The 55,937-nt window shown below is 72.4% G+C and carries 48 protein-coding genes; 21 read left to right on the forward strand and 27 right to left on the reverse strand.

Annotated features, from left to right (window positions below):
* Positions 1-106: 106 nt before the first annotated feature.
* The 8 genes from AB0D49_RS39685 to AB0D49_RS39720 all read right to left on the reverse strand — a co-directional run bounded on the left by AB0D49_RS39685 (position 107) and on the right by AB0D49_RS39720 (position 9,650).
* The gene (locus AB0D49_RS39685; RefSeq protein WP_362768405.1) at positions 107-595 is read right to left on the reverse strand and encodes a methylated-DNA--[protein]-cysteine S-methyltransferase; all 489 of its coding nucleotides are present in this window, start codon (positions 593-595) and stop codon (positions 107-109) included.
* A 48-nt stretch (positions 596-643) separates the two neighbouring features.
* Positions 644-2,140 (reverse strand): AlkA N-terminal domain-containing protein, encoded by a 1,497-nt coding sequence (locus AB0D49_RS39690; protein ID WP_362768408.1) that lies wholly within the window; start codon positions 2,138-2,140, stop codon positions 644-646.
* 228 nt (positions 2,141-2,368) lie between these two features.
* The gene (locus AB0D49_RS39695) at positions 2,369-2,971 is read right to left on the reverse strand and encodes a hypothetical protein (protein WP_362768411.1); all 603 of its coding nucleotides are present in this window, start codon (positions 2,969-2,971) and stop codon (positions 2,369-2,371) included.
* A gap of 105 nt (positions 2,972-3,076) precedes the next feature.
* Positions 3,077-4,501 (reverse strand): dihydrolipoyl dehydrogenase, encoded by a 1,425-nt coding sequence (gene lpdA / locus AB0D49_RS39700; protein WP_362768414.1) that lies wholly within the window; start codon positions 4,499-4,501, stop codon positions 3,077-3,079.
* Positions 4,502-4,580: 79 nt separating this feature from the next.
* Positions 4,581-5,099 (reverse strand): O-acetyl-ADP-ribose deacetylase, encoded by a 519-nt coding sequence (locus AB0D49_RS39705; RefSeq protein WP_362768417.1) that lies wholly within the window; start codon positions 5,097-5,099, stop codon positions 4,581-4,583.
* A complete protein-coding gene (locus AB0D49_RS39710; RefSeq protein ID WP_362768545.1) occupies positions 5,096-6,502 on the reverse strand; it encodes an NAD(P)/FAD-dependent oxidoreductase in 1,407 nt (468 codons plus the stop codon). The genes AB0D49_RS39705 and AB0D49_RS39710 overlap by 4 nt, the downstream gene beginning before the upstream one ends.
* Positions 6,503-6,858: 356 nt before the next feature.
* Positions 6,859-7,707 carry an inositol monophosphatase family protein gene (locus tag AB0D49_RS39715; RefSeq protein WP_362768420.1) on the reverse strand — a complete coding sequence of 283 codons (849 nt, stop codon included), beginning with the start codon at positions 7,705-7,707 and terminating at the stop codon, positions 6,859-6,861.
* 122 nt (positions 7,708-7,829) lie between these two features.
* A complete protein-coding gene (locus tag AB0D49_RS39720; RefSeq protein ID WP_362768422.1) occupies positions 7,830-9,650 on the reverse strand; it encodes a gamma-glutamyltransferase in 1,821 nt (606 codons plus the stop codon).
* Positions 9,651-9,857: 207 nt separating this feature from the next.
* Here AB0D49_RS39720 and AB0D49_RS39725 point away from each other — a divergent pair, with 207 nt between their 5' ends.
* The 5 genes from AB0D49_RS39725 (at position 9,858) to AB0D49_RS39745 (ending at position 15,561) form a co-directional block, all read left to right on the forward strand.
* Positions 9,858-10,787 (forward strand): hypothetical protein, encoded by a 930-nt coding sequence (locus tag AB0D49_RS39725; RefSeq protein WP_362768425.1) that lies wholly within the window; start codon positions 9,858-9,860, stop codon positions 10,785-10,787.
* A 292-nt stretch (positions 10,788-11,079) separates the two neighbouring features.
* Entirely contained in the window at positions 11,080-12,054 is a 975-nt protein-coding gene (locus AB0D49_RS39730) for an alpha/beta hydrolase (RefSeq protein WP_362768428.1), read from the forward strand.
* Positions 12,054-13,310 carry an acyltransferase gene (locus tag AB0D49_RS39735; protein ID WP_362768431.1) on the forward strand — a complete coding sequence of 419 codons (1,257 nt, stop codon included), beginning with the start codon at positions 12,054-12,056 and terminating at the stop codon, positions 13,308-13,310. The genes AB0D49_RS39730 and AB0D49_RS39735 overlap by 1 nt, the downstream gene beginning before the upstream one ends.
* Positions 13,311-13,657: 347 nt before the next feature.
* Positions 13,658-14,890 carry a sensor histidine kinase gene (locus tag AB0D49_RS39740; protein ID WP_362768434.1) on the forward strand — a complete coding sequence of 411 codons (1,233 nt, stop codon included), beginning with the start codon at positions 13,658-13,660 and terminating at the stop codon, positions 14,888-14,890.
* Complete coding sequence (locus tag AB0D49_RS39745; RefSeq protein WP_362768437.1) at positions 14,887-15,561, forward strand: response regulator transcription factor; 675 nt, start codon at positions 14,887-14,889, stop codon at positions 15,559-15,561. Before AB0D49_RS39740 ends, AB0D49_RS39745 begins: the two co-directional genes overlap by 4 nt.
* Positions 15,562-15,741: 180 nt before the next feature.
* Here the strand turns inward: AB0D49_RS39745 and AB0D49_RS39750 are convergent, their stop codons facing one another.
* Positions 15,742-16,338 (reverse strand): TetR/AcrR family transcriptional regulator, encoded by a 597-nt coding sequence (locus AB0D49_RS39750; RefSeq protein ID WP_362768440.1) that lies wholly within the window; start codon positions 16,336-16,338, stop codon positions 15,742-15,744.
* Positions 16,339-16,495: 157 nt separating this feature from the next.
* On the opposite strand from AB0D49_RS39750, the gene AB0D49_RS39755 reads away from it, so the two are divergent.
* Entirely contained in the window at positions 16,496-17,011 is a 516-nt protein-coding gene (locus AB0D49_RS39755) for a cupin domain-containing protein (protein ID WP_362768442.1), read from the forward strand.
* Positions 17,012-17,021: 10 nt separating this feature from the next.
* Here the strand turns inward: AB0D49_RS39755 and AB0D49_RS39760 are convergent, their stop codons facing one another.
* The 5 genes from AB0D49_RS39760 to AB0D49_RS39780 all read right to left on the reverse strand — a co-directional run bounded on the left by AB0D49_RS39760 (position 17,022) and on the right by AB0D49_RS39780 (position 22,048).
* A complete protein-coding gene (locus AB0D49_RS39760) occupies positions 17,022-17,780 on the reverse strand; it encodes an ATP-binding cassette domain-containing protein (RefSeq protein WP_362768445.1) in 759 nt (252 codons plus the stop codon).
* The gene (locus tag AB0D49_RS39765) at positions 17,777-18,814 is read right to left on the reverse strand and encodes an iron chelate uptake ABC transporter family permease subunit (protein ID WP_362768448.1); all 1,038 of its coding nucleotides are present in this window, start codon (positions 18,812-18,814) and stop codon (positions 17,777-17,779) included. Before AB0D49_RS39765 ends, AB0D49_RS39760 begins: the two co-directional genes overlap by 4 nt.
* Positions 18,807-19,835 (reverse strand): iron chelate uptake ABC transporter family permease subunit, encoded by a 1,029-nt coding sequence (locus AB0D49_RS39770; RefSeq protein ID WP_362768451.1) that lies wholly within the window; start codon positions 19,833-19,835, stop codon positions 18,807-18,809. The genes AB0D49_RS39765 and AB0D49_RS39770 overlap by 8 nt, the downstream gene beginning before the upstream one ends.
* A gap of 167 nt (positions 19,836-20,002) precedes the next feature.
* Complete coding sequence (locus AB0D49_RS39775) at positions 20,003-21,016, reverse strand: ABC transporter substrate-binding protein (RefSeq protein WP_362768454.1); 1,014 nt, start codon at positions 21,014-21,016, stop codon at positions 20,003-20,005.
* 249 nt (positions 21,017-21,265) lie between these two features.
* Entirely contained in the window at positions 21,266-22,048 is a 783-nt protein-coding gene (locus tag AB0D49_RS39780; RefSeq protein WP_362768457.1) for a TetR/AcrR family transcriptional regulator, read from the reverse strand.
* Positions 22,049-22,170: 122 nt separating this feature from the next.
* On the opposite strand from AB0D49_RS39780, the gene AB0D49_RS39785 reads away from it, so the two are divergent.
* From AB0D49_RS39785 to AB0D49_RS39825, 9 genes are all read left to right on the forward strand, one after another.
* Positions 22,171-23,226, forward strand: a complete 1,056-nt coding sequence (locus AB0D49_RS39785; protein WP_362768460.1) for an ABC transporter substrate-binding protein — start codon at positions 22,171-22,173, stop codon at positions 23,224-23,226.
* A gap of 222 nt (positions 23,227-23,448) precedes the next feature.
* Positions 23,449-24,348, forward strand: a complete 900-nt coding sequence (locus AB0D49_RS39790; protein ID WP_362768463.1) for an ABC transporter permease — start codon at positions 23,449-23,451, stop codon at positions 24,346-24,348.
* A 3-nt stretch (positions 24,349-24,351) separates the two neighbouring features.
* Positions 24,352-25,155 carry an ABC transporter permease gene (locus tag AB0D49_RS39795; protein WP_362768466.1) on the forward strand — a complete coding sequence of 268 codons (804 nt, stop codon included), beginning with the start codon at positions 24,352-24,354 and terminating at the stop codon, positions 25,153-25,155.
* A gap of 1 nt (position 25,156) precedes the next feature.
* Positions 25,157-26,287, forward strand: coding sequence for an ABC transporter ATP-binding protein (locus AB0D49_RS39800; protein ID WP_362768469.1), 1,131 nt, complete (start codon positions 25,157-25,159; stop codon positions 26,285-26,287).
* Between the two features lie 104 nt (positions 26,288-26,391).
* Positions 26,392-26,802 carry a cupin domain-containing protein gene (locus AB0D49_RS39805; RefSeq protein ID WP_362768472.1) on the forward strand — a complete coding sequence of 137 codons (411 nt, stop codon included), beginning with the start codon at positions 26,392-26,394 and terminating at the stop codon, positions 26,800-26,802.
* An 11-nt stretch (positions 26,803-26,813) separates the two neighbouring features.
* Positions 26,814-27,935 (forward strand): class II histone deacetylase, encoded by a 1,122-nt coding sequence (locus AB0D49_RS39810; protein WP_362768475.1) that lies wholly within the window; start codon positions 26,814-26,816, stop codon positions 27,933-27,935.
* Between the two features lie 33 nt (positions 27,936-27,968).
* Positions 27,969-29,120, forward strand: a complete 1,152-nt coding sequence (locus tag AB0D49_RS39815) for a Xaa-Pro peptidase family protein (RefSeq protein WP_362768478.1) — start codon at positions 27,969-27,971, stop codon at positions 29,118-29,120.
* Between the two features lie 35 nt (positions 29,121-29,155).
* Positions 29,156-30,562 (forward strand): FAD-dependent oxidoreductase, encoded by a 1,407-nt coding sequence (locus AB0D49_RS39820; RefSeq protein ID WP_362768481.1) that lies wholly within the window; start codon positions 29,156-29,158, stop codon positions 30,560-30,562.
* 76 nt (positions 30,563-30,638) lie between these two features.
* Positions 30,639-31,469, forward strand: a complete 831-nt coding sequence (locus AB0D49_RS39825) for a DUF817 domain-containing protein (protein WP_362768484.1) — start codon at positions 30,639-30,641, stop codon at positions 31,467-31,469.
* Here the strand turns inward: AB0D49_RS39825 and AB0D49_RS39830 are convergent.
* Entirely contained in the window at positions 31,433-32,095 is a 663-nt protein-coding gene (locus tag AB0D49_RS39830) for a response regulator transcription factor (protein WP_362768487.1), read from the reverse strand. The genes AB0D49_RS39825 and AB0D49_RS39830 overlap by 37 nt on opposite strands.
* Positions 32,092-33,360, reverse strand: a complete 1,269-nt coding sequence (locus AB0D49_RS39835; RefSeq protein WP_362768490.1) for a sensor histidine kinase — start codon at positions 33,358-33,360, stop codon at positions 32,092-32,094. The genes AB0D49_RS39830 and AB0D49_RS39835 overlap by 4 nt, the downstream gene beginning before the upstream one ends.
* Before the next feature lie 167 nt (positions 33,361-33,527).
* Between AB0D49_RS39835 and AB0D49_RS39840 the strand changes: the two genes are divergently transcribed.
* Entirely contained in the window at positions 33,528-34,529 is a 1,002-nt protein-coding gene (locus AB0D49_RS39840; protein ID WP_362768493.1) for a carboxymuconolactone decarboxylase family protein, read from the forward strand.
* A 218-nt stretch (positions 34,530-34,747) separates the two neighbouring features.
* Positions 34,748-35,410 (forward strand): hypothetical protein, encoded by a 663-nt coding sequence (locus tag AB0D49_RS39845; protein ID WP_362768496.1) that lies wholly within the window; start codon positions 34,748-34,750, stop codon positions 35,408-35,410.
* Positions 35,411-35,540: 130 nt separating this feature from the next.
* On the opposite strand, the gene AB0D49_RS39850 is transcribed toward AB0D49_RS39845, so the two are convergent.
* The 9 genes from AB0D49_RS39850 to AB0D49_RS39890 form a co-directional block, all read right to left on the reverse strand.
* Entirely contained in the window at positions 35,541-36,821 is a 1,281-nt protein-coding gene (locus tag AB0D49_RS39850; protein WP_362768499.1) for a transposase, read from the reverse strand.
* Positions 36,822-36,988: 167 nt separating this feature from the next.
* A complete protein-coding gene (locus AB0D49_RS39855) occupies positions 36,989-38,011 on the reverse strand; it encodes a TIGR03842 family LLM class F420-dependent oxidoreductase (protein WP_362768502.1) in 1,023 nt (340 codons plus the stop codon).
* Positions 38,012-38,022: 11 nt separating this feature from the next.
* On the reverse strand, positions 38,023-39,426 hold the full coding sequence (hydA, locus tag AB0D49_RS39860) for a dihydropyrimidinase (RefSeq protein WP_362768505.1): 1,404 nt from the start codon (positions 39,424-39,426) through the stop codon (positions 38,023-38,025).
* 144 nt (positions 39,427-39,570) lie between these two features.
* Complete coding sequence (locus AB0D49_RS39865) at positions 39,571-40,413, reverse strand: nitrilase-related carbon-nitrogen hydrolase (RefSeq protein ID WP_362768509.1); 843 nt, start codon at positions 40,411-40,413, stop codon at positions 39,571-39,573.
* A 155-nt stretch (positions 40,414-40,568) separates the two neighbouring features.
* Positions 40,569-42,134 (reverse strand): PucR family transcriptional regulator, encoded by a 1,566-nt coding sequence (locus AB0D49_RS39870; protein ID WP_362768512.1) that lies wholly within the window; start codon positions 42,132-42,134, stop codon positions 40,569-40,571.
* 56 nt (positions 42,135-42,190) lie between these two features.
* Complete coding sequence (locus AB0D49_RS39875) at positions 42,191-43,477, reverse strand: aspartate aminotransferase family protein (RefSeq protein WP_362768515.1); 1,287 nt, start codon at positions 43,475-43,477, stop codon at positions 42,191-42,193.
* The gene (locus AB0D49_RS39880) at positions 43,474-44,316 is read right to left on the reverse strand and encodes a nitrilase-related carbon-nitrogen hydrolase (protein WP_362768518.1); all 843 of its coding nucleotides are present in this window, start codon (positions 44,314-44,316) and stop codon (positions 43,474-43,476) included. The genes AB0D49_RS39875 and AB0D49_RS39880 overlap by 4 nt, the downstream gene beginning before the upstream one ends.
* 162 nt (positions 44,317-44,478) lie before the next feature.
* Positions 44,479-46,317 (reverse strand): hypothetical protein, encoded by a 1,839-nt coding sequence (locus tag AB0D49_RS39885; RefSeq protein ID WP_362768521.1) that lies wholly within the window; start codon positions 46,315-46,317, stop codon positions 44,479-44,481.
* Between the two features lie 112 nt (positions 46,318-46,429).
* Positions 46,430-46,693 carry a helix-turn-helix transcriptional regulator gene (locus AB0D49_RS39890; RefSeq protein ID WP_362768524.1) on the reverse strand — a complete coding sequence of 88 codons (264 nt, stop codon included), beginning with the start codon at positions 46,691-46,693 and terminating at the stop codon, positions 46,430-46,432.
* 52 nt (positions 46,694-46,745) lie between these two features.
* Between AB0D49_RS39890 and map the strand changes: the two genes are divergently transcribed.
* Positions 46,746-47,528 (forward strand): type I methionyl aminopeptidase, encoded by a 783-nt coding sequence (gene map / locus AB0D49_RS39895; RefSeq protein WP_362768527.1) that lies wholly within the window; start codon positions 46,746-46,748, stop codon positions 47,526-47,528.
* 212 nt (positions 47,529-47,740) lie between these two features.
* Positions 47,741-50,278 (forward strand): ATP-dependent Clp protease ATP-binding subunit, encoded by a 2,538-nt coding sequence (locus AB0D49_RS39900; RefSeq protein WP_362768530.1) that lies wholly within the window; start codon positions 47,741-47,743, stop codon positions 50,276-50,278.
* Positions 50,279-50,375: 97 nt separating this feature from the next.
* On the opposite strand, the gene ggt is transcribed toward AB0D49_RS39900, so the two are convergent.
* A complete protein-coding gene (gene ggt, locus AB0D49_RS39905) occupies positions 50,376-52,190 on the reverse strand; it encodes a gamma-glutamyltransferase (protein WP_362768533.1) in 1,815 nt (604 codons plus the stop codon).
* A 96-nt stretch (positions 52,191-52,286) separates the two neighbouring features.
* On the opposite strand from ggt, the gene AB0D49_RS39910 reads away from it, so the two are divergent.
* Positions 52,287-53,072, forward strand: coding sequence for a hypothetical protein (locus tag AB0D49_RS39910; protein WP_362768536.1), 786 nt, complete (start codon positions 52,287-52,289; stop codon positions 53,070-53,072).
* Positions 53,073-53,348: 276 nt separating this feature from the next.
* Positions 53,349-54,917 (forward strand): CocE/NonD family hydrolase, encoded by a 1,569-nt coding sequence (locus AB0D49_RS39915; protein WP_362768539.1) that lies wholly within the window; start codon positions 53,349-53,351, stop codon positions 54,915-54,917.
* 250 nt (positions 54,918-55,167) lie between these two features.
* On the opposite strand, the gene AB0D49_RS39920 is transcribed toward AB0D49_RS39915, so the two are convergent.
* Positions 55,168-55,608, reverse strand: a complete 441-nt coding sequence (locus AB0D49_RS39920) for a DUF6278 family protein (protein WP_362768542.1) — start codon at positions 55,606-55,608, stop codon at positions 55,168-55,170.
* Between the last annotated feature and the right edge of the window lie 329 nt (positions 55,609-55,937).

A 55,937-nucleotide genomic window follows, 5' to 3' on the forward strand; every position in this document is an offset into this window, starting at 1 on the left:
GTGTGCCGGGCGGAAGCCCTCGTAGCGGAGCTACTAGGGCTTTCGTCCGGTGCGGCGAGAGTGCGTGCCGGGCGTCGCGACGCCACGGAGATCCGTCAGACACCCCCTAGAAGAGGGACGTGCCGCGTTCGAAGTCCAGGAGGCGGCGCTTGCGGTCCAGGCCGCCGCCGTAGCCGGTGAGGCTGCCCGCGGCGCCGATGACCCGGTGGCACGGAACGATGATGCTGATCGGGTTCTTGCCGTTGGCGAGGCCCACCGCGCGGGACGCCTTCGGGTTGCCGAGGGCGTCGGCGAGATCGCCGTAGGAGCGGGTCTCGCCGAACGGGATGCGGCACAGCTGGTCCCAGACCGTGCGCTGGAAGTCCGTCCCGTCGAGGCGGAGTTCGAGGTCGAAGTCGGTCAGGTCGCCCGTGAAGTACGCCTCCAGTTGTTCCTCGGCCGGGGCGAACGCGGGGGCGGTGTCCGCGCGTTCGCCGAAGCTCTCCTCCGGGGGGCGGTGGCGCTGGTCTGTCATGTAGACACCGCACAGCACGCCGTCCTCGGCGACGAGGGTGAGCGGGTCGTACGGGCTGTCGATGACGGTGTGCTGGCGCATGGTGTCGTTCCTAGGTCGTGACAGGCGTGAGAGGCGTGGCAGGGGGGCTCATACCGGTAGGAAGTTGATGGGGTGGTCGTCCGTCGCCCACAGGTACTGGACGGCGTACGCCCGCCAGGGGCGCCAGGCGGTGGCGCGGGCGGTGAGCGCGGCGGGGGTCGACGGCAGGCCGAGCCCGGCCGCGGCGCGGCGGATGCCGAGGTCGGTGGGGAGGAAGGCGTCGGGGTCGCCGAGGGCGCGCATGGCGATGACATCGGCGGTCCAGGGGCCGAAGCCGGGCAGCGCGAGGAGCTGTTCCCGGGTCGCGGGCCAGTCGCTCTCCACCCCGAGGCGGAGCGTGCCGTCGGCGAGCCGGGCGACCAGGGTGGTGAAGGTCGTACGGCGGGTGCGGGGCATCGCGAGCGCGTCGGGGTCGACGGCGGCCAGCCGCTCGGTCGACGGGAAGAGGTGGGTGAGTCCGCCCTCGGGGTCGGTCACCGGGTCGCCGTGGGCGGTGACCAGGCGGGCCGCGTGGGTGCGGGCGGCGGCCGTGGAGACCTGCTGGCCCAGCACCGCGCGGACCGCGAACTCGGCCTCGTCGACCGTGCGCGGCACCCGGCGGCCCGGCGCCTTGTCGACCAGGGGCGCGAGCAGTGGGTCGGTGCGCAGTTGGTCGTCGACGGCGACCGGATCGGCGTCCAGGTCGAGGAGGCGACGGCAGCGGGCGATGGCGACCGGTAGATCCCGCAGGTCGGAGAGGTTGAGCCGGCAGGCGATGTGGTCGGGGCGGGGGGTCAGCGCGGCGATCCCGTGCCCGTACGGCAGCCGCAGCGTGCGGCGGTAGGCGCCCTCCCGCCACTCCTCGACGCCGGGTACGGCGGTGGCGGCGAGGTGGCCGAAGACGTTGTCGGGGTTGAGGGGGGCGCGGAACGGCAGCCGGAGGGAGAGCGCGCCGGAGGCCGCCTGTGGCTCCGCCCGTGCCTGTCGGTCCTTGGGGCGGCGGGCGCGCAGCTCGCTCGGCGCGAGGGCGAAGACCTCGCGGACGGTGTCGTTGAAGGTGCGGATCGAGGAGAAACCGGCGGCGAAGGCAAGCTCCGCCATCGGCAGCTCGGTGGTCTCGATCAGCAGCCGGGCGGTCTCGGCGCGCTGGGCGCGGGCGAGCGCGAGGGGTCCGGCGCCGAGTTCGGCGAGGAGCTGGCGTTCGATCTGGCGGGTGCTGTAGCCGAGGCGGGCGGCGAGGCCGGGGACGCCCTCGCGGTCCACCACCCCGTCGGCGATCAGCCGCATCGCGCGGGCGGTGAGGTCGGCGCGCTGGTTCCACTCCGGGGAGCCGGGGGTGGTGTCGGGGCGGCAGCGTTTGCAGGCGCGGAAACCGGCCTGCTGGCAGGCGGCGGCGCTCGGCAGGAAGACCATGTTCTCGGGCTTCGGTGGCGCGACCGGGCAGCTGGGGCGGCAGTAGATGTGGGTGGTGAGGACGGCGGTGAAGAACCAGCCGTCGAAGCGGGCGTCCTTGGAGCGGACGGCTCGGAGACAGTGGTCGGTGTCGGTGTGCATCCCCTTGTGCATGGGTCCAGGATCGGGCACGGGGGGCGGCTGCGGCTGGCGAGAATCCGACATCGAGGTGGGGAGGGGGGTGGTGGGGGTTGGGTTTCGGGTGCGGGGCGGTGGGGGTTTTCGCGCAGTTCCCCGCGCCCCTAGAGGGTTGAGATTCGGGTGCGGGGCCCTGGGGGGTATTCGCGCAGTTCCCCGCGCCCCTACGCGGTTCCCCGTGGCCCTGAGGGTGCTCGGGTGGAGTCAGTGGGGGGCTGGGTGGGTGTGGTGGGGGTGGCTGGCTGATTCCTGGCGGGAGGCCAGGGCCCAGATCACGAAGACGTCGATGGCCATCACCACGAGGGACCAGACCGGGGCGTACGGCAGGAACAGGAACTGGAGGATCAGGCTGAACGAGGCCAGCACGATACCGGCGATCCTGGCCCAGGCGGCGCCCATGAGCACGCCCCAGCCGGTGACGGCGACCAGGACGCCGAGGACCAGGTGGATCCAGCCCCAGCCGGTGAGGTTGATCTCGTAGATGTAGGTGCCGACCCGGGTGTACACATCGTCCTTGGCGATCGCCGAGATGCCCTGGAGTATCGCGAGCACACCGCTGACCAGCAGCAGCACACCGGCGAAGGTGACTCCGCCGGTCACCCAGGCGTCACCGCCGGAGGACGGGGGGCGGGGTGGGCGGGCGCTCCACGCGTCGCCGACCTCGCTGTCCGGCCGCCCCGTGCCCTCGGCCTGGGGCCCCGGGGAGCCCGGTGCCGTGTACCCGCCGCCCTGGGGGTCCGAGGGACCCGGCGTGCCGTGGCCGCCCTGCGGCTGCTCTCCACCCGGTTGCGCTGCGTTCTGGCTCATGCGGCCAGGAGACCCCGGTCGGGCGGTGGCGGCGAGTGGTGTGGGCCGAATGGGTGACATGCAAGGGGTGACATGCGGCCCCGTGACGTCCGCGTGCGGTGACGGTCACATGTTGATCATGTGGCCTGCCAGGCCGTGTACCGCCTCCTTGACCGCCTCGCTCAGGGTCGGGTGGGCGTGCACATTGCGGGCGACCTCGTGGACGGTGAGGTCCCACTGCTGGGCGAGGGTCAGCTCGGGGAGCAGTTCGGTGACGTCGGGGCCGATGAGGTGGCCGCCGATCAGCTCGCCGTACCGGGCGTCGCTGATCAGTTTGACGAAGCCGGTGGTGTCGCCGAGGCCGTGTGCCTTGCCGTTGGCGGTGAAGGGGAACTTGGCGACCTTGACGTCGTAGCCCAGTTCGCGGGCCTGGGCCTCGGTGTAGCCGAAGCTGGCGATCTGGGGCTGGCAGAACGTGGCCCGCGGGATCATCGCGTAGTCCAGCTCCATGGTCTCCGCGCCCGCGAGGGTCTCGGCGGCGATCACGCCCATCGACTCGGCGGCGTGCGCCAGCATCAGCTTGGCGGTGACATCGCCGATCGCGTACAGATGCGGGACGGACGTACGGCAGTGGCCGTCGACGTCGATCGCGCCGCGCTCGGTGAGGCGGACACCGGTCCGCTCCAGGCCGTAGCCCTCCACATTCGGCTGGAAGCCGATCGCCTGGAGCACCTTGTCGGCCTCCAGGATCTGCTGGGAGCCGTCCTTGGCGGTGACGGTGACCCGGACCTGGGGGCCGGACTCGTCGATGGTGTCGACCCGGGTGGAGGTGAGGACGTCGATGCCGAGCCTGCGGTACTGGCGGGCGAGTTCGGCGGAGACCTCGGCGTCCTCCAGCGGGGCCATCCGGTCCAGGAACTCGACGACGGTGACCTTCACGCCGTAGTTGTGCAGCACATACGCGAACTCCACGCCGATCGCCCCGGCGCCCGCGATGATCACCGACGCGGGGAGTTCCTCGGCGAGGATCTGCTCCTCGAAGGTGACCACGCGGGAGGTGCGGCGGGTGCCGGGGAGGAGCTTGGGGCTGGCGCCGGTGGCGATGACGCAGTGGTCGAAGCCGAGGGTGCGGGTGGTGCCCTCGTAGTCGGTGACCTGGAGGGTGTGCGGGTCGAGGAAGGTGCCGCGGCCGTCGAACTCGGTGATCTTGTTCTTCTTCATCAGGTAGTGGACGCCCTTGACCCGGCCGTCGGCGACCTTGCGGCTGCGCCGGAACGCCTCGCCGTAGTCGAAGCTGACCGTGCCGTCGACCTTGATGCCGAAGGTCTTCTGCTCATGGGTGAACAGGTGGGCCAGCTCGGCGTTGCGCAGCAGGGCCTTGGTGGGGATGCAGCCGACGTTGAGGCAGACGCCGCCCCAGTACTTCTCCTCTACCACGGCGACCCGCTTGCCGAGCTGGGCGGCGCGGACGGCGGCGACATATCCGCCGGGGCCGGCGCCGAGCACCACGACGTCGAAGCGGTCGTCCTGCTCTTCGGTGGGAGAGGTCATGGAGGGGCCTGCCTTTCCTGGGAGGTCCTGGGGGGTCATGGGGGTCATTGGTTGGTGCTGGGGGTCACCCGGTGGCCGGTCAGGCGAGGTACGGGGCGAACGTGGCGTACGCCCGGTCGTCGAAGACCACGAATCTGACCTCGGTGACGGCGGTGTCCATGGCGCGGACCGTCTCGACCGCGATCCGCGCCCCGTCGTCCATCGGCCAGCCGAAGATCCCGGTGGAGATCGCGGGGAACGCGACCGTGCGGGCGCCGAGCTGGTCGGCGACCCGGAGGGACTCGCGGTAGCAGGAGGCGAGCAGCGCGGAGCGGTCCTCGGTGGTGCTGTGGACGGGGCCGACGGTGTGGATCACCCATCGGGCGTCCAGGTCCCCGGCGGTGGTGGCGACGGCCTGGCCGGTGGCCAGGCCCTTGCCGTAGTGGGAGGCGCGCAGGGCGCGGCACTCGGCGAGGATCGCCGGGCCGCCCCGGCGGTGGATGGCGCCGTCCACGCCTCCGCCGCCGAGCAGGGAGGAGTTGGCGGCGTTGACGATCGCGTCGACGGACTGTTCGGTGATGTCGCCCTCGACCAGGGTGAGGGTGGTGAGTGTGGTCATGCGCGGAGCCTCCTCCAGACCGCCTTCGCCGCGTTGTGGCCGGACATGCCGTGCACACCCGGGCCGGGCGGAGTGGCGGACGAGCAGAGGAACACGGCCGGGTGCGGGGTGCGGTACGGGGCCAGGGTGAGCTTCGGGCGGAGCAGGAGCTGGAGTCCCGAGGTGGCGCCGGAGGCGATGTCCCCGCCGACGTAGTTGGCGTTACGGGCGGCGAGTTCGGGGGGTCCCGCCGTGGCGCGGGCCAGGACGCGGTCACGGAAGCCGGGGGCGAACCGCTCCAGTTGGCGTTCGATGGCGTCGGTGAGGTCGCCGGTGTAGCCGTTCGGCACATGGCCGTACGCCCAGAAGACCTGTTTGCCGTCGGGGGCGCGGGTGGGGTCGACGACGCCGGGCTGCACGGTGATCAGGAACGGGCGGTCGGGTGCCCGGCCCTCGCGGGCGACGGCCCGCAGCGCGGTGCCGATCTCGGCGGCGTCCCCGCCGATCTGCACCGTTCCGGCGATCCTCGCCTCGGGCGCGGTCCAGGGCACCGGGCCGTCCAGCGCGTAGTCGACCTTGAAGACTCCCGGGCCGTAGCGGTAGCGGTCGTAGAACGAGCCGAGGCCGGCGATCCGGGCCAGCGCGGTGGGCGAGGTGTCGAAGACATAGGCGCGGGCGGGCGGCAGATCGTCCAGCCGCTTCACCTCGAACCCGGTGTGGACCGTCCCGCCGCACTCCGTGAGGTACGAGGTGAGGGCGTCGGAGATGGACTGGGAGCCGCCCTGGGCCACCGGCCAGCCCCGGGCGTGCGCGGCGAGGGCGAAGACCAGGCCGACGGCGCCGGTCGCGAAGCCGTTGAGGGGGGCCATGACGTGGGCGACGAGCCCGGCGAAGAGGGTCTTGGCCCGCTCGTCGTGGAAGCGGCGGGTCAGCCAGGTGGACGGGGGCAGTCCGGCCAGTCCGAAGCGGGCCAGGGTGACCGGGTCGCGGGGCAGCGCGGTGGACGGCAGCGACATGAAGTCCCGCGCCAGGGTGTCCCACCGGGTGAGGAACGGGGCGATCAGTCTGCGGTACACGCCCGCGTCACGCGGGCCGAAGGAGGCGGCGGTCTCGGCGACCGAGCGGGCCAGCACGGACGCGCTGCCGTCGGGGAAGGGGTGGGCCATGGGCAGCTCGGGGTGGAGCCAGGTCAGTCCGTGCCGCTCCAGGGGCAGGGCGCGGAAGGACGGGGAGTTGATACCGAGGGGGTGGGCGGCCGAACAGGGGTCGTGGCGGAATCCGGGGAGGGTCAGCTCCTCGGTGCGGGCTCCGCCGCCCACGGTGTCCTGGGCTTCGAAGACTGCCACGGAGAAGCCGCGGCGGGCCAGCTCCACGGCAGCGGTCAGTCCGTTCGGCCCCGCTCCCACCACGACCGCGTCGAGCATTGACGGCACCTTCGGACTCCTTTGTCAGCCGATGGCCACTCTGGGTCAGGATATGTCGGGGGCGGGGGGTCGGGAGGGGTGGGGTGGGGCTGGGGGTGGGGGGTGTGTCGGCCGCGATCTGTGGAGGGGGCGGCTGTCCTTCGGCGGTACGGCTGTTCGTTTGGTGGTACGGCTGTCCATTCGGCGGCGCGACTGGCTGTGGCGCGGGTGCCGCTGGCCGTGGCGCGGTGCCGCTGGCCGTTCGGCGGTAGGGCTGCCCGTTCGGCGGTGCGACCGGCCCTGGCGCGGGGCCATCGGCCCTGGCGCGGGGCCGCTGGCTGGTCAGCCGTGCCGCGATCCGTGCGGCGGTGCCGCTACTACGCCTTCCGTCCCCTCAGCAGCGCCGCGATCCGTTCCGCCGTCGCGCGGTCGCGGGCCGCGGTGAACGGCAGGGCGTTGCCGCCGGTGATGTGGAAGGGCTCTCCGGCGCGGGTGAGATGGGCGCCGCCCGCCTCCTCGACCAGCAGCAGCCCGGCCGCGTGGTCCCAGGCGGCCTCCCAGGAGAACGCCACCGCGTCCAACTCGCCCCGGGCGACGGCGAGATACTCCAGCCCGGCGGAGCCGCAGGGGCGCGGCGCCACTCCGTCGGTCCACAGGGGCAGCAGCTCGCACTTCTGCTCGTCGGTGGTGTAGTCGGGGTGGGACGTGGCGACCCGCAGGGCGCGGCCGGGCTCGGGCGAGCCGGCGAGCAGCGGCACACCGTTGAGTCGGGCGCCCCGGCCCCGGATCGCCGTGGCCAGTTGGTCGCGGGCCGGGGCGTAGGTCCAGGAGGCGAGCAGCGCTCCGCGGTGGGCCAGGGCGACCAGGGAGCAGAAGCCGTCGTCGCCGTGGACGAACTGGCGGGTGCCGTCGACCGGGTCGACGATCCACACCGGGGCGTCGGCGCGTATCGCCTCGTAGGAGGCGGGGTCGGCGTGGACCGCCTCCTCGCCGACCACCACCGAGCCGGGGAGGAGGTCGCCGAGGGCCTGGGTGAGGAACAGCTCCGCGTTGCGGTCGGCGTCCGTCACCAGGTCGTGCGGGCCGCTCTTCTGGTCGACCTCGTGGTCGGCGAGCCTGCGGAAGCGGGGGAGGATCTCGGCCGCGGCGGCCTTGCGGACCGCGTCGGCCACGTCGTCGGCGTGCCGTGCGAGAAACTCGTCGATGGTTTCCGGAATGTCGTTCATGCCTCCATGAGAACACGCGCCACTGACAATCCCCGCCCGGTTTCCGTACACCCGGTGGAATCCGGATGAACGCATGGAATCGGGTTATTGGTAAGAAAGGTGCATATCGGTTGCGTGGGTGCTCAGCGTCCCACCGCGTATCCCTGCATCCCCCTCGGGTTGGCCGCCGCCGAGAGCACTCCTGTGCGCGGGTCCCGGGCCACCGCGCACAGGCGGCCCTCCGACCAGGCGGGGCCCACCGCCACCCGGTGGCCCCGGCGGCGCAGCTCCGCGACGACCTCGTCCGGCATCCGGGACTCCACGGTGAGGCTGCCGGGGCGGGTGCCGCGTGGGTAGAAGGAGCTGGGGAAGGCGTCGGTGTGCCAGTTCGGGGCGTCGACGGCGCCCTGGAGGTCGAGTCCGCCGCGGACCGGGGCGCGCAGCGCGACGGCGAGGAAGAAGTGCAGCTGCCACTGGTCCTGCTGGTCGCCGCCGGGCGTGCCGAAGGCCAGCACCGGGACGCCGTCGCGCAGGGCGAGCGAGGGGGTCAGGGTGGTGCGGGGGCGGCGGCCGGGCGTGAGGGTGTTGGGCAGGCCCTCGTCCAGCCAGGTCATCTGGAGCCGGGTGCCCAGCGGGAAGCCCAGCTCGGGCACCACGGGGTTGGACTGGAGCCAGCCGCCGCTGGGGGTGGCGGCGACCATGTTGCCCCAGCGGTCGACGACGTCCAAGTGGCAGGTGTCGCCCCGGGTGAGTCCGTCGCGGGCGACGGCGGGCTCACCGGCGCGGCCCCCGGTCGCCGTGCCGACGGTCGGCTCCCCCGCCCCCATCGGGTTGACGCCCTCCGGTGACGTCCCGGTGCCGCCCGCCGCGCTCAGCCGGGGCGCGCGTCCGTCGGGGCTGCCGGGCCGCAGCTCGTACGACGCCAGGTCGCCGACCAGGGCCCGCCGTCGCGCGTTGTACTCCCCGGACAGCAGCGCGGCGACCGGGACCCCGGTCGCGTCGCCGTACCACGCCTCGCGGTCGGCGAAGGCGAGTTTGGCGCCCTCGACCAGGAGATGGACGTAGTCGGCGGAGCCGTACTCGGGCACCTCGGGGGGCAGCAGGGCGAGTTGCTGGAGCAGGGCCGGGCCCTGGCTCCAGGGGCCCGCCTTGCACAGGGTCCAGCCGTTCCAGTCGTAGGTGACCGGTGTCTCGTAGTGCGCGGACCAGCCCGCGAGGTCGGCGGCGGTGAGGGTGCCCGTGTGGTGCGCGCCGCTGGTGTCCAGGGTGGGGCGGGCGGACTGCCGTACCAGGGCTTCGGCGATGAAGCCGGTGCGCCAGATCTCGCGGGCGGCCTCGATCCGGGCCTCCCGGTCGCCCGCGCCCTCGGTCTCGGCGAGGAGGCGCCGCCAGGTGGCCGCGAGGGCGGGGTTGCGGAACAGCTCACCGGGGCGCGGTGCCCGGCCGTCCGGGAGATAGACCTCGGCGGAGGAGGTCCACTCGGTCTCGAAGAGTTCCCGGACCGATTCCACGGTCGCGCCGAGGTTGTCGACCGGCGGGTGTCCGTCCTCGGCGTAGCCGATGGCGTACTTGAGGACGTCGGGGAGGGTGCGGGTGCCGTGGTCGCGCAGCAGGAGCAGCCAGGCGTCGAAGGCGCCGGGGATCGCGGCGGCGAGCGGGCCCGTGCCGGGGACGAGGCCGAGGCCGAGCGCGCGGTAGTGAGCGGCAGAGGCTCCGGCGGGGGCGACGCCCTGTCCGCACAGCACCCGTACCTCGCCGCCGGCCGGGGCGAGCAGGATCGGTACCTCGCCCGCGGGACCGTTCAGATGGGGCTCGACCACATGCAGGACGAACGCGCCCGCCACCGCCGCGTCGTACGCGTTGCCGCCGTCCTCCAGCACGGCCATCGCCGTCTGCGAGGCCAGCCAGTGGGTGCTGGACACCATGCCGAAGGTGCCCTGGAGGGTGGGGCGGGTGGTGAACACGGGGTCCCTCGCAGTCGAGTCGGTCGAGTCAGTCGGGTGGGGTGGCGGAGTCCGTGCAGGCTATCTTTCGCCCCTCCCGTCCGGTTCCCCGGCTCCGGTGGCGCACGCGGTCGTCGTCCGTGTCAGTGGGTGCCTCTAGGGTGCTGCGCACGACAAGCCCCTGACGTTCCGAGGGGGGCGCGCGACGATGGTGGAGGAGTGCTCATCATGGTGCCCGAGACGGCTCCTGAGGCTGCCCCCGGCGGCTGGGACGCGGCGCTGAACAGCGCCTTCGGGGTACTGCTGGACGGGGAGGCGCTGGACGGGGAGCCGCTGGACGGGGAGGCGCTGGACGGGGAGCCGATCGGCGGCACCGGTCCGGCCGCCGCCCGGTACGGGGTGTACTACGCCTCGGACTCGTTCGACGAGTTCCTTTTCCCCCGTCCCTGGGCCACGCCCGACGGTCTCGTGGGGCGGGAGCCGGTGGAGTTGCCGGACGAGGACGGGGGCGGCCTGTCCTTCTCGCCCTGGGCGTGGCGGTTCGACCTGGGCGGGTCGCTGTTCGTCTTCGACGCCATGCTCCTTGACCGGACGGGGCCGTGGGGCGAGGACGGGCACAAGGGGGCGCGGCCGTTCGGAGACGCCTTCGTGGCCGACCTGCGGGCCGTGGCCACAGCCGGTGAGTCGGATGAGCTGCTGGTGCGCGGGGCGGAGCTGGGACCGCTGCTGGGCCGTCATGGGGTCGATCTGACGGACGGTGAGGCCAAGAAGCTGAACTGCTGGCTGACGGTGCTGCTGCGGGTGGCCACGGACGGCGGCCTCGACAGCGCGCTGCGGGCCGCGACGTTCACCGGGCGCGGTCCTGGGCATCTGGTCGCGGTCGGGGACATGAGCCGGGCGCGTTCCGCCGAGGCGGGCTGGGAGGAGCGGCTGGGCGCGGTCGCGCACCCCGGGCTGCGGGACCATCTGCGGATGCTGCACCTCGCGCAGGCGGACGCGCGGTCCGAGGGCGGGTTCCGGTACGGCGGCGGGCGCTGGCCGTGGGCCGATCTCGTGACGGCGGTGGGCTGTTCCGTGGTCGCGGGCTGGGGGTTCGGCGAGTCGCAGGCGGGGTGCGCGGTCGTACGGCTACCGGAGGGGGAGGGGGGCTACTGGTGAGCCCGCGCGGGGGTGGGCCGCCTGGAGGCGCTGCCGGGCGGGCGGCGCGGACCGCCCGACCTGCGGGAGGGGTACGGGAGGGCTACGGGAGGGGTACGGGTAGCCCACTGCCCGGTGGGGGTGGTCCCGCTGCTCGGTGGGGGTAGCCCCACCGCCCGGTGGGGGTGGCCCGTAGACCACCCCCTACCCCGGTACTACCCGCGACTTGGCTCCCCGGTATGTCGTCCCGGGTGTGACCGTCTTCCTACCTTGCTCCCCGCCACCACGGGCGAGACGGAGGGGGACGGCACGGATGCGCCGCTTGAGGAAGACCTTGACCACCGCGGTACTGACCGCGCTGCTGGTGGGCAGCACGGTGGGCGCCGCCACGGCCGGCGCGGTGCGCCCGCTGGACGGTCCGCCGCCCGGCACCGCCGCCTGGCGGGCGGACGACACGCTGGGCGTCCCGCTGCCGGACCCCGCCACGGCCACACCGTCCGAGGTGGCGGCCTTCTTCGCCGGGCTGACCGACGCCCAGCGGCAGCGGCTCGTCGAGGAGCACCCCACCGTGGTGGGCAACCTCGACGGCGCCCCCGTACGGCTGCGGTACGCGGCCAACGCGCCCGCGGGCCACCAGGTACTGGCGTACGATCCGCGCGGCCGGGGGCTGATCGCGCGGGTGGTGGGCGACCTGGAGACGGCCACGCGGGTGGCGGTGATCGTCCCCGGCTCGGACATCGACGTCTCCACCTCCGGGCGGATCGCGCGGTGGGCCGCCGATCTCCAGGCCGCGGCGGGCGACGACACGGCCGTCATCGCCTGGGTCGGCTACACCACGCCCTCCGGTATCGGCCCCGACCTGGCGACGGGCCGGCTCGCCGAGGCCGGTGCCGGGCGCCTGGCCCGGTTCACCCGGGGTCTGGACGCGGTCGGGCTGCCCGATCCCGCGCTGTTCTGCCACAGCTACGGCTCGGTGGTGTGCGGTCTCGCCGCGTCCACCGCCGACGCCCGGGACATCGTGGTGATGGGCTCGCCCGGGATGCGCGCCGACGACACCGGCGCGCTCGGGACCGACGCCCATGTGTGGGCGGCGAAGTCCCCGGACGACTGGATCGGCCGGGTACCTCATGTGGAGCTGTTCGGGCTCGGCCACGGGGCCGACCCCACCTCGCCCGGGTTCGGCGCGACCGTGCTGTCCGCGGCCGACGTCCCGGCGCACGACGCCTACTTCCGCCCCGGCACCGCCACCCTCACCGCGTTCGCGGCCATCGCCGACGGAGCCCTGTGATGAGCGCCCCGGCCCAGGTCCGCACCCGGACCGCACGCACCCCGCTCGGCGCGCTCACCGCGCTCACCGCGCTCAGCGCCCGGATCGACGCCCGTACCCCCGCCCACCGCGACCGTGCCATCGACGGGCTGCGCGCGCTGGCGCTGCTCGCGGTGCCGACCGGTCACTGGCTGCTCGGCGGCTTCACCCTGGATTCCGGCAGCGGACTGCACAACGCCAGCCCGCTGGGCACCTTCGGCTCGCTCGCGCCGGTCAGCTGGGTGCTCCAGATGCTGGGCATCTTCTTCCTGGTCGGCGGCTACTCCTCGTACCTCTCCTACGGGCGCCGCAAGGGATCGGCGCGGGAGTGGGTCGCCGGGCGGCTGGTCCGGCTGGGGCGGCCGGTGCTCGGGGTCACCGCCGTCTGGGCGCTGCTGCTGCCGCTGCTGCACTACGGGCTCGGTGTGCCGACGGCCACGCTGCACACCGCGTCGACGCTGGTCGTCCAGCCGTTGTGGTTCGTCGGGGTGTACGCCGTGATCACGGCGCTGACGCCGTACTGCGTCCGTGCCTCGCGGCGGCTCGGGGTGTGGGCGGCGGCCCCGCTGCTGGGCACGGTCGCGGTGGTCGACCTGCTGCGGTACGGGCCGTACGCGGACGCCATGCCGTCCTGGCTGAGTCTGCTCAATCTGCTGCCGGGCTGGATGTTCGCCTATCAGCTGGGCGTGTCCTGGGCGGACCGGAAGGTGGACCGGCGTGCGGCGTGGGCGCTGTGCGCGGGCGGCGCGGCCCTGTTCGCCGTGCTGCTGCTGGTGTTCCACTACCCGGCGTCGATGGTGGGCGTGCCCGGCGAGGCCCGGACCAACTCCCACCCGCCGTCGCTGCTGGTGCTGGCGCTGGCGGCGGCCCAGTCGGGGGTGGCCGTGCTGGTGCGGGACCGGCTGGCGCGGCTGCTGCGGCGGCCCGCGCTGTGGGCGCCGGTGGTGATCGTCAATCTGTCGGCGATGACGATCCTGTGCTGGCACCAGACGGCGATGCTGGCGGCGGCGGTCCCCGCCGCGTTCGCCGGGCAGCTGCCGGGTCTGACCACCGCGCCGGAGACGGTGGGCTGGATTCTGGCGCGGCTGGCCTGGATGCCGGTGTTCGCGGTGCTGCTGGTGACGATCGCGCGGTTCGCCCGGCGGCTGGAGACGCCGTGGGACGGCACCGGTCCGGCGCGCCGGACGCTGGCGGGGGTCCTGGCGGCGGGCTTCGCGTACTTCGCGCTGGCCGCGTGAGGGGCGTCCACCGGCGGCGGCCCTGGCTGTCGCGCGCCGGGCGGGGGGACACGGCCCAACGGGACGGGCAGCGGCTCCGGCTGCCGCGCGCCGGGCGCGTGAGCGTCGTCCACCGGCTCCGGCTGCTGCGGGCCGGGCGCGTGAGCGTCGTCCACCGGCTCCGGCTGCCGCGCGCCGGGCGGGGGGAGACCGGCCACCAGCCCCAGTTCCGGCCGCCGGACGCCGGACAGGAGGGACAGGAGGGACAGGAGGAGACCGTCCGCCACCACCGGCTTCCGCCACCGGACGCCGGAGAGATGGGCGTCGTCCGCCCTCGGTCCCGTCCGGCCGGACCTACGCTGGGGCGCATGATCTCACGTCAGGAGGAGCCCCCGAGGGCGCTGCTCGCCGGGGCTTCGCGGCGGTGGGTGCGGATGGTGCCGTGGGTCGTGGCGGTCGTGCTGTGCGCGGCGCTGCTGCCCACCACGATCCATGTCCTCGCCGTCGACGCCGGACTCGACGGGGGGCTCGCGAGCGGGCTGGCCGTCGCCCAGACGGTCCCGCTGCTGCTCGCCGTCGTCCGCCCGCTGCACGCCTGGTACGTGATCCTCGCGGCGGATGTGGCCGGGGCGCTCGCGATGCTCACCGTCGATCTCCCGGCGGGGGTGGTGTGGCCGTATCCGCCCACCGCGGTCGTCGGGTACGTCGGGCTGTGTCTGGCTCTCGGGCTGCGCGAGCCGCGCCTGAGGCTGCTGGTGGTGTGGCTGACGACGGCGGGCGTGAGCCTCGCCCTGTCCTTCGCCGCGCCCGGCGGCACCAGCGGCAGCGGCATCCTGATGACCGTCCTCGGCGGGGTCGCGCTGGTCCTGGGCGGCGCGCTGCGCGAGCGGTACGAGGCGCAGCGGCGGCTGGCCGAGCAGGAGACCATCAGCGAGGCCGAGCGGGGGCGGCGGACGCTGCTGGAGGAGCGGGCCCGGATCGCGCGCGAGCTGCACGATGTGGTGGCGCACCACATGTCCGTGATCACGGTGCAGGCGGACACCGCCGCGTACCGGCTCGAGGGTCTTGCGCCGGAGGTGCGGCAGGAGTTCACCTCGATCGCGGCGACCGCGCGGGAGTCGCTCGGCGAGATGCGGCGGCTGCTCGGTGTGCTGCGCAACGAGGAGACACCGCATGGTGAGTTGGCGCCGCAGCCGGGGCTGACCCGGCTCGGGCAGTTGGTGGAGGCGACGGTACGGGCGGGGGTGCCGGTGGACTTCACGCCGTGCGACGCCGAGGTGCCCGAGGCGGTGGGGCTGTCCGCGTACCGTATCGTCCAGGAGGCGCTCGCCAATGTGGTGCGGCACGCGCCGGGTGCCGCGACGCGGGTGTCGGTGACGGTGACCGAGGGGGACGGGGCACGGCTCGACGTCCTGGTCGTCAACGGTCCGCCGCCGGAGCAGCCCGCCGCGCCGTTCGAGACGGGCGGCACCGGGCACGGACTGGTCGGGATGCGGGAGCGGGTGCGGCTGGTCGGCGGCGCGCTGGACGCGGGGCCGCTGCCGGAGGGCGGGTTCCGGGTGGCCGCCCGGCTGCCGCTGAGCGAAGGGGACTTCACGTGACGACGCGCGTCATCATCGTCGACGACCAGGCCATGGTGCGGGCGGGTTTCGCCGCGCTGCTGGCCGCCCAGAGCGATATCGACGTGGTGGGTGAGGCGCCGGACGGGCTGAGGGGGGTCGAGCTGAGCCGGCGGGTCCGTCCCGATGTGGTGCTGATGGACGTCCGGATGCCCGAGATGGACGGTCTGGAGGCGGCGCGGCTGCTCCTCGATCCCCCGCCGGGCGTGACCCACCGGCCCCGGGTGCTGATGCTCACCACGTTCGACATCGACGACTATGTCTATGAGGCGCTGCGGGCGGGCGCGAGCGGCTTCCTGCTGAAGGACGCTCCGCCGGACGATCTCATCGCGGCGGTACGGGTGGTGGCGTCGGGTGACGCGCTGCTGGCGCCGTCCGTGACGCGCCGCCTGATCGCGGACTTCGCCCGTCAGCGGCCCGCCGCCCGGCGCGGACCGGAGTTGCGCCTCAAGGCGCTGACGGACCGGGAGACCGAGGTGCTGACCCTGGTGGCGCGGGGCCGGTCCAACACGGAGATCGCGGGGGACCTGGTGCTGGCCGAGCAGACGGTGAAGACCCATGTGAGCCGCGTCCTGACCAAGCTGGACCTCCGGGACCGGGCACAGGCGGTGGTGTTCGCGTACGAGTCGGGGCTGGTGGTGCCGGGCGAGTAGGGCGTGTTCGGGGGGATGGTGGCTCGCGGTGCCGGGCGAGTGAGGGTCCCGCCTGCCGCCCGTCCTCACTCCCCCGTCCCGCCCGTGCTCACTCCTCCGTCCCGCCCGCTCTCACTCCTCCGTCCCGCCCGTGCTCACTCCTCCGTCCCGCCCGTCCTCACTCCCCCGTCCCGCCCGTGCTCAGTCCTCCCGTCCCGGCCAGCAGGTCAGCAACTGGTCGGCGACCGTGTGGAGTTGGTCGCGCGGGACGCCTGAAGCGGCCTGGACCGCCAGGCCCTGGACGAGGGTGACCAGGAGGCGGGCCAGGGCCACCGGGTCGGTGTCGGGCGGCAGTCCGGCCGTGCCGGAGTAGGAGCGGAGCCGGTCGGCGATCGTGGTGACCCCGGTCTCCCGCAGCCCGCTCAGATGGTCCTGGACCGTGGCCGAGCGGGGGTTCACCGCGAGGGCGCTGTGCACGATCAGACAGCCGGGCGGGGTGTGTTCCCCGGCGACCGCCTCGACGGCGGAGTGCAGGAAGGTGCTCGCCAGCCCCCAGGCCGTGGGCTGCTCCAGGGCGGTGCCCAGGTAGGCGCCGGGGCCCGCCATGTAGCGGGCGATGGCCTTCTTGAAGAGGCTCTCCTTGTCGCCGAACGCGGCATAGACGCTGGGGGCGCTCATCCCCATCGCCCGGGTGAGGTCGGACAGGGCGGTGCCCTCGTAGCCCTGGGTCCAGAAGGTCAGCATGGCTGCCTCCAGTGCCACCTCGGGGTCGTAGCCGCGTGGTCGCCCACCGGGCATGGGACCCCTCCCCTCTCCTGTCCGTTGCTCCTGCTTGTTTCTCCTGCTCACATCCGGCCTCCGCAGCCTACCCAGCCGGGAGTTGACAGCGCTTCAGGGGACCGGAATAGTTTCTTAATGATCGTTAGGATACTGCTGCTCAGTGACGAGGAGAGCCATGAGCCTGATCGATCCGTACACGACCGATCCCCGGTACACCAAGAGAAGCGCGGTCTATGTGCCGGCCGGTGAGGGGGAGACCTCCTGGGTGTTCGCCGACACCTACACCCTCAAGGCGGGGGCGCGGGAGACCAATGGATCGCTGACGTTCCTGGAGGCGACGGTGCCGCCGGACGGCGGGCCCGCACCGCATGTCCACAACGATCACGACGAGGCGTTCTATGTGATCTCCGGGGAGCTGGAGTTCCTGAACGGGGACGAGACGGTGACCGCCGGTCCGGGCGGCTTCTTCTTCGTCCCGCGCGGCACCCGGCACCGCTTCCGCAACCGTGGGCTGCACGCCGTCAAGATGGTCTTCTTCTTCCTCCCCGGCGGAATAGAGGAACTCCTCCTCTCCGGAGCCATCCCCGCCGAACCGGGCGTCGCCCCGCCCGTACGCGACCTCAGCCTCGCGGTACCGCCGACCGAGCTGATGGAGCGCTACGGCACGGAGGAACTGCCCGACCCGAGCTGAGCCCGGGGGCTCACTGGTAGTACACCGCCGTCCGCCTGCCGTCGATCTCGTGGATCTGGACGGGGGTGTCGAACACCCCGGTGAGCACCTCCGCGTCCATCATCGCGCCGACCGGGCCACTGGCCGCCATCCGGCCGTCGCGCAGGGCGATGACATGGTCGGAGTAGGCGGCGGCGAAGTTGATGTCATGGACGATCAGGACGACGGTCTTGCCGAGTTCGTCGGCGGCCCGGCGCAACTGGCCCATCATCCGCACGGAGTGCTTCATGTCCAGGTTGTTGAGGGGTTCGTCCAGCAGGACGTACCGGGTGTCCTGGGCCAGCACCATCGCGACATAGGCGCGCTGGCGCTGGCCGCCGGAGAGCTGGTCGAGGTGGCGGTACTGGAGGTCGCCGAGGTGGAGGAAGTCGAGGGCGTCGTCCACCTGGGCCACACACGCGGGGGTGAGCCGTCCCCGGCTGTGCGGGAAGCGGCCGAAGGAGACCAGCTCACGGACCGTGACCCGGGCGGTGAAGTGGTTCTCCTGGCGGAGGATGGACAGGGTGCGGGCCACCTCGGGGGACCTGGCCCGGTGGATGTCGAGCCCGTCCACGGTGACCGTGCCCGAGGTCGGCTCGGCGAGCCGCCCCATGATGGTGAGCAGGGTGGACTTCCCGGCGCCGTTGGGGCCGACGAGCGAGGTGACCCCGCCCGCCGGGATCCGGCCGGAGACCGGGCCGAGCACGGTGTGGTCGCCGTAGCGCTTGACCACGTCGGTGAACTCGATCACAGGGTGCCCTTCCGGAGGAGATGGACGAGGAAGACCGCCCCGCCGAGGAACTCGATGACGACGGTGAGCATCCCGGAGGCGTAGAAGACGTGCTCCATCAGGAACTGGCCGCCCGCCAGGGTGATCAGGCCGATGAGGAACGCCATCGGGAGGACCACCGCGTGCCGGTGGGTGCCCGCGAGCTGGTAGGCGAGCATCGCGGTGACGAAGCCGAAGAAGGTCATGGGGCCCGCGAGCGCGGTGGACAGCGCGATCAGTACGGAGATCAGCAGCAGCAGGAGCAGCAGTTCGCGCTTGTGGGCGATGCCCAGGCCGGTCGCGGTGTCCCGGCCCAGCAGCAGGGTGTCCAGCCGGTGGCGGCGGTGCCAGATCAGCGCGCCGATCACCAGGCACACCGCCCCGGCCAGCGGCAGATGCCCGGCCTCGGCGCTGCTGAGCCGTCCGAACAGCCGGGCCGACAGGACATCGAACTCGGCGGGTGACAGCAGCCGCTGGAGGAAGTCCGAGAGCCCCCGGAAGGCGAGCCCCAGCACCACCCCGACCAACAGCAGGACATGCAGGCTGCCCTGGCGGCCGGAGAACAGCCAGCCGAACAGCAGCACCGTGAAGCCGACCATCAGCAGCGTCTGGGTGATGAGCTTCGGCGTCCCGTCGGTGACGGCGAGGACACTGCCGCCGAACACGGCGACCAGCAAGGTCTGCATCAGCACATAGACGGCGTCGAAACCCATGATCGACGGGGTGAGCAGCCGGTTGTGAGTGATGGTCTGGAACACGACCGTCGCCACGGCCTGCGCGAACGCCACCACGGCCATGGTGCCGAACATGGTCAGCCGCCGCTCGAAGGCGAACGCGAACGAGCCCTCGACGAACAGGAGGAGGAAGGCGGCGACGGAGGCGGTGGCGAGGCCGGCCGCGAGGAGCAGGCGCACGGGGGCGGGCAGGACGCGGCGGGTCGGGTGCGGCGGGGCGGCCGGCGCGGGGAGCGGGCGCCGACACTTCGACATCTCGGACACCTCGGATGTGTCAGACATGCGCCCTCCCCCGCTGACGCAGGATGATCACGACGAACACCACCGCGCCCACCGCGCCGAGCACCACCGTCGCCGGGATCTCCAGCGGATAGACGACGACCCGGCCGACCAGATCGCAGACGATCATCAGGGCGACCGCGCACAGCACCACCCACGGCAGATTCGTGCGGACGTCGTCACCACGGACCATGGACACCAGATTCGGCACGATCAGCCCGAGAAACGGGATGAACCCGACGACGACCGTGGTCACACCGGTGGCCAGCGCGACCATGGTGAGCCCGGTGAACAGGATGCGCCGGTACGGCAGTCCGAGGCTGACGGCGGTGTCCCGGCCGAGCCCGGCGATGGTGAACCGGTCGGCCGCCACATACAGGCCGACCACGATGGCGCCCACCACCCACAGCGGTTCGTAGGCGCCGCGCACCACGGAGCTGAAGCCGCCCGAGCGCCAGGTGGCCAGCATCTGGAGGAGGTTGGTGGAGGAGGCGATGTACAGGGTCACCGCGCTCACCAGCGCGCCCAGCATGATGCCCACGATCGGCACGACGACCTGCGACTTCAGCGCGATCCGGCCGAGCACCAACAGGAAGACGACGGCCCCGGCGAAGGCGAAGGCGCTGGCGGCGCCCATCTTCACCAGGGGCGGAGCGGCCGGTGCCAGCAGGGTCAGCAGCAGCACACCCAGGGACGCCCACTCGCTGGTGCCGGTGGTGGTCGGCTCCACGAACCGGTTCTGCACCAGCATTTGCAGGACGACCCCGGACACCGCCATCGCGGCGGCGGCCAGGATCAGCGCGAGGGTGCGCGGCACGCGGGAGATCAGGAACATCCGCCGGGCCTCGGGGTCGGTGAACAGGGCGGGTACGTCGATGTCGTAGCCGCCGACGAACAGCGAGGTCACGATCAGCGCCAGCACGCCGAGGGCGGCGAGCGGGAGGGCGGCGCGGCGCAGGAGGCGGGGTGGGGTGGAGTCGAGGGTGGCGGCGGGCGGCGCGGGCGGTTGGGGTGGTCGGCTCATCGGGCTTCCGGGCGGCAGGGCGGCGGGGCAGCGAGGACGGGGCTTCCCGGCGGCCGGGGCGGGTGACACGGCGCCGCGCCCGGTGGGGCGGGGAGTGGCGGGGAGGGGACGGCGACGCGGCCCCGCGCGTCGGACGGGGCGGGGCCGGGTCGGGGGCCGGGAGGGTGTCAGCCGGCGGTGTCGAACGCGGTCGCCACCTGGGCGAAGGCGTCGGTGTACGCCTGGATGCCCTCGGTCAGATAGAAGTCCTCGGCGAGATAGACGACCTGGTCCTTGGTGCGGAACGTGGTCTTGTCCCAGGCTTCCATGCCGTCCACGATCGTCTTGGCGGCGATGGCCTCGGAGCCGTCCTCGGTGCCCACGGCCGCGTCCCGGTCCAGCATGATGACCCAGTCGGGGTCGAGCTTGGCGACGGTCTCGGGGGCGAGGCCCGAGTCGTTGTGCACGGAGGTGCTGTCCTCGCCCTCGGCGCTGAGCACGTTCTTCAGATTCAGCGGTTCGGCGAGGCGGTTGATGCGGCTGGCGCCGTTGTCGATCTTCCCGGCGCTGGCGACGGCGAGGAAGACGGACTCGCCCTGGGTGGCGCCGGTGGCGTCCGTGCGGGCCGTGTCCAGCGCGGCGACGATCTCCTTGGCCTTGTCCTCCTGGCCGAAGACGGTGCCGAGGGTCTCGGTCTGGGTCCGCAGGGAGGCGACATAGCCGTCGGCGGCCTCGTCGGACGGGGCCACGTCCACCGTCTTGGCGATCTTCGACAGCTTGTCGTGGTGGTCGCTGAAGCGGTAGCCGCCGATGATCAGGTCCGGCTCGCTGGCGTTGAGCGCCTCGAACTTGGGCTCACGGTGGGTTCCGACGTCCTTGATGGAGTCGTCGTTCTGCCAGTCCTCGAACCCCTCCTTGGGCAGCAGGGCCTTGGGCACCGCGACGGGCTTGACGCCGAACGCCTTGAGCGTGGCGAAGGAGGTGTTGTCGAGCGCGGCGACCCGGGCGGGCTTCAGCGGTACCTCGACCTCGCCCTTGGCGGTGCTGACGGTGACGGTGCCGGCGCCTCCGGACTTCGCCGAGTCCGCCGGGTCCTCGGTGCCGCCGGACGATCCGCAGGCGCTCAGCACCAGTCCCGCGCACAGGACCGAACCGGTCACGAGGGTGGTGTTGCGGAACCGGGAACGACGGATGGCACGCACGGTGGGTGACTCCAGGGGGACGCAAGGGCAGCCGTCGTCGCGGGGCGACGCGACCGCAAGATCGTGTAAGTGAGCTTAGCCTAACCTAAGTGGTAGCTGATAACCGCCTGTGGGTGGCTATAAACGACCTTCCGGTCTTCTGCGCGTCTGTCCCCGACCGTGCGCGGCCCCTTTCCAGCGCCCCCCGGCGTCCCGTGTGCGGCTCTGTGCGGCTCCTTCTCCCCCCGGTGTCCCGTCACCGGGTCCGGGTCAGCGCAGGCGGGACTCGATGAGCGGGGCCCAGTCGATGCTGTCGGCGGGCTCGGGCTCGCTCGGATAGCGGGGGCTGATGATGCGGGGGAGGTCGGCGAGGGCGCGGTCGCGGACCTCGGTGTCGATGTCCAGGACCCGGCAGGCCATGTCGATCAGCAGGTCGAACATCCCCTCCTCGTCCAGGGAGTCACGGGCCATCAGGACATGGATGGCGGCACCGTCCGCCAGCGACATCAGGATGAGGCTGACCCGCCCGGCGGAGAGGCTGGTGGTGAAGTCCCCGGTGCGCACCCCGGCGTCGATGGCCGTACGGAACGGCTCCTCCCAGCGTTCGTAGACATCATGGGCGTACGTCTGGAGGGTGTTGTCGCGGTTGGCGGCGGACCAGAACTCGATCCAGAACGACCAGCGTTTGGTGAACGGGGCCCAGCCCGCGACCTGGAAGCGCAGCAGGGCGAAGAGCCTGCGCACCGGGTCGGGTTCGCGTTCGGAGACGGACCGCCAGGTGGCGAGGGTGAGTTCCAGCATCGACCCGATGGTCTCGCTGATGAGTTCCTCACGGCGCCGGAAGTAGTGCTGGACCAGTCCGAGGGAGACACCGGCCTGTTCGGCGATGTCCTTGAGCCGGGCGCCGTCGACGCCGTTGCGGCAGATCACCTCGCTGGCCGCGCTGATCAGCTGGAGGCGGCGCAGGTCCTTCAGATCGACCTCGGCCGCGGCGGTCGAGGCGCGTACGGGGCCGTCCTCGGGGCCCTCGGCGTGCGCACTCAGTCGAGCCATGTGTGTGCCCTCCCGGGGTTCGAACGAGTTGGCCCGAGGGTATTGCCAAGCGCCGAGCCGTCGCAATAATAAGCGCATATTGCCACTTCAGTGGTTGTCACCCCCCGGATGGAGGTCCAACCGTGCAGATATCACCGCGCTGTCTCGGCGCGGCGGCGTTCGCCGCCGCGCTGGCCCTGGTCACCACCGCCTGCTCCACCGGTTCCAGCTCCTCCGGGGGCGGCTCCGACAGTCTCACCTTCACCTCGTACGGCAGCGGCTATCAGAAGGCGCAGGCCACGGCCTGGCTGGAGCCCTGGGCCAAGGAGGCGGGCGTCAAGGCGGTCGAGGACCAGCCGACCGACTACGCCAAGATCAAGACGATGGTCGAGGCCAAGCGGGTCACCTGGGACGTGGTGGACACCGAGCCGTTCTTCCCGGTCGGGGCGTGCGGGAAGTACGCCGAGAAGCTGGACTTCACGAAGATCGACCGGTCCAAGTTCCCCGAAGGCACGGTCAGTGACTGTGCGGTGCCGGACGCGATGTACTCGCTGGTGCTGGTCTACAACCCGGAGACCTACAAGGACGCCAAGCCGTCCTCCGTCGCCGATTTCTTCGACACCGAGAAGTTCCCCGGCAAGCGGCTCGCGCCCGGGTTCGCCACCGGGGGGTCCATGGAGGCCGCGCTGCTCGCCGACGGGGTCGGCGCGGAGCAGTTGTATCCGCTGGACTACGACCGCGCCTTCAAGAAGCTCGACACCCTCGGGAGCGATCTGAGTTTCTGGGAGACGTCCGCGCAGAGTCAGCAGGCGCTGGAGTCCCGGCAGGCGGACATGGCGCTGGTCTGGTCGGGGCGGGCCTATATGGCGGCGAAGAATGGCTCCGCCTATGTGCCGGTGTGGGAGGACAACATGCTGGCGTATGCGGTGCTGATGGTGCCGAAGGGGGCGCCGAACAAGGATCTCGCGATGGACTTCATCGCTTATGCGACCAGTGCGGGGGCGCAGGCCGCGTTTGCCGAGGACCAGCCTTACGCGGCCGTGAACTCTGACGCGAAGCCTGAGTTGGACGGGTTGGCGGAGGAGTGGAACACGGCTCGGGGCGATATCCAGGAGAAGGGGTTCTATCAGGACGTCGACTGGTGGGCGTCTAACCAGGATGCGGCTACGGAGAAGTGGACGGCGTGGGCCACCGGGTGACGGGGGTGGGGGCGGTGTGGAGTGCGGCGTCGGGTGCGGCGTCGGGTGCGGCGTCGGGTGCGGGCCGTGGTGGGCTGGTCGCGCAGTTCCCCGCGCCCCTAAAAGCCTTGGCCGCGCCGCCCCGCTTCAGGCTCGCGTTCCCCGCGGCCCTCAAAGCCTCGGCCGCGCCGCCCCGCTTCAGGCTCACGTTCCTCTCGTATCCCAAGACCGAGGTAAGTCGTCATGGCTGAACTGATGGCCGGGACCGCCAGGGCGCCCGGCCGGCGTCGACGCCTCCGCGTCGACCGGGTCTCGTTGTTGCTGCTGCCCGCGGTGCTGGTGCTGGTGGTGTTCTTCGGGTATCCGCTGCTGGACATCGTGCGGCAGGCGTTCACCGAACCCGAGGCGGGACTCGGGAACTTCCGGGAGTTGCTGGCCGATCCCACCACCGCGCGGGTCGTCGTCCGTACGGTGGTGATGGCGCTGGTCGTCGCGGTGAGCACGCTGCTGCTGGCGTATCCGTACGCGTATCTGATGACCGTGACCGGGCCCAAGGCGCGTGCCGTGCTGATGGCGCTGGTGCTGCTGCCGTTCTGGACCAGTCTGATGGCGCGGAACTTCGCCTGGATCGTGCTGCTCCAGGACGGCGGGCCGCTCGGGATGCTCGGGGCGCTGTTCGGGCGGGGCGATCGCGGGCTGCTGGGGTCCGCGCCCGGTGTCGCCATCGGCATGATCCAGGTGCTGCTGCCCTACATGGTTCTCCCGCTGTACAGCGTGATGAGCGGCATCGACCGACGGCTGATGAGCGCCGCCTCGGGGCTGGGCGCGTCGAAGGCGACCTGTTTCCGGCGGATCTATCTGCCGCTGTCACTGCCCGGGGTGGTCTCCGGGACGACCCTGGTGTTCGTGCTGGCGCTCGGCTTCTATGTCACGCCGAAGCTGCTGGGCTCGCCCAAGGAGTCGATGGTGGCCCAGGTCATCGGTACCAAGGTGGAGAAACTGCTCGACTTCGGCGGCGCGGGCGCCTTCTCGGTGCTGCTGCTGGCCCTCACCGGGCTGCTGCTGCTCCTGGTGGCCCGGGTGAGCCGGGCGGGCGCGGCGCTGGGGCTCGCCGGGGCCGGACGCGGCGGGCGGGAGGACTGAGTCATGGACGACAACACCCTGTTCCGCGGGGGCCTCGGGCTGCGGCTGTGGGCCGCCCTGGTGGGGGCGCTGCTGGTGGCGCCGACCCTGGTGGTCATCCCGCTGTCCTTCACCGGGAAGCGCAGCTTCGCCTTCCCGCCGGAGAACTGGTCCCTCCAGTGGTACCGGAACTTCTTCACCGACCCGGTCTGGCGGGACTCGCTGCTCACCTCGCTCCAGATCGCGCTGGCCGTCGCCGTGCTGGCCACCGTGCTGGGCACGCTCGCCGCGCTCGCCCTGGACCGGGGCCGTATCCCCGGCAAGTCGCTGGTCAACGGGGTGCTGATGGCGCCGATGGTGGTGCCGCAGATCGTGGCCGCCATCGCCGTGTACGCGGCCTTCCTCAACTGGGGTCTGGCCGGTACCGCGTTCGGCTTCGTCGTCGCGCACACCGCGCTGGCCGTGCCCTTCGTGGTGGTCGCCGTCTCCACCAGTCTGCGCGGCTACGACCGCCGACTGGACCGGGCCGCCGCCATGCTCGGGGCGAGCCCGCTGACCACCTTCCGCCGGATCACCGCCCCGCTGATCGCGCCCGGGGTGCTGTCGGGCGCGGTGTTCGCCTTCGTCACCTCGCTCGACGAGGTAGTCATCGCCTTCTATCTGCAGAGCCCGACTCTGCACACCCTCCCGGTGACGATGTTCAGCAGCGTCACCGTGGAGACCGATCCGACGATCGCCGCCGCGTCGAGCATCGTGCTCGTCGCCACGACCGCGCTCATCCTGCTGCCGCAACTGCTGCGGCGCAGCGGGCGCGAGGGGAAGCACTGACATGCCCGACACCACCGGCACCGTGCCCGACCGCGCCACCGGCGGGCCCCGCACCGCCCCGGCCTCCGGCGCCGCCGTACGGCTGCGTGGGCTGACCAAGCGCTACGGCTCCCGCGCCGCCGTCGACCAGGTGTCCCTGGACATCGAGTCCGGGGAGTTCATGACCTTCCTCGGCCCGTCCGGCTCCGGGAAGACCACCACCCTCAACATGATCGCCGGGTTCACCGGCGCCTCCGAGGGCGCCATCACGGTGGACGGCACCGATGTGGCCGCGCTGCCACCGCACAAGCGGGACCTGGGCATGGTGTTCCAGCACTACGCGCTGTTCCCGCATCTCACGGTCGCCCGGAACATCGCCTTCCCGCTGGAGCAGCGCAAGGTGCCGAAGGCGGAGATCGCCCGGCGGGTGACCGAGGCGCTGACGATGGTCCAGCTTGCGGACATGGGCGGGCGGCTGCCGAGCCAGTTGTCCGGCGGGCAGCAGCAGCGGGTGGCGCTCGCCCGCGCGGTGGTGTTCAACCCCCGGGTGCTGCTGATGGACGAACCGCTGGGCGCGCTGGACAAGAAGCTGCGCGAACAGCTCCAGGGCGAGATCGCCCGGATGCACCGGGACCTCGGCATCACCTTCGTGTTCGTCACCCACGACCAGGAGGAGGCACTCGCCCTCTCCGACCGGATCGCCGTCTTCAACGAGGGCCGCATCGAACAGGTCGGCACACCGGAGGAGTTGTACGAGCGTCCGGCGACACTGTTCGTGGCCCGGTTCCTCGGCGAGTCCAATGTGTTCACCGGACACTGCCGGACGCCCGGTGTGCTCTCCGGCGCGGACGGTGATCTGCCGGTGCCGGGCCGGGCGTCGGGCGCCGAGGAGGTCGCGCTGGTGGTCCGTCCGGAGCGGCTGCGGCTGCTCGGTCCTGGCGACCCGGTGCCGGCCGGGCACCACGCGCTGGACGGCACGGTCACCGAGACCGTGTACTTCGGCGCCCATCGCCGGGTCGCCGTCGATCTGCCCGGCGGACACCGGCTCCAGCTCCGCGAACCGGCGGGGCAGGAGCGGCCCGCCGTGCCGGGGTCCGCGGCGCGGGTCGCCTGGGCGGTGGAGCGGTCCGCCGTGGTGCCGGTGCATCCCTGAGAGACCTGCCGGTACCTCCCTGAGAAGCCCCTTCTCCTCCGAGTAACTCCCTTCTTCGCCGAGAAAGACACCTTCCCCTCTCCACACTCCCTCAAGGAGCAGTCATGCCCTCCGACACCCCCCGTGTGCCACCGAGCGTCGTCGCCCTGTCCGACGTGCCGGTCGTCCCGGCCGCCGAAGCGGTCACCAAGGTGCGGATCGCCCGTGCCATCACCAAGGGCCGCAACGGGTCCGATCTGATGCTGGGCGCCGCCTGGATGGACCCCGGGGAGAAGACCAACGTGTGGTCCTCGCGCCCCGCCGACGACACCGCCGACGGCGACCACTGGTACGGCCCGGTCGAGGAGACGTACTTCGTCATCCGCGGGCAGCTCCGGCTGACCTGGGACGAGGGTCACTTCGACCTGGGTCCCGAGGACTGCGTCTATCTCGCGCCGGGCTGGACCTACCACCTGGAGAACACCGGTGACGTACCGGCCTTCTTCACCTACTCGATGACCCCTTCGCAGGAGTGACGGGAGCCCTGGTGAACGACCGTATCCATATGTTCTGGGACGCCCGTGTCCTGGACCACGACACCGGCTCGGGGTTCTGGGAGGCCGCGCCCTCCGCGCTGCTCGCCGAGCCCGAGCTGCACCCCGAGAGCGCGCCCCGTATCCGCAACATGAAGGCGGTGCTGGAGCGCGGACCGGTCGCCGACGCGCTGGTCTGGCGGGCCGGGCGGCTCGCCACCGAGGGCGAACTCACCTCCGTGCACAGCGCGTCGTACGTCAAGGAGGTGCGGGCGCTGGCCGAGCGGGGCGGGACCCGGCGGCACTGGCTGACCTCCACCACCACGGTCGCGCCCGGCTCCTGGGAGCCGCTGCTCGCCGCCGCCGGTACCTGTCTGGCCGCGGTGGACGCCGTCCTGGACGGGGAGTGTTCGGCGGCGTACGCGCTGGTGCGGCCCCCGGGGCATCACGCCCAGCCCGCGCGGGCCGACGGGTACTGCGTGTTCGGGCACGCGGCGCTGGCCGCGCAGCGGGCCCGGGAGCGGGGCGTCGAGCGGGTCGCGGTGGTGGACTGGGACGTCCATCACGGCAACGGCACCCAGGAGTGCTTCTACGACCGGGCGGACGTGCTGACCGTCTCCCTGCACATGGCCCATGGGGCGTGGGGGGCGTCGCATCCGCAGACCGGGGCGCCGGACGAGCTGGGGCGGGGGGCCGGGACCGGGTTCAACGTCAATGTCGAGCTGCCGGTGGGCGCCGGGGACCGGGCCTACGCGGACGCCTTCGAGCGGGTGGTGGCGCCGGTGCTGCGGGCGTTCCGGCCGGGGCTGATCGTCGCCGCGTCGGGGCAGGACGCCTCCGCCTTCGACGCCAACGGGCGGCACAACGTCACCATGGCCGGGTTCCACCGCATCGGCGCGCTGCTGGGCGGGCTGGCCGCCGAACTGACCGGCGGGCGGCTGGTGCTGACCCAGGAGGGCGGCTACGCGCGCAGCTACGCCGCCTACTGTCTGCACGCCACCGTCGAGGGGCTGCTGGGCCGCGCGCCCTCGCTGCCCGACCCGATCGCGTACGTCCCCGACGACGTGACGCGCGGGGACGCGGCGATCGACCGGGTACGTGCCGCGCTCGCCCCGCACTGGCCCACCGCCTTCTGAACCACCCACCCCCCTTCGTCTGTGAGGTCACCCATGGAACTCCCCTTCAGCCTGCCCACCTACGACGACCGGCTGCGCCGGGTACGCGCCCGGATGGCCGCGCAGGGCCTGGACGGACTGGTCGTCAGTATGCCGGACGTCGTGCACTGGCTGACCGGCGTCAGCTCGGTCGGCTATCTCTGGCCGCAGGCCCTGGTCATCGACACCGGCGACGGCGAACCCGAGTACGTCACCCGCACCACCGAGGAGCCGGGCGTGCACATGCTGTCCTGGCTGCGCGCGCCCCGGGTGTACGACATCGCCACCGAGGACGCCGTCGAGGTGATCGCCGACTCGATCCGGAAGCGGGGCCTGGACCAGGCGGCCGTCGGGATCGAGCTGGGCGCGTTCACCCTGCTGCCGGGGAACTGGGACCGGCTGCGGGCGCTGCTGCCCGGGGTGCGCTGGGTGGACGCCACCGATCTGGTGCCGGAGGAGCGGCTGATCAAGTCCCCGGCGGAGATCGCGTACCAGACGCAGGCCGCCGAGATGGCCGACCACGCCATGGAGCGGGTGTTCGCGGCGGTGCGGCCCGGTGTGTCGGAGACCGAGCTGGCCGGGATCGCGAGCCTGGCGCTCGGTGAGGCGGGCAGCGAGTACGCGGCGATCCCGCCGATGGTGGTGTCCGGGGAGCGCAGCGCCATGGTGCACGGGATGGCCTCGCGGCGCACGCTGTCGCGCGGCGATGTGGTGTGCGTGGAGTTCGCGGGCGTGGTGCACCGCTACCACGCGGTGCTGATGCGCACGGTCGTGGTGGGTGAGCCGACGCCCCGGGTGCGGGAGGTCGCCGACTGCGTGGGCCGGGCGACCGAGGCCGCCATCGCCGCCGCCGGTCCGGGAGCGTCCGCGCCCGCCCCGGACGACGCCTGCAACGCGGTACTGGCCGAGCTGGACCTCGTACGCCGTCGCTGTCATCGCATCGGCTACAGCCTGGGAGTGGCCTATCCGCCCGGGTGGCTGGAGCCGATGACCCTGGTCGACGGCGACCCGCACGTCCTGGCGCCCGGTATGTCGTTCACCGTCGAGCCCAATCTGCATCTGCCCGACGAAGGGTTCGGGATCAAGATGGGCGACACCGTGCTCTGCACCCCGGACGGCGCGCGCAGCCTGTCCCGCCTCCCGCACACCCTGCACATCGCCGACTGACCGGCGATCCCCCTACCCGAAGTGGAGTTGTTCCCGTGAGCGTCCCGTACGCCGACGCGCTGGCCGAGGCGCTGCCGCGCAGCCACTGGCTCGACAGCCCGGACGCGCCCGCGCCCCGCCCCGCCCTGACCGGCGACACCATCTGCGATCTCGCCGTGGTCGGCGGCGGGTTCACCGGGCTGTGGACCGCGCTGCTGGCCAAGGAGCGCGACCCGTCGCAGGACGTCGTCCTGGTCGACGCCCGCACGGCGGGCTGGGCCGCCTCCGGCCGCAACGGCGGTTTCGTCTCCTCCAGCCTCACCCACGGCCTCGGCAACGGCGCCGACCGCTGGCCCGAGGAACTCGCCGACCTGGAGCGGCTGGGACTGGAGAACCTGGACGAGATCCAGGACACCCTGACCCGGTACGGCATCGACTGCGGCTTCCGCCGCGACGGCAAGCTGTGGGCGGCGACCGCGCCGCACCAGGTGGCGGAGGTCCGCGCGCTGTGCGACCTGGCCGCCGCGCACGGCCGGAAGATCGACTTCCTGACCGGCGAGGAGATCCGCGCCGAGGTCCACTCCCCCACCTTCCTGGCGGGCGCCCACGACCGCGAGGGCTATGCCCTCACCGACCCGGCCCGCCTGGTCTGGGGCCTGCTCGAAGCCTGCGTCAAGGCGGGGGTGCGGGTGTACGAGAACACGCCGGTACGGCGGCTGCGGGAGGGCGTCGGCACCCCGGCCGTCGTCCTGGAGACCCCGTACGGCCGGATCGGCGCCCGGCGCACGGCGCTGGCCACCAATGTCTTCCCGTCCCTCCTGAAGCGGCTGCGCCTCTACACGGTCCCGGTCTACGACTACGTGCTGACCACCGAGCCGCTCACCGAGGCCCAGCTCGCCTCGATCGGCTGGCGCGGCCGGCAGGGCATGTCCGACATGGGCAACCAGTTCCACTACTTCCGGCTCACCGACGACCGCCGCATCCTGTGGGGCGGCTACGACGCGATCTACCACTACGGCAACGGGCTGCGCGACGAACTCGACCTGCGCCCGGAGACGTTCGCCAAGCTCGCTGAGCACTTCTTCACCACGTTCCCGCAGCTCGCGGGCGTGCGGTTCAGCCATGCCTGGGGCGGCGCCATCGACACCTGCACCCGCTTCACCGCGTTCTACGGCACCGCGCTCACCGGCCGGGTCTCCTACGCCCTCGGCTACACCGGGCTCGGGGTCGCCGCCAGCCGGTTCGGCGCGCAGGTGATGCTGGATCTGCTGTCCGGCCGGGAGACCGAGCGGACCCGGCTGCGGATGGTGCGCTCCAAGCCACTGCCGTTCCCGCCGGAGCCCGTACGCTACGCGGGCGTGGAGCTGACCCGCCGCTCGCTCGACCACGCCGACCGCAACGGCGGCCACCGCAATCTGTGGCTGCGCACCCTGGACCGGTTCGGGCTGGGCTTCGACTCCTGAGGCGCCAGGAAGAGAGCCGGGCGCGGGGCCGTGTCGGTGAGGGACGGACGCGGCCCCGTGCGCCAGGATGCCGAGGATGCGGATACCCCTCATACCCCGGCCCCTGGTCCGCGCGGCCCGCGATCTGCTGCTGTTCGCCTGGCTCCAGGCCCGCAGCTGTGCCTTCGCCGTCGCCCTGCTGCTCGGCGTCGCCGTCTCCGACGTCCTGCCCGGTCTGCCGCTGGCCCGCTACGACCTGCTCCTCGGCTACGCGGTGGGGCTGACCGTGCTGTTCTGGGCGCTGGGCTGGGAGACGACCCGGGACATCGCCGTGATCGCGGTGTGTCACGCGGTCGGGCTGTCCTTCGAGATCGTCAAGGTGGCCCTCGGCTCATGGAGCTATCCGGAGCCCGCGACGCTGAAGCTGGCGGGCGTCCCGCTGTACGGGGGCTTCCTGTACGCGGCGCTCGGCAGCTATGTGTGCCGGTCCTGGCATCTGATGGACCTCCACCTGGTCGGCTACCGTCCCCGGGTCACGGCGGCCGTCGCCACCGCCGTCTACCTCAACTTCTTCACCCATCACTGGCTTCCGGACGCCCGGGGCCCGCTGGCCGCGCTGCTGCTGCTCGCGCTCACCGGTACGACGGTCCACTACACGGTGGGCACCCGGTATCTGCGGATGCCGCTGTCCCTGGCCTTCGTGCTGATCGGGTTCTTCCTGTGGATCGCCGAGAACCTCGCCACCTTCAGCGGCGCCTGGCGCTACCCGCACCAACTGGACGGCTGGGAACCGGTCGCGTTCACCAAGTTCGGGGCGTGGGCGCTGCTGGTGAGTGTCACGTTCGTACTGGCGGCGGTCAGCCGCGCCGGAACTCCGCCGCCGCAGCCGCTTCAGGTGCCGCGGGCCGTCACGAGCCCCGACTCATAGGCGAACACCACGAGTTGGGCCCGGTCGCGGGCGCCCAGCTTGGTCATCGCCCGGCTGATGTGGGTCTTCGCGGTGAACGGGCTGATCACCATGTGCGCGGCGATCTCCTCGTTGCTCAGTCCCCGCGCGGCGAGCGCGGTCACCTCGCGTTCCCGGCGGGTGAGGTGGCCCAGTCCGGGGGCGGTCGCCCGGTCCGGCGGCCGGGCGACGAACTCACCGATGAGGGTGCGGGTGACCGACGGCGAGAGCAGCGCCTCGCCCCGGGCGACCACCTCGATGGCCTGGAGCAACTCGGCCGGTTCGGTGTCCTTGAGCAGAAAACCGCTGGCCCCGGCCCGCAGCGCGTCGAAGACATACGCGTCGAGACCGTAGTTGGTGAGGATGACGACCCGTACGGCGGACAGCGCCGGGTCGGCGGCGATCAGCCGGGTCGCCTCGATACCCGTCATCACCGGCATCTGCACATCCACCAGGGCGATGTCCGGCACGGTCGCCCGCACCAGCGCGAGTCCCCGGGCGCCGTCGGCGGCCTCACCGACCACCTCCAGGCCCTCCTCGGCCTCCAGCAGCGCCCGGAACCCGGCCCGCATCAGCGCCTGGTCGTCCACCAGCGCGACCCGGATCACCGGGCGCCCTCCGCACCGGGCCCGGCGTCGCCGAGCGGCAGTTCGGCGCGGACCGCGAAGCCGCCCTCGGGGCGCGGGCCGGTGTGCAGGGTGCCGCCGAGCGCGGTGACCCGCTCGCGCATCCCGGTGAGACCGGTGCCGGAGCGGGGCGGACGGGCCGGGTCGGCGGCGCCGTCGTCCTCGACGTGGACGGCGAGCCGGGCCGCCCCGTAGTCCAGCAGGACCCGCACCTCGGCGGGGCCCGCGTGCCGGGCGGCGTTGGTGAGGGACTCCTGCACGATCCGGTAGGCGGCCCGCTCGACCGGCGCGGGCAGCGGGCGTTCGCCGCCGGTGACGGCGAGGCTGGCGGGCAGCCCGGCGGCGCGGGCCCGCTCGACCAGCACGGCGGGGCTGCCGGTGGGTTCGTCGGTGCGCAGCGCCCCGAGGGTGGCGCGCAGTTCGCGCATGGCCTCGCCGCCGGCCTCCTGGATGGCGAGCAGCGCGGGGTCCGCCTCCTCGCCGCGCTTGCGGGCGAGATGGACGGCGACGCCCGCCTGGAGCTTGACGATGGAGATGCTGTGGGTGAGCGAGTCGTGCAGCTCCCGGGCGATCCGCAGGCGTTCCTCACCGGCGCGGCGCAGCGCCGCCTCCTCACGGGTGCGTTCGGCCTCCAGCGCGCGCTGCTCGGTCTGGCGCAGATACGCCTGCCAGTTGCGGTCGGCGAGGCCGGTCACCACCGCGCACAGGAACCACCCGGCGAGCAGCGCCACCTTCTCGGCGGTCTCCCGCCCGCCGGACCCGGACAGCGCGAACCCGGCGAGGAACACCCCGCCCGCCGCCGCTCCCAGCGCCCGGTGCCCGACCCGCGCGGCGATGTGCACCCCGCCGAGGACCGGCAGCGCGGCCAGCGGCCCCGGACCGGCGTGCAGCACATACGCGGTGCCCGCCGCCGCGGTCACGGCCAGCACGAGACGCGGCGCCCGCCGATGCAGCGCGAGCGCCCCGCCCGCCACGGCGATCAGGACCTGATCGAGGAGGGTCGTACCGGGGTCGAAGGCCGCGGCGGTCAACACGACGGCGGCGACGAGGACGGCCCCCAGGAGGTCGGCCGGACGGACGCGGGTCTCCGCCCGCTCACCGGTCGCCTGGACGCCCTGGACACCCGGCTCGCCCCGCTCGTCGGCCGCCCGGTCCCGCGACTCCCCCGGCTCATGGGCCGCCGGGCCCCGTGACTCCCCCCGCCCATCGCCCGCCCGGACCCGCGACTCCCCCCGCTCACCTGTCATGACCGCACCCTAGACGCCGCCACCGGCACCGGCGTCAGCCCTGCGGACAACTTCCCCCCTACTCCCCGCGCAGTACTCCCGGGCCTGCCCGGCCACCCCGGGAGCAGCCCGCACTGTCACCGCCCGTACGACGCCCGAAGCACTCCCGGGCGGCCACAGTTGCCGCCATGACCTCACCTTTCCTGCACACCGAACCCCTGTCGGCCGAGTCCGCGACCGGACAGGTCGCCGAGGTGTACCGGCAGCTCGACCGTGACTTCGGCGTCGACCGTCCGGCCACCTTCGTGGTGCTGTCCTCCGCCCCGGCGATCCTCGCCCCCACCTGGGCCCTGATGCGTGAGTCCCTGCTCGCCGGACCCGGTGACCGCACCGGCAAGGAGCTGGTGGCGCTCGGGGTGTCCCAGGCCAACCGCTGTCCGTTCTGTGTGACCGCGCACACGGTGCTGCTGCACGCCACCGGCGACCACGCCCTGGCCGAGCTGGTGGCGGGCGGCGGCACCCCGGACGATCCGGGGCAGGCGCGGCTGCTGGACTGGGGCCGCGCGTCCCGGACCCCGGGCGGCACACCGGGCCCGCCGCCCTTCCCGGCCGCGGAGACGCCCGCCTATCTGGGCACGGCGCTGTCGTTCCACTTCATCAACCGGATCGCGTCCGCGCTGCTGAAGGAGTCGGTGCTGCCGGGCCGGGCGGAGCGGTTCCGCGCGGTGCGCAGTCTGGCGGGCCGCGCGCTGTCGGGGTCGCTGCGCCGGAACCCGGTGCCGGGCGCGTCGCTGGCGCTGCTCGACGGGGCCCCTTCGGGACCGCCGCCCGTCTGGGCCGGAGACAGCCCCGTGGGACCGGCGTACGCGGCGCTGCGCGAGGCCGCGCTGATGGGCGCGGGCCTGCTGGACGCGGAGGACCAGCTCACCGTACGGCGGGCCGTGCGGGACTGGGACGGGTCGCACCCCGCGCTGGCCCGGCAGTCGTTCCCGGGCCGCGCGGAGCAGCCGGGCGCCCGCCTCGCGGTGCTGGCCGCGCTCGCCCCGTACCGGATCACGGCGGAGGACGTGACGGCGTGGCGCCGCCCGGAGCACTCGGACCACTGTCTGGTCCATCTGGTGGCGTACGGGGCGTTCCTTGCGGTGGACCGGATCGAGTCGGCGTGGACGGCGGACGCGACGGCGGGGTGAGCCGCCGGGCGGAGGCGGCCGGGACCGGTGCGGGGGCCGGCCCCGACCCCCCCCCGTTACGACATAACAGGGCACTTGGGACGCGGTCTTCGGGATCGCGTCACCGGGCCGGTACGCAGCGAGTTCACACTTCCGCCCCACCGGGACTCGTGTGACACTGGCGTCCCGTCCGCAGTGCGGACCCCACTCCGCACCGTCCCCCACGAGAAGTGTGCGCCGTGCGTTCTCTTCCTCTGCCGCTGGCCCTCACCGCGCGGCTCACCCCGGTCGCCGTGCTCGCCCTGGCGGGCTGGGCCATGGCGTCCAGCCCCGACACCTCCCCCGCAGCCCGGGACGACACCCCGGAGAAGACGGGCACCACCTCGGCGTCCGCGCCCTCCAGCACGGCGGTGCCGAAGACCTACGCCGCCGCCCCGGCGCCCTGTGGCGCTGTCGCCGCCAAGACGGTGACCTCGCTGGTACCGGGCGCCAAGGCGGCCGGCAAGGAGATCCCGTCGACGGACGCGGAGGTGCGCCGCACCTGTTCCTGGAACGCGCTCAAGGGCTACGACTACCGCTGGCTCGACGTGTCCTACGAGGTGACGGACTCGGACGACGCGGCCGAGAAGTACTACAAGCAGCGCGTCGCGGAGAAGGACGGCGGGGGCGAGGTCCCCGGTCTGGGTGACGCCGCATATTCGGTCGTCAATCTCACCACCGAGGACGACCAGAAGACCCGGGAGGGCACGGTCGTGGTCCGCGCGGCCAACGCCCTGGTGATCATCACCTACAACGGCAGCGACTTCGAGTCGAAGGACGCCCCCAGCACGGACACCATCAACAAGGGTGCCATCAAGGCCGCGAAGGAGGCGGTGGCCGCCCTCCAGGACACCGGGGCGTAGGCGTCGGGCGGGGCATGACAACGGCCCTGAGGCGTGAAAACTGTCGGTGGGAAGGCACCGCACCACCCCACCACCCAGCCAGGTGAAGATTTGAAGTTCTCTCCCGGGCTTGAAGCCGGGAGATTCCTGCTTACCTCGCGGCAGCGGGCTTGACGCGTTGTACGCGCCTCACGACTGCCCTCCCGGCAGCCGGGACGAGCGCGAGGCCCATCCGGTAGAGGTGCAGGATGTTCCGGGCCGCATTGTGGTCGGCGTTGCCCGACCATCCGCAGTCCCGGTTCTTGCACACGAACACGGCCTGGCTCTCCCGGCTCCCGGGGGTGGTGAAACCGCACATCGAGCAGCGTCGGGAGGTGCCGGGGGCGGGGACCCTGCACAGGGTGCCGCCGAGCCGGGCGGTCTTGTACGCCAGCATGCTGACCGTCCGGCCCCATGCCTCCCCGCTTATGGCTCGGTTCAGCCCGGACTTCTGAGCGACGTTCTTTCCCGGCTCCTCGACAGAGCCCCTGGCGGACTTGACCATGGCGGTGACGGTGAGTGCCTCGACCACGACAGTGCCGTACTGCTCGGCGATGGCGGTGGTCGTCCGGTGCTGCCAGTCGAGGGCCCGGCGCTTGGCTTTCGCGCGTAGTCCCGCGATCTGGTCGTAGGTGCGTTGCAGCCTTCGGCTGGTGGGCTCGCCTGGCCTACGGAACTGCTTCCGCCGTGCGGCACGCCGCTCCAGGTCCAGAAGGCTGGCCCGCTCCTTCTCCGTCAGCCATGCCTCGTGCTCATGGGTTCGGCCGTCCGAGAGAGCGATCGGGACGGTGATGCCCAGGTCGATGCCGACTTCCGGGCCCTGGTGCGGATCGGGTTCGGGCTCCAGGGTCTGAACGCGGAAGGCGAGGTGCCAGCCCAACGCGTCCTTGACGAGTCGTGCCCCGGTGATCCGGTTCTCCGCGTCTGCCCGCTTGCCGACCGGAAGGTCTTTGGTCCACCGGAAGCGGACCCGACCCACCTTGGGAAGGTTGACCATGCCCCAACGCCGGTGCACGCGGGTGATGTGCAGGTCGCGGCCCTGCGGGATGTCCACGGACATCCCCGTGCGGAACCGGGCCTTGAAGTTCGGGGCGGCGGCCCGTCCCTCCCAGCAGTTCTTCCACGCGCGGAAGTACGCCTTGAGTACCGCTTGCGCGGCCTGGGCAGGGAGGACGGCCAGGAAATCGATGTCCCGACGTGCCTGCCGGATCGCGGCATCCGCGTTCGCGAGCGTCCGCTTGTCCTTCGGCATCATCTGCCACCACGCATGCAGCAGGTTCCACATTGTGCGGGCGGCGTGTGCCTGGTCGTCTGCCTTCAGCACCTCGGCAGGCGACAACGCGAGCCGGGCACGGTGCCCGAACTGCCGCTTGACCAAGGTGTCGTGACCCATGACCGGGAGACTAGCAACGGTTCATGCCACCACGCCGGGAATCCGGCAACGGCTGCCGACGGGTATGCGCACCGTGCACCAGCTCTCCTCGGCCCCCCTCCCCCGGGACGGCGGGAGAGGGGGAGCGATGAGGTGGGGGGTCGGTACCGCTGGGGCGGGGCGGGTCGTCAGCCGTTGACCGCCGGGATGATCCGCGTGCCGTACGCGTCGATCACCCTCTCCTGCGCGTCATGCATGTCGTAGACGGCGAACTGGTCGACGCCCAGCTCCCGCAGCGCGTTGAGCTTCTCGATGTGCCGTTCGACGGGGCCGATCAGACAGAACCGGTCGACGATCTCGTCCGGTACGAACGCGGTGTCGGGGTTGTCGGCGCGTCCGTGGTGGGAGTAGTCGTAGCCCTCGCGGGCCTTGATGTAGTCGGTGAGTTCCTCCGGTACGGCGGCGGAGTGGGCGCCGTACTTGGCGACCAGGTCGGCGACATGGTTGCCGACCATCCCGCCGAACCAGCGGCACTGCTCACGGGCATGGGCGAGCGCCTCGGGCGAGTCGTCCTCGGTGACATAGGCGGGCGCGGCGACACAGATCGTCACCTCGGCCGGATCACGTCCGGCGGCGACCGCCGCGTCCTTGACCGCCTTCACCATGTACTCGGTGAGATACAGGTCGGCGAGCTGGAGGATGAACCCGTCGGCCTCCTCGCCGGTCATCTTCAGCGCCTTCGGCCCGTACGCGGCCATCCAGACGGGGAGTTCGGCGCCGGGCTTGATCCAGGGGAAGCGGACGGCGGTGCCGCCGCCGAGGTCGGCCTCCTCGCCCCGGCCCAGCGCCCGGATCACCCTCATCGCGTCGCTTATCCGGGCGAGGGTGTTGGGTTTGCGTCCGGCGACCCGCATCGCCGAGTCGCCGCGTCCGATGCCGCAGACCGTGCGGTTGCCGAACATGTCGTTGAGGGTGGCGAAGGTGGAGGCGGTGACCTCCCAGGTGCGGGTGCCGGGGTTGGTGACCATCGGGCCGACCGTCAGCCGCTCGGTCCGGGCGAGGATCTGGCTGTAGATGACGAAGGGTTCCTGCCAGAGCACGGCGGAGTCGAAGGTCCAGCCGTAGGTGAAGCCGTTCCGCTCGGCCCGTTGCATCAGGTCGACGACCCGTGACGCGGGCGGGTCGGTCTGGAGGACGAGTCCGAAGTCCATGAGCGCCGCTCCTAGGTGAGGTACTGACAGGTGGCGCGGGGGGTGTACACGCCGTGCCCGGCGCGGCCCGTGTACTCCCGCTGGTCGATCACGGGCACACCCCGTGAGAACACGGTCTCGACCCGGCCGGTGACCCGCTTGCCCTCGTACGCCGAGTAGTCGACGTTCATGTGCTGGGTCTCGACGGACATCACCTGCTCGGCGTGCGGGTCGTAGATCACGACGTCCGCGTCGGCGCCGGGCGCGATGGTGCCCTTCTTCGGGTAGAGGCCGAACATCCGGGCCGGGGTGGCGCAGGCGATCTCGATCCAGCGGCGGCGGCTGATGTGGCCGTCCACGACCGCCTGGTGCAGCAGATCCATCCGGTTCTCCACACCGGGCAGCCCGTTGGGGATCTTGGAGAAGTCGCCCCGGCCCAGCTCCTTCTGCCCGGTGAAGCAGAACGGGCAGTGGTCGGTGGACACGACCTGGAGGTCATTGGTGCGCAGGCCCCGCCACAGCGCCGCCTGGTGCTCCTGGGGGCGCAGCGGGGTGGAGCACACATACTTGGCGCCCTCGAAGTCGGGCTCGGCGAGGTTGTCGGTGGACAGGAAGAGATACTGCGGGCAGGTCTCGCCGAACACATTGAGGCCCTCGTCGCGGGCGCGGACCAGCTCGGCGACCGCCTCGGCGGCGGAGACATGGACGACGTACAGCGGGGCTCCGGCGACCTGGGCGAGGCGGATGGCGCGGTGGGTGGCCTCCGCCTCCAGGAGCGCCTTGCGGACCTCGCCGTGGTAGCGGGGGTCGGTCTCGCCCCGGGCGAGGGCCTGTTCCACGAGGACGTCGATGGCGATGCCGTTCTCGGCGTGCATCATGATCAGGCCGCCGTTGTCGGCGGAGCGCTGCATGGCACGGAGGATCTGGCCGTCGTCGCTGTAGAAGACGCCCGGGTAGGCCATGAACTGCTTGAACGAGGTGACGCCCTCCGCCACCAGGAGGTCCATCTCCTTGAGCGTCTCCTCGTGCACATCGGAGACGATCATGTGGAAGGCGTAGTCGATCGCGCAGGTGCCCTCGGCCTTGGCGTGCCAGGTGTCGAGGCCGTCGCGCAGGCTCTTGCCGACGGACTGCACGGCGAAGTCGACGATGGTGGTGGTGCCGCCCCACGCTGCCGCGCGGGTGCCGGTCTCGAAGGTGTCGGAGGCGAAGGTGCCGCCGAAGGGGAGTTCCATGTGGGTGTGGGCGTCTACGCCGCCGGGGATGACGTAGCGGTTGGTCGCGTCGACCTCGCGGTCGGCGGTCCATGCGTTCGCCGCGGGGGTGTTTGTTGCTGCGAGGGCGGCGATTCTGCCGTCTTCGATGAGGATGTCTGCGTGGAGTTCGTCGGAGGCGGTGATGACCAGGCCGCCTCTGATGATGGTTCGGGTGCTCATTTTCTCCTCTTCTGCCGGGTTGATGCCGTCGTCAGGAGTTGCGGTCGTCTGTGGCTGATCGCGCAGTTCCTCCCCCAGAGGGGGTGCCCCCAGCGCCCCTAAAAACCCGGCGTCCGCCCTCAAGTGCCTTGAAAGTAAAGGCTCTTATGGGGCTGTCAGAGGGCCGTAGGTGTGGGGCTCGCGGTCCCTGTAGAACTGCCAGCGGTCTCGGACTTGCCTCAGTTTGGCCATGTCGAGGTCGCGGACCACCAGTTCGGGTTCCTTGTCGCTGGCGATCTCGCCGACGAACTGGGCCTCCGGGTCCACGAAGTAGCTGGTGCCGTAGAAGTCGTTGTCGCCCAGTTCCTCGACGCCGACGCGGTTGATCGCGCCCACGAAGTACGCGTTGGCGACGGCCGCGGCCGGCTGCTCCAGTTGCCAGAGGTAGCCGGACAGGCCGCGTGAGGTGGCCGACGGGTTGAAGACGAGTTCGGCGCCCCCGAGGCCGAGCGCGCGCCAGCCCTCCGGGAAGTGGCGGTCGTAGCAGATGTAGACGCCGACCTTGCCGACGGCGGTGTCGAAGACCGGCCAGCCGGAGTTGCCGGGGCGGAAGTAGAACTTCTCCCAGAAGCCGCGGACCTGCGGGATATGGGTCTTGCGGTACTTGCCGAGGTAGCTGCCGTCGGCGTCGATCACGGCGGCGGTGTTGTAGAGGACGCCCGGCTGTTCCTCCTCGTACATCGGCAGCACCAGGACCAGGCCGAGTTCGCGGGCCAGGGACTGGAAGCGGCGGACGATGGGGCCCTCGGGGATCTGCTCGGCGTACTCGTAGAACGCGGGGTCCTGGACCTGGCAGAAGTACGGTCCGTAGAACAGCTCCTGGAAGCAGAGGACTTGGGCGCCCTGGGCGGCGGCGTCGCGGGCCGCCTGTTCGTGGACCTGGATCATCGATTCCTTGTCGCCGGTCCACGCGGTCTGGAAGACGGCGGCACGGATCACTCGGCTCATCGGGACCTCCGGTAGCTCGGTGTCCGGTGAGCGTAGAAAGGCCGGGAGCCGTCTTTGAGTGGCACCGTGTCACGGATGCGCCGGTGCGGCGTGTCACCGTGTCACGCTTCGGCCAGCCCATGTTTCACCGCCGTTTTCGCAGGTCGTCGCAGGTTTCAGCCCTGTTGCGCATCATGCGCGAGGAGCGCGATGTGCACCGAGGCCGCCTGTTCGAAGTCGTCGAGGTCCACCCCGAGCCGGTTCTGTATCTGCTCGAGCCGCCGGTAGAGCGCGGGCCGGGAGACATGGTGGAGCTGCGCGGTGCGGGACTTGTTGCGTCCGGTGGCGAGATAGGTGCGCAGTACGGACAGCAGGTCCTCGTCGGCCGCGCACAGCAGCCCGTCCAGCTCCCGTTCGGCGAAGGACTGGACGTAGGGGTCGTCGCGCAGGAGACGGATCAGGCCGCGCAGATGGACGTCCCTGAGGCGGACCACGTCGGGCAGGTCGAGGGCGTGCGCCGAGTCGGCGACGGCGTCGGCCACGTGCTGCGCCTCGCGCAGTCCGGCGGGGACGTCCTCCCAGGCGGTGCGGGCGTCGGCGGCGGCCACCACGGCGGGGGCACCGGAGCGCAGCCGGGCGGCGAAGTGCGCGGTGAGCGCGACGGCGTCCTGGTCGCGGGGCAGGCTGAGCAGGACGGCGGTGGCCCCGTCGGCGAGTTCGGCGGCGATCCCGGACAGCCCGAGCAGCCGCAGCGCCCGGTCCAACTGGTCGGGGGCGCGGTCCCGGACGACCAGCGGTACGAAGGTGCGGCGGTTGACGGGGAGCCCGGCGGCGCGCGCCCGCGGCAGCAGTTGCCGGGCCGGTACGACCCCGCTGACCAGGTCGGTGAGCAGGCTCTGCGCGGACTGCTCCTCCCAGCTGCACGCCTGCACGCCGCCCAGCATCCGGTGCAGGACGAGGGCCTCGGCGGCGCGGTCGGCCAGCAGCCGTCCGGTGGCGGTGTCGCCGCGGTGCCCGCACAGCACGATCTGCCCCCAGCGTTCGCCGCGTCCGCCGAGGTCGGCGCGGATCCATCCGGCGCCCTCGGCGCGTCCGGCCTGGCGGGCGATGCGCTCCCAGTCGCGCAGTACGTCGTCCACGGCGGGGCGTTCCCCGGCGGTGGCCAGTACCCGGTGGGCGAGGTTGGCGACGACGACGGGGCAGGCGCTGTGCCGGGCGATCTCGTCCAGCAGCCGCTGGAGCGGGGCGCCCGCGGTGATCAGCGCGGTGAGTTCGGTGCGCACCGACTCGGAGAGGCTGACGGCGGCGAACTTGCGGCGCACCAGCCGGGACTGGACCTCCTCGGTGAGCTGGGCGAACGGGAAGGGCCGGTGCAGCACCACCATGGGCAGCCCGCACCGCTCGGCGACCCGGCGCATGGCGTCGGGCGGTGCGGGGAAGGCGCGGCCGAGGCCGAGGACGACGGCCGCCGCCTCCGCGCGGTGCAGTGAGCGGACGTACTCGGCCTGCTTGTCCTCGTCCCCGGCGAGCAGCACCCCGGTGGTGAGGACCATCTCACCGCCGGTGAGCATCACCCCGACGTCGGCGGCCTCGGCGACATGCACCCAGCGCACCGGGCGGTCAAGGCGGGCGGCCCCGGCCACCACCTCGGGCTCCCCGGCGAGGACCCGCTCCAGCGTGAGGACCTGCCGGACCGACAGGGCCGGTTCCAGGCTCTGCCAGGACATCGGTGTGGTGGTCATGGCGCCTTCCCCTCGCTGTGGTGGCGCTCGCGGTGGCCGCGCTCGCCGTGGCTCTGCTACCCCACGCTCCGCAGGGCGTCCTCGAGGATCGCGGCGCCCTCCTCGGCCTCCGCGACGGTCAGGGACAGCGGTGGGGCGATCCGCAGGACGCTGGTGTCATGGCCGCCGCCCTTGCCGATGAGGAGTCCGCCGTCGCGGGCGGCCTCCAGGACGGCGCTGGCGGCCTCGGGGTCGGCCTGGTCGGTGCCGGGCCGGGTCAGCTCGATGCCCAGCATCAGCCCGCGTCCACGGACCTCCCGTACGGCGGGGATCTGCGCGGCGAGGGCCCGCAGCCGTTCCATCAGCAGTCCGCCGACCCGGCGGGCGTTGCCCTGGAGGTCGTGTTCCAGCAGATAGGTGAGGTTGGCGAGGCCGGCGGCCATGGTGATCTGGGTGCCGCCGAAGGTGGAGATGCTGTTGCTGTCCAGACAGTTCATGATCTCGGCGCGGGCGATCACGCCGCCGATGGAGGCGCCGTTGCCGATGCCCTTGGCGAAGGTGACGAGGTCGGGCGGGCCGCTGCGGGCGTGTGCCTGCCAGCCCCAGAAGTGCTCGCCGGTACGGCCCCAGCCGGTCTGCACCTCGTCGGCGATCCACAGGATGCCGCGCTCGGCGAGCACCTCGCGGAAGGCGGCGTACAGCCCGTCGGGCGGGGAGGTGAAGCCGCCGACGCCCTGGATGGGTTCGGCGATCAGGGCGGCGGGCGGGCGGGTGTGGCCGAGCAGGTCCTTGAGGTCGGCGACACAGGCCGCGATGAACTCGGCGTCGCTGAAGGAGGCGTAGGGGCCCCGGGTGCGGACACCGCCGTGCACGTAGAGGGTCTGGAGCGGGGACAGGGAGGTCGGGGACCAGCTCCGGTTGCCGGTGATGCCGACGGCGCCGAAGGAACGGCCGTGGTAGCTGTTGCGCATCGCGAGGACGGTGTTGCTGCGCCGGTAGGTGGTGGCGAGCAGCAGCGCGGTGTCATTGGCCTCGGTGCCGGAGGTGGTGAAGAAGACCCGGGCGTCGGGGACGCCGCTGAGCTGGGCGATCCGTTCGGCCAGCTCCACCATGGGGCGGTTGAGGTAGAGGGTGGAGGAGTGCAGGACGCGCCCGGCCTGTTCGCTCACCGCCTTGGTGACCTCGGGCAGGGCGTGCGCGGTCATGGTGGTGAGGATGCCGCCGAAGAAGTCGAGGTAGCGCCTGCCGTCGGCGTCCCAGACGTGGCGGCCCTCGCCGTGGGTGATCTCCAGCGGGTCGTCGTAGTAGAGGGCGAGCCAGTCGGGCAGGACGGAGCGGTGGCGGGCGAAGAGGTCCTTGGTCACGGCTGTACCAGTCCTTCGTAGGCGTCGGGGCGGCGGTCGCGGTAGAAGGCCCACTGCTGCCGCACCTCGTCGATCAGTGCGAAGTCGAGATCGCGCACGAGCAGTTGCTCCTCGGTGTCGCTCGCGACCTCTCCCACGAACTGCCCGCGCGGGTCCACGAAATAGCTGGTTCCGTAGAAGTCGTTGTCGCCGTACTCCTCCTGACCGACCCGGTTGATGGCGGCGATGAAGTACTCGTTGGCGACGGCCGCTGCGGGCTGCTCCAGCCGCCACAGGTACGCCGACAGTCCGCGCGAGGTGGCGGACGGGTTGTAGACGAGCTGCGCGCCGCCCAGACCGAGCTGCCGCCAGCCCTCGGGGAAGTGCCGGTCGTAGCAGATGTAGACACCGACCTTGCCGACGGCGGTGTCGAAGACCGGCCACCCGGCGTTCCCCGGCTTGAAGTAGTACTTCTCCCAGAACCCCTTGACCTGGGGGATGTGATGCTTGCGGTACTTGCCCAGATAGCTGCCGTCGGCGTCGATCACGGCGGCGGTGTTGTAGTAGAACCCGGACTGCTCGACCTCGAACACGGGGACGACGATCACCATCCCGGTCTCCCGGGCGAGAGCGCGCATCCGGCGCACGGTGGGCCCGTCGGGCACGGGTTCGGCCCACCGGTAGTGCTCGGGCTCCTGGACCTGGCAGAAGTAGGGCGCGTTGAAGACTTCCTGGAACCCGATCACCCGGGCACCCTGCCGGGCCGCCTCGCGGGCGTGTTCCTCGTGCTTGGCCAGCATGGACTCGGTGTCGCCGGTCCAGGTGGCCTGGACCAGGGCGGCGCGGACGACGTTCGCCATGGGCGCTCCTTCGACGGGACGTCAGCCTCTACGCCCGTAGAAGCGGACGTAGAGGCACGAACGTATGCCCCCGTGCGGGCCTTGCCAAGACCATCGCCGTCACCTCGGGGTGTCGGCGGCGTGTCGCACTCCGGTGGGCGAGCGCCGGGCGCGGGGCGGGACTCACACCCCGGTACCGGCCACGCGCAGGGCGTGGACGAGATCCCAGTACCGCTCCTCGGACACCTCCCGCGCCGCCTCCAGCAGCAGCGGGACCAGCCGCTCGGGGTCGGCCCCGGCGCACCGCACCGCCTCCTCCGGGGTCCGCACCCGGACGTACGCGTCGAGCAGCACCCGGACCTCGCGGCGGCGCCCGTCGGCGATCAGCCCGACCAGTCCTCGCCCTATCTCGGCGGCGGGGCGGGCCACGCCCTGGCGCAGTATCCGCTCCCCGTCCCCGGCCCGGCCGCCCGCGACCAGCGCGTCGGCCGCCGCGACCAGCCGCTCGGCGGGCAGCGAGGCCGCCTCCCAGAGCAGGGTCGCCCAGTCCGCGGTCATCCGGGCCCGCTCCAGTTCGGCGGCGAGCGGCGCGAACCGCTCGGCGGGCCAGTGGGTGATCTCCACCAGCAGTGCGTGCGCCTCCCCGCTGCGCCCGTCCCGCCGCAGCCGCACGAGTTCCCGCACCGCCGCCGCGACCTCCCGCACGGCGACCGCGTCGAAGTCGGGTACGGGGGGTGCGGGCGCGGTGTCGGCACGATCGGTGGCACCGGCGAACCGCGCCCCACGGGGGGAGGCCCCGGGAGGTTCGGTCCCGGCCTCCAGGGACGCCCCGGGAGGCCCGATGACGACGGTGGGGGGCAGGGGCGTGGCGGGCTCGGCGTCACTGTCGGCATCGAGCATCCCGGCGAACCGGGCGCTGCCACGCCGCTTCTTGGGTTTGGCGGGTTTGGGGGGATGGGGGGTATCGGCGGGGCCTGGGGGCGAGGGGGCTGCGGGCGTGGGAGCGGGGGGAGGAGGTGACCAGTCTGGGGCTGCCGAGGTGGCGGTGGAGGCGTGGGAAGGGGTGCGACCGGCGGACCAGGCCGACCAGGCTGGACCGGCCGGATGGGCGGAGGCGGCTGGACCGGCCGGATGGGCAGAAGCGGCAGACCAGGCTTGACGCGGAGCCGACCCGACAGGACCGGCAGCCGCAGCGGACCCCGCAGCCGCCGCGCCCGACCGACCGCCCCCCGCCGCCCCGCCCGAGCCATCCCACCCGGACGCGTCCAACCGCCCGGCCCGCCCCCCGGCCACATCACCTACGCCTCCGAAACCGCCCCCGGCCGCATCGCCCTCGCCCCCGAAACCACCCCCGACCACATCACCCACGCCCCCGAAACCACCCCCCGTCCCGGCGTCCCGCCCCTCCCCCCGTCGCTCGATCCGGGTCACTCCCCCGGCGACCTCGCCCGACCAGCCCTCGACCCGGGGCGCGATGTCCCGGCCCTCCGGTGTCCCCGGGGGCCATCCCGCCCGCGTGTGTTCCAACCGGTCGATGCGGCCCCGGAGTTCGGCGCAGCGGGCGCCCGCGCGGTCGTGGTCGTCGCGGGCCCAGGCGAGGTCGAGGCGGAGGGCGTCGGTCTCCTCGCGGCTGGTGGCGGTGACCAGGGCCCGGCCCAGCTGGGCCAACCGGTCGGCGGCGTAGCGCTGTTCGCGGAGCATGATGTCGAGCCGGTCGCCGAGGTCGTCACGGGCGCCGGGGCGGGCGTCGCGGGCGGCGAGGGCGGCGGTGTGCAGCGGGCGGGCCCGCTCGTGCTCGCGGGCGGCGGCGTCGGGGCCGTAGGCCGTGGCGAGATCCTGGAGGAGCGCTTCGACCACGTCCCAGGGCGCCACCTCCTGTCCGTCGAGACAGGCCCGCATGGCGTCCGGGTCGCGCTGCCAGAACACCGCGCACCAGCCCGCCGCTTGGTCGAGACGGGCCAGGAGTCCGCCCAGGTAGTTCCCGAACTCCCGCAGCCGACCCGGGAGTTGATCCACAGCCATCGCCCCACCCCTGCACGAACGGGAGCACTTTTGCCTCAGCGAACACCAGTCGTGTTACGCCGTTGCTACGGGGGCTTTTCGGAGCGGGTCGGGGACGGCGGCGCCCCCGGCGTCAGGCCACCGCCCGCACGGCCGCCTGACCGCACTCGCGCGCCACCTCGTCCATGGACAGCCCGAGCGTGTCGGCGAGGGCGGCGACGGTGAAGAAGGCCGGGGTCGGGGCCCGGCCGGTCTCGATCTTGCGGAGCGTCTCGGCGGAGATGCCCGCGTGCGTGGCGATCTCGGCCATGCTGCGGGAGCCGCGGGCCGTCCGGAGCAGCCGCCCGAGCCGCTCGCCGCGTTCCCGCTCTTCCGGGGTCAGAGGAGTGCGCACCATGCGGACCAGTGTACGGGGCCGACCCCATTTTTATACCGGTATAGTAATTGGCATGGTCGAGCTGAAGACAGACACATCACTGGACGCGATGGGCGTGGCGGGCCGCGTCGTCGGACGGGCCCTGACGGCCGTCCGCGAGGCCGCCGTCGTGGGCGTCTCCCTGCTGGAGCTGGACGAGGTGGCGCGCGGAGTGCTGCGCGAGGCCGGTGCCGGGGCGCCCTTCCTGCACTACCGCCCGCACTTCGCGTCGATCCCCTTCCCGGCGGTGATCTGCGCCTCGGTGAACGACGCGATCGTGCACGGCATCCCCACCACGTACCGGCTGCGCTCCGGCGACCTGGTGTCCATCGACTGCGGCGCCGAGCTGGACGGCTGGGTGGGCGACTCCGCGATCAGCTTCGTCGTGGGCCGGGCCCGCCCGGAGGATCTGCGGCTGGTGGAGACGGCGGAGCGGGCCCTCGCCGCCGGGATCGAGGCCGCGGTGGTCGGCAACCGCATCGGCGACATCGCGCACGCCATCGGCACGGTGTGCCGCTCGGCCGGGTACGGGATCATGGAGGGCTTCGGCGGCCACGGCATCGGCCGCAGCATGCACGAGGACCCGGGGGTGCCCAACGAGGGCCGTCCGGGGCGGGGTATGCGGCTGCGCCACGGCATGGCGCTGGCCATCGAGCCGATGCTGATCGCGAGCGGCCGGGACGACTACCGGGTGGACCCGGACGGCTGGACCCTCAGGACCACGGACGGTTCCCGGGCGGCCCACGCCGAGCACTCGGTGGCGATCACGGACGCGGGCCCGCGCATCCTGACCAGCCGGGACGCCATGGCCGCCTGAGCGGGGGCGGGCGGTCGTGCCCGGTCGTAGGCCGTGGTTCGCGGCCGTACGCCAGACATGCCCGTCCCCCGAGAACATGCGAAGGTGTTCTGACAGGGACGCACGCACCGGCACGCGCACGCACGGCCCCCGTAGGACGGCGCGCACCGTACGACGGCCGCACCGTACGACGGCGCGCACGCACGTCAGACCCCCACGCGAACGGACCTCCCATGAGCACCGGCCCTCCTCCCCCGGGCGGTACCCCGGACGGGGACCCCTTCGGCGACTTCCTGGCCCGTTTCTTCGGCGGCCCCCGCCCCGCCCCCCGCCAGATCGACATCGGCCGGCTGCTCAGCCCGCCCGCGCGGGATCTCGTCCGGGGCGCCGCCCAGTACGCGGCGGAGCACGGCAGCCACGACCTGGACACCGAGCATCTGCTGCGCGCCGCCCTCACGGCCGGGCCGATCCGGGGCCTGCTGACCCGCTCCGGCACCGACCCCGACGCGCTGGCCGCGCAGATCGACGAGCGGACCGGCCCCGTACGGCATCCGGAGGCCGCCGCTCCGCCGCTGACGTCGCTGTCCCTCACCCCGGCCGTGAAACGGGCCCTGCTGGACGCCCACGACCTGGCGCGGGCGAGCGGCGCCGGATACATCCTCCCGGAGCATGTGCTGACCGCGCTGGCGGCCAACCCGGACTCGGCGGCGGGGCACATCCTGAACGCGGCCCGGTTCACCCCGGACGGCCTCCCCCCGGAGGCGCCGGACGCGCCCCCGCAGCGGCTGGACCACGCCCCCGGCCCGTCCGGCACCCCGACCCTCGACAAGTACGGCCGTGATCTGACGGAGCTGGCCCGCGCGGGCGGCATCGACCCGGTGATCGGCCGGGACGAGGAGATCGAGCAGACCATCGAGGTGCTGTCCCGGCGCGGCAAGAACAACCCGGTGCTGATCGGGGACGCGGGCGTCGGCAAGACGGCGATCGTGGAGGGCCTGGCCCAGCGGATCGCCGACGGGGACGTCCCCGACATCCTCACCGACCGCCGGGTGGTGGCACTGGACCTGACGGGCGTGGTCGCGGGCACCCGCTACCGGGGCGATTTCGAGGAGCGCCTGAACACCATCGTGGGCGAGATCCGCGCCCACTCCGACCAACTGGTCGTGTTCCTCGACGAGTTGCACACGGTGGTCGGCGCGGGCGCCGGTGGCGAGGGCGGCGGCGCGATGGACGCGGGCAACATCCTCAAACCGGCGCTGGCCCGGGGCGAGCTGCACATCGTGGGCGCGACGACGCTGGAGGAGTACCGCAGGATCGAGAAGGACGCGGCGCTGGCCCGCCGCTTCCAGCCGATCCTGGTGCCCGAGCCGACCGCCGCCGACGCGCTGGAGATCCTGCGCGGACTGCGCGACCGCTACGAGGCCCACCACCAGGTCCGCTACACCGACGAGGCGCTCGACGCGGCCGTGGAGCTGTCGGACCGCTATGTCACCGACCGCAGACTGCCGGACAAGGCGATCGACCTGATCGACCAGGCGGGCGCCCGGGTCCGGCTGCGCTCCCGCACCAAGGGCGGCGACATACGGGCCATGGAGCGCGAGGCGGAGCGCCTGACCCGGGAGAAGGACCAGGCGGTCACCGACGAGAACTACGAGGACGCCACCCGGCTGCGGGACCGGCTCACCGCGCTGAAGGACCGCATCGCGAAGGAGTCCGGCGAGGACGAGGCCGACGAGGGCCGCCATCTCGAAGTCACCGGCGAGGACATCGCCGAGGTGGTGTCCCGGCTGACCGGCGTCCCCGTCGCCCGGCTGACGGAGGAGGAGAAGGACCGGCTGCTCGGCCTGGCGGACCATCTGCACCGCCGGGTGATCGGCCAGGACGAGGCGGTGACGGCGGTGTCCGACGCGGTACTGCGCTCCCGCGCGGGCCTGGCCAGCCCCGACCGTCCGATCGGCTCGTTCCTCTTCCTCGGCCCGACCGGTGTCGGCAAGACGGAACTGGCGCGGGCGCTGGCGGAGGCCCTGTTCGGCAGCGAGGACCGGATGGTCCGGCTCGACATGAGCGAGTACCAGGAACGGCACACCGTCTCCCGGCTGGTGGGCGCGCCGCCCGGCTATGTCGGCCACGAGGAGGCGGGCCAGCTCACCGAGCCGGTCCGCCGCCACCCCTACTCACTTCTTCTCCTGGACGAGGTGGAGAAGGCGCACCCGGACGTCTTCAACATCCTGCTCCAGGTCCTGGACGACGGCCGGCTCACCGACGCGCAGGGCCGCACGGTCGACTTCACCCACACGGTGGTGGTGATGACCAGCAACCTGGGTTCGGAGGCGATCAGCCGCAGCGGCGGTGGGATCGGCTTCGGCGCGGGCGGTCCGGACGCCGACGAGGAGGCCCGCCGCGAACGCGTCCTGCGCCCGCTGCGGGACCACTTCCGCCCCGAGTTCCTCAACCGGATCGACGAGATCGTGGCCTTCCGCCGCCTCACGCCCGAGCAGCTCCGCCAGATCACCGATCTGCTCCTGGAACGCACCCGCCGGCTGATGCACGCCCAGGACATCGGGGTCGAGTTCACCCCCGCGTCCGTGGACTGGCTCTCCCACCAGGGCTACCAGCCCGAGTACGGCGCCCGCCCCCTACGCCGCACGATCCAACGAGAGATCGACAACCCCCTCTCCCGCCTCCTCCTCAACGGCAAGGCAAAGGCGGGAGACAAGGTGACGGTGGATGTGGCCGACAACGAACTGACGTTCACGACGAAACATCCGTGAGGGCAACTCCCTTAGGGGCGCTGGGGGCACCCCCTCTGGGGGAGGAACTGCGCGACCAGCCACACTCAACCGGCACACGGCAGCCCCCCTCAGCCCCTCACTTGGATGGCCGCACCACCATCGCCGACCCACCCCCACGACGTACGGTCTCCGCAGCCGCAACCCACTTCCCATCCCGCAGCCGCTGCACAGCCGTCGCCGCCCCGATCTCCGGATTCACCCGGAACACATGCCCGATCCCCTCCAACTCCCCCCGCAAAGAACTCCCGTACAACCCCGGCTCCAGCTCGGAAACCGCCGAGTTCCGCTGACTGACCCGAGGCGCGGCAATCGCGTCGACCAGCGGCAACCCCCGGTCGACAAACCCCGTCAGCGTCTGCAACACGGTCGTGATGATCGTCGCGCCCCCCGGCGACCCGAGGGCCACCACCGGCTTCCCGTGCCCGTCGAGCACGATCGTCGGCGACATGGACGACCTCGGCCGCTTCCCGGGACCCGGCAGGTTGGGGTCGTGGACGGCCGGGTTGGCCGGGGCGAAGGAGAAGTCGGTCAGCTCGTTGTTGAGCAGGAACCCCCGCCCCGGGACGGTGATCCCGCTGCCGCCGGTCTGCTCGATGGTGAGGGTGTAGGAGACGACGTTCCCCCACTTGTCCGCCGCCGTGAGATGGGTCGTGCTCTCCCCCTCGTACGTGGTGGGCGTGGCCGTCCCGCCGGTCGCGCAGGGCGCCGGGCGGCGCGGGTCGCCGGGGGCGAGCGGGCTGGTCAGCACCGCGTCGTCCTTGATCAGGCAGCCACGGGAGTCGGCGTACCGCTGGGAGAGGAGTTCCTTGGTGGGGACGTTCTCGAAGGCCGGGTCGCCGACCCAGCGGCCCCGGTCCGCGAACGCGATCCGGCTGGCCTCGATGAACCGGTGCAGATACGCGGCGTCGCTCGCCTTGGCGAGGTCGGTGCGCTCCAGGATGTTCAGGGCCTCGGCGACGGTGGTGCCGCCGGAGGAGGACGGGGCCATGGAGTAGACGTCGAGCCCTCGGTACGAGGTCTTCGTCGGGGCCTGGGACTTGACCCGGTAGGAGGCGAGGTCGCGGGCGGTGAGGTCGCCGGGGCGGGCGTTCCAGCCGGTGGCGGGGTCGACGGGGGGCTCGTTGACGGTGTCGACGATGTCGTCGGCGAGGTCGCCGCGGTAGAGCGCGCCGACGCCCTCGCGCGCGAGTTGGGCGTAGGTGCGGGCGAGGTCCGGGTTCTTCAGCGTGGAGCCGACGACCGGGAGCTGTCCGCCGGGGAGGAACAGGTCGACGGTGTCGGGGAAGTTGCGGAACCGGGCCTCGTTGCTCGCGGTCTGGTCGCGGAAGGTGGCGTCCACGGTGAAGCCGTCGCGGGCGAGGCGTTCGGCGGGGCGCAGGAGGGGGCCGAGGCGTTTGCTGCCCCACTTGTCCAGCGCGGTCTGCCAGGTGAGCGGGGTGCCGGGGGTGCCGACGGAGAGCCCGCTGGTGACGACCTCGGCGAACGGCATGGGGCGGCCGTTCTCCAGGAACAGATCGGACCCGGCGCTCAGTGGGGCGGTCTCCCGGCCGTCGAGGGTGTGCACCTTGCGGGACTTGGCGTCGTAGTAGACGAAGTAGCCGCCTCCGCCGATGCCCGCGGAGTAGGGCTCGGTGACGCCGAGCGCGGCGGCGGTGGCGACGGCGGCGTCGACGGCGTTGCCGCCCTGCTTGAGCACCTCGATACCGGCGGCCGTGGCGTCCGCGTCGACGCTGGCGACGGCACCGCCGTACCCGGTGGCGACCGGGGTCTTCGGGGGCGCCGGGGCCGGGCCCTTGCCGCTCGCCGCGGTGGGGGGCGCGGCGGCTCCCACCGAGGCTACGGCGACCGTGACCGCCAGGACCGAGAGCTTCCGCACGACGGGGCGACGCATACGACCTCCAGTGGGGGGAACCGTTCGCGAAGCCTAATCGAATGGACATGCCCGCGTCAGGAGCATCACTCCGGCCACCCGCTAACATGCGCGCCCATGAATGACGACGTGCGCAACATCGTCCTCGGTCTGATAGCCGCCGGGCTCTCCGCCGCGATCGGCTGGCTCGCCCGCACGTATCTGTGGAAGCGCAGACTCCGCCGTAAGCAGGCGTTCTTCGGGCTGCCGCAGAACTCCGAGACGCTGCTCGTCGTCAACCGGGACCCGGCGACCTCGGAGCCCGCCGTCCACCGTTTCGACGTGTTCGCGCTGCTGGAGCTGGCCGCGCTGATCAAGGACTGCGGGGCGCACGCGCAGATGGTGACGCAGGACGGGGTGCAGCAGGGGTTCGGCGACCGAACGGAGTTCTGCGTGGGCGGTCCGGGGTCGAATCGGCGGATGGTGGCGCACATGTCGGCGATGCTGCCGGGGGTGCGGGTGAACATCGATCCGGAGCCGGGCCCGGACCGGGGCGCCTTCCAGATCGGCGGCGAGCGCTACCGGATGGACCCGGGGGTCGAGGAGTACGTGCTGCTGGCCCGGCTGACGGCGGGCGAACGGCGGGAGTCGCGGCCGGTGTTCCTGTTCTGCGGACAGCGGGCGATCACCAACCAGGCGGCGACCCGCTATCTGGCCCGCCACCATGAGCGGCTGGCGCGCAAGCACGGCGGCAACGCGTTCGTGCTGCTGCTGAAGGTGGTCAACTCCCAGGCGTACGGGCCGGACCTGGTGGAGCTGGTCGCGGAGGTGACCCGGGCGGCACGGGCGCCGCTGCCCACGGCCGCGCTGGAGCCGAGGGCGTCCGGAGCGTCGCCGCGTCCGTCCCACCGCGCGGAGTCCTGACCACGGGCAATGTCCTGGGCAATGTCCGCCGCCTCACGACTCCTTGAGCGCCCCTCACTTCTCTCATCGAGCGCCCTTCAAACATGTTCTTGAGCGCTCAAATTGTTACTCCCACGTAACTTACCGACGGGTTACCGACGGTAAGCCCGCCCGGCTACCGTCACCTCACTCCGCCCCACCGGAGCTCCGCCCCCACCGGAGTTCCGCCCCACCGGAGTCCCGTCCCGACGGAGTTCCGCCCCGCCGGAGTTCCGTCCGCCCGAGTGAGGAGTCCCCATGGGCCCTTATCGCCACCCCCTGCGCACCGCCGCCGTCGGCACGGTGTCCGCCGCCCTCGTCGCGGGCGGGGTCCTCACCGCCTCCCCCGCCGCCGGGGCCGCGCCCGGTGCGGCCACCCTCCGCTTCGTGGACATCACCGGCGCGGACGGCGTCACCCTCAAGGCCAATGTCCTCACCCCCGCCGACGGCACGGCCCGCCACCCCCTCGTCGTCCTGCCCACCAGCTGGGGCTTCCCGCAGGTGCAGTACCTCGTGCAGGCCCAGCGGCTGGCCGACTCCGGCTATGTGGTGGTCAGTTACAACGTGCGCGGCTTCTGGCAGTCCGGCGGTGAGATCGAGGTCGCCGGGGAGCAGGACGTCACCGACGCCTCCCGGGTGATCGACTGGGCGCTCGCCCACACCCCCGCCGACCCCGCCCGGATCGGCATGGGCGGGGTCTCCTACGGCGCCGGGATCGGCCTGCTCGCCGCCGCGCACGACCCCCGGATCAAGGCGGTGGCCGCGCTCAGCGGCTGGGCCGACCTCACCGCCTCGATCTACCCGAACCGCACCCAGAGCGTCCAGGCCGGTGCCCTGCTGTACGGGGCGGCCCTGCTCACCGGACGGCCCAGCGCCGAGACCCAGCAGGTGTTCAAGGGCTTCTTCGCCTCGGACCTGGAGCGCGAGGACGAGCTGACGGCCTGGGGGAGGAAACGTTCCCCCAAGAACTTCGCCGACCAGCTCAACGCGCACGGCACCGCCGTGATGATGGCCGGGGCCTGGGGCGACACCATCTTCCCGCCCAACAGCACCGCCGCCTTCTATGAGCGGCTGACCGGCCCCAAGCGGCTCCAGTTGCGCCCCGGCGACCACGCCACCGCGGAGATCACGGGACTGTTCGGGCTGCCCAACGACGTCTGGACGGACACCACCCGGTGGTTCGACCACCATCTGCGCGGCACGGACAACGGCGTCGACCGCGAACCGCCGGTCCGGCTCAAGCCCCGCTCCACCGGCGGCTACGAGGAGTACCCGGACTGGAAGTCGGTGACGGCCACCACCCGCAAGATCGCCCTCTCCGGCACCACCACCGTCCACACCAATGTGGACTCCGGCGCGAACGGCGGGATCGTCCTGCTGTCGAGCCTGCTGGACCAGGTGGCCCGGGTCCCCCCGACGGCCTCGATCCCCCTGCTGCCGCGCCGCTGGGCCGCCGTCTGGCAGTCCGGGACGTACGGTGCGCCGCAGCGCGTGCGCGGCACGGCGAAGGTGCACACCACCCTCACCCCGACCGAGGGGAGCGGAACCCTCGTCGCGTACCTCTACGACGTGGGCCCGCTCGGCCTCGGCAAGCTGGTCAGCTACGCGCCGTACACCTTCCACGGGCGGGCGCCCGGAAAGCCGTTCGGTGTGGACCTGGAGCTGTTCTCCACGGCCTACGACGTCCCGGCAGGGCATCGGCTCGCCCTGGTCGTCGACACGGTCGACCCGCTCTACATCGAGCACAACCCGACCGGCGCGCGGCTGACCTTCTCCTCGCCCGCGAACGACCCGTCGTACGTGTCGATTCCGCTGCGCGAACAGTGATCTCCGGCCGCTGCCGGGCGGATACGGCTCCGCGATGGCTCCGCCGGTCCTCCTAGGGTCCGTGCGGGAACTCCCCGCCGGGCAGCAGCGCCCGCCGCAGCTCGGGCAAAGGATCGATGACCATAGGCAGCCCTACTCACTCTCCGCCGAGTCGTGGTTGCCGCAAACTATCCAGTCAAGAAAGCAGTTAAGTCACGACACGCACTTTTCGGGCATAAGCCGTATTTAACTCGATCTTAAGGCCAGGGCTTCACGCCTCGGCGACCTCCGCGTACAGCTGGGACAGCTCCGGGACACCGCTCGCCGCCCACTCGTGCCCGGCGGTCACGACGTCGAACTCCCGGCCCGAGGCCAGCCGTACCACCGGCTGTCCGCTGGGCCAGAGGTTCCAGGCCGCGCCCTCGACCGTGCGGATCAGGACCGTGCCGAGATACAGACCGGCGTCGGTACCGAGCCAGATCAGCGTCTCCTCGTCGTCCCGCCAGCGCGGCAGCAGTTGGTCGATCGCCTCCAGCGACTCCACCGAGTCGTCGAGGGCGACACCCGCGTCGGCCGCCTGGCGGCGCAGCAGCTCGCACTCGGCGAGCAGATCACTGAGCCCGGCCGGGTCCCGGACCCCGGCACCGCCGGAGACCACCGCGACGTCGCCCCGGCGCTTGCTGTGCCTGCCGCTGAGGAAAGGGATGTTCATACGTCCAGCGTGTCATTCGCACCCCCGTACGCACCACAGGCGCGCTGGCCCGGGGCGACCGGTCGATTTCGCGCGCCCCCGGGGCATGGCGCGTTGACCGGTCCCCGGGCGCTGCCTACGGTCGCGATGCGCGGCCCGGAGCCGGCCACACGACGCGAGGGAGAGCCGCTTGACGGACCGAGACGGTCGAGGAACGGCGAGGAGGGGGGCGGGGGGTCGGGTTGAGGGCCGGGTGGCGTCGATGGTGCCGCTGTTGGTGACCCAGCCGGGCCGGTTCTGCCCCGACAAGTCACCGTCACTCACACGGATCGGGGTCTGCACGGGCGCGG

It is taken from the genome of Streptomyces sp. NPDC048290, assembly GCF_040652095.1.
GTDB lineage: Bacteria > Actinomycetota > Actinomycetes > Streptomycetales > Streptomycetaceae > Streptomyces.

What these genes read in the sequence shown, in the direction of transcription:
- AB0D49_RS39685 (WP_362768405.1), bottom strand. Translation starts at nt 595, where the DNA reads ATGCGCCAGCACACCGTCATCGACAGCCCGTACGACCCGCTCACCCTC.
- AB0D49_RS39690 (WP_362768408.1), bottom strand. Translation starts at nt 2,140, where the DNA reads ATGCACAAGGGGATGCACACCGACACCGACCACTGTCTCCGAGCCGTC.
- AB0D49_RS39695 (WP_362768411.1), bottom strand. Translation starts at nt 2,971, where the DNA reads ATGAGCCAGAACGCAGCGCAACCGGGTGGAGAGCAGCCGCAGGGCGGC.
- lpdA (WP_362768414.1), bottom strand. Translation starts at nt 4,501, where the DNA reads ATGACCTCTCCCACCGAAGAGCAGGACGACCGCTTCGACGTCGTGGTG.
- AB0D49_RS39705 (WP_362768417.1), bottom strand. Translation starts at nt 5,099, where the DNA reads ATGACCACACTCACCACCCTCACCCTGGTCGAGGGCGACATCACCGAA.
- AB0D49_RS39710 (WP_362768545.1), bottom strand. Translation starts at nt 6,502, where the DNA reads ATGCTCGACGCGGTCGTGGTGGGAGCGGGGCCGAACGGACTGACCGCT.
- AB0D49_RS39715 (WP_362768420.1), bottom strand. Translation starts at nt 7,707, where the DNA reads ATGAACGACATTCCGGAAACCATCGACGAGTTTCTCGCACGGCACGCC.
- AB0D49_RS39725 (WP_362768425.1), top strand. Translation starts at nt 9,858, where the DNA reads ATGGTGCCCGAGACGGCTCCTGAGGCTGCCCCCGGCGGCTGGGACGCG.
- AB0D49_RS39730 (WP_362768428.1), top strand. Translation starts at nt 11,080, where the DNA reads ATGCGCCGCTTGAGGAAGACCTTGACCACCGCGGTACTGACCGCGCTG.
- AB0D49_RS39735 (WP_362768431.1), top strand. Translation starts at nt 12,054, where the DNA reads ATGAGCGCCCCGGCCCAGGTCCGCACCCGGACCGCACGCACCCCGCTC.
- AB0D49_RS39740 (WP_362768434.1), top strand. Translation starts at nt 13,658, where the DNA reads ATGATCTCACGTCAGGAGGAGCCCCCGAGGGCGCTGCTCGCCGGGGCT.
- AB0D49_RS39750 (WP_362768440.1), bottom strand. Translation starts at nt 16,338, where the DNA reads ATGCCCGGTGGGCGACCACGCGGCTACGACCCCGAGGTGGCACTGGAG.
- AB0D49_RS39755 (WP_362768442.1), top strand. Translation starts at nt 16,496, where the DNA reads ATGAGCCTGATCGATCCGTACACGACCGATCCCCGGTACACCAAGAGA.
- AB0D49_RS39765 (WP_362768448.1), bottom strand. Translation starts at nt 18,814, where the DNA reads ATGTCTGACACATCCGAGGTGTCCGAGATGTCGAAGTGTCGGCGCCCG.
- AB0D49_RS39770 (WP_362768451.1), bottom strand. Translation starts at nt 19,835, where the DNA reads ATGAGCCGACCACCCCAACCGCCCGCGCCGCCCGCCGCCACCCTCGAC.
- AB0D49_RS39780 (WP_362768457.1), bottom strand. Translation starts at nt 22,048, where the DNA reads ATGGCTCGACTGAGTGCGCACGCCGAGGGCCCCGAGGACGGCCCCGTA.
- AB0D49_RS39790 (WP_362768463.1), top strand. Translation starts at nt 23,449, where the DNA reads ATGGCTGAACTGATGGCCGGGACCGCCAGGGCGCCCGGCCGGCGTCGA.
- AB0D49_RS39795 (WP_362768466.1), top strand. Translation starts at nt 24,352, where the DNA reads ATGGACGACAACACCCTGTTCCGCGGGGGCCTCGGGCTGCGGCTGTGG.
- AB0D49_RS39800 (WP_362768469.1), top strand. Translation starts at nt 25,157, where the DNA reads ATGCCCGACACCACCGGCACCGTGCCCGACCGCGCCACCGGCGGGCCC.
- AB0D49_RS39805 (WP_362768472.1), top strand. Translation starts at nt 26,392, where the DNA reads ATGCCCTCCGACACCCCCCGTGTGCCACCGAGCGTCGTCGCCCTGTCC.
- AB0D49_RS39815 (WP_362768478.1), top strand. Translation starts at nt 27,969, where the DNA reads ATGGAACTCCCCTTCAGCCTGCCCACCTACGACGACCGGCTGCGCCGG.
- AB0D49_RS39825 (WP_362768484.1), top strand. Translation starts at nt 30,639, where the DNA reads ATGCGGATACCCCTCATACCCCGGCCCCTGGTCCGCGCGGCCCGCGAT.
- AB0D49_RS39835 (WP_362768490.1), bottom strand. Translation starts at nt 33,360, where the DNA reads ATGACAGGTGAGCGGGGGGAGTCGCGGGTCCGGGCGGGCGATGGGCGG.
- AB0D49_RS39840 (WP_362768493.1), top strand. Translation starts at nt 33,528, where the DNA reads ATGACCTCACCTTTCCTGCACACCGAACCCCTGTCGGCCGAGTCCGCG.
- AB0D49_RS39850 (WP_362768499.1), bottom strand. Translation starts at nt 36,821, where the DNA reads ATGGGTCACGACACCTTGGTCAAGCGGCAGTTCGGGCACCGTGCCCGG.
- AB0D49_RS39855 (WP_362768502.1), bottom strand. Translation starts at nt 38,011, where the DNA reads ATGGACTTCGGACTCGTCCTCCAGACCGACCCGCCCGCGTCACGGGTC.
- hydA (WP_362768505.1), bottom strand. Translation starts at nt 39,426, where the DNA reads ATGAGCACCCGAACCATCATCAGAGGCGGCCTGGTCATCACCGCCTCC.
- AB0D49_RS39865 (WP_362768509.1), bottom strand. Translation starts at nt 40,413, where the DNA reads ATGAGCCGAGTGATCCGTGCCGCCGTCTTCCAGACCGCGTGGACCGGC.
- AB0D49_RS39870 (WP_362768512.1), bottom strand. Translation starts at nt 42,134, where the DNA reads ATGACCACCACACCGATGTCCTGGCAGAGCCTGGAACCGGCCCTGTCG.
- AB0D49_RS39880 (WP_362768518.1), bottom strand. Translation starts at nt 44,316, where the DNA reads ATGGCGAACGTCGTCCGCGCCGCCCTGGTCCAGGCCACCTGGACCGGC.
- AB0D49_RS39885 (WP_362768521.1), bottom strand. Translation starts at nt 46,317, where the DNA reads ATGGCTGTGGATCAACTCCCGGGTCGGCTGCGGGAGTTCGGGAACTAC.
- AB0D49_RS39890 (WP_362768524.1), bottom strand. Translation starts at nt 46,693, where the DNA reads ATGGTGCGCACTCCTCTGACCCCGGAAGAGCGGGAACGCGGCGAGCGG.
- map (WP_362768527.1), top strand. Translation starts at nt 46,746, where the DNA reads ATGGTCGAGCTGAAGACAGACACATCACTGGACGCGATGGGCGTGGCG.
- AB0D49_RS39900 (WP_362768530.1), top strand. Translation starts at nt 47,741, where the DNA reads ATGAGCACCGGCCCTCCTCCCCCGGGCGGTACCCCGGACGGGGACCCC.
- ggt (WP_362768533.1), bottom strand. Translation starts at nt 52,190, where the DNA reads ATGCGTCGCCCCGTCGTGCGGAAGCTCTCGGTCCTGGCGGTCACGGTC.
- AB0D49_RS39910 (WP_362768536.1), top strand. Translation starts at nt 52,287, where the DNA reads ATGAATGACGACGTGCGCAACATCGTCCTCGGTCTGATAGCCGCCGGG.
- AB0D49_RS39915 (WP_362768539.1), top strand. Translation starts at nt 53,349, where the DNA reads ATGGGCCCTTATCGCCACCCCCTGCGCACCGCCGCCGTCGGCACGGTG.
- AB0D49_RS39920 (WP_362768542.1), bottom strand. Translation starts at nt 55,608, where the DNA reads ATGAACATCCCTTTCCTCAGCGGCAGGCACAGCAAGCGCCGGGGCGAC.